Source organism: Burkholderia sp. LMG 13014 (assembly GCF_905232215.1).
Lineage (GTDB): Bacteria > Pseudomonadota > Gammaproteobacteria > Burkholderiales > Burkholderiaceae > Burkholderia.
Window position 1 is genome coordinate 1 of record NZ_CAJNKE010000004.1, and the last position, 52020, is coordinate 52020.

At 62.2% G+C, this 52020-nt stretch carries 71 protein-coding genes and 1 pseudogene (1 of these 72 only partly in view); 15 read left to right on the plus strand and 57 right to left on the minus strand.

Features of this window, described 5'->3' with window-relative positions; genetic code table 11:
• Window positions 1–320: pseudogene (locus JYJ84_RS01130) on the plus strand (penicillin-binding protein 1C); the annotation flags it as partial.
• 23 nt (window positions 321–343) lie between these two features.
• Here JYJ84_RS01130 and JYJ84_RS01135 read toward each other — a convergent pair.
• Window positions 344–970 carry a LemA family protein gene (locus JYJ84_RS01135; protein WP_175219775.1) on the minus strand — a complete coding sequence of 209 codons (627 nt, stop codon included), beginning with the start codon at window positions 968–970 and terminating at the stop codon, window positions 344–346.
• Window positions 971–1051: 81 nt separating this feature from the next.
• Window positions 1052–2479, minus strand: a complete 1428-nt coding sequence (locus tag JYJ84_RS01140; protein WP_175219777.1) for a YgcG family protein — start codon at window positions 2477–2479, stop codon at window positions 1052–1054.
• A 332-nt stretch (window positions 2480–2811) separates the two neighbouring features.
• Between JYJ84_RS01140 and JYJ84_RS01145 the strand changes: the two genes are divergently transcribed.
• Window positions 2812–3501: a hypothetical protein gene (locus JYJ84_RS01145; RefSeq protein ID WP_175219779.1), complete on the plus strand. Its 690-nt coding sequence runs from the start codon at window positions 2812–2814 to the stop codon at window positions 3499–3501.
• A gap of 39 nt (window positions 3502–3540) precedes the next feature.
• Here JYJ84_RS01145 and JYJ84_RS01150 read toward each other — a convergent pair whose 3' ends face one another.
• From JYJ84_RS01150 to JYJ84_RS01160, 3 genes are all read right to left on the minus strand, one after another.
• A complete protein-coding gene (locus JYJ84_RS01150) occupies window positions 3541–4083 on the minus strand; it encodes a GNAT family N-acetyltransferase (protein WP_122947290.1) in 543 nt (180 codons plus the stop codon).
• A complete protein-coding gene (locus JYJ84_RS01155; protein ID WP_122947291.1) occupies window positions 4084–5337 on the minus strand; it encodes a multidrug effflux MFS transporter in 1254 nt (417 codons plus the stop codon).
• Between the two features lie 492 nt (window positions 5338–5829).
• On the minus strand, window positions 5830–6726 hold the full coding sequence (locus JYJ84_RS01160) for a glutamate/aspartate ABC transporter substrate-binding protein (protein WP_122947293.1): 897 nt from the start codon (window positions 6724–6726) through the stop codon (window positions 5830–5832).
• A 421-nt stretch (window positions 6727–7147) separates the two neighbouring features.
• Between JYJ84_RS01160 and JYJ84_RS01165 the strand changes: the two genes are divergently transcribed.
• The 4 genes from JYJ84_RS01165 (at window position 7148) to JYJ84_RS01180 (ending at window position 13094) form a co-directional block, all read left to right on the plus strand.
• The gene (locus JYJ84_RS01165; RefSeq protein ID WP_174976795.1) at window positions 7148–8791 is read left to right on the plus strand and encodes a S8 family peptidase; all 1644 of its coding nucleotides are present in this window, start codon (window positions 7148–7150) and stop codon (window positions 8789–8791) included.
• A gap of 366 nt (window positions 8792–9157) precedes the next feature.
• On the plus strand, window positions 9158–9460 hold the full coding sequence (locus JYJ84_RS01170) for a hypothetical protein (protein ID WP_205189109.1): 303 nt from the start codon (window positions 9158–9160) through the stop codon (window positions 9458–9460).
• A 47-nt stretch (window positions 9461–9507) separates the two neighbouring features.
• A complete protein-coding gene (gene mgtA / locus JYJ84_RS01175) occupies window positions 9508–12273 on the plus strand; it encodes a magnesium-translocating P-type ATPase (RefSeq protein ID WP_175219781.1) in 2766 nt (921 codons plus the stop codon).
• A 77-nt stretch (window positions 12274–12350) separates the two neighbouring features.
• A complete protein-coding gene (locus JYJ84_RS01180; protein WP_175219783.1) occupies window positions 12351–13094 on the plus strand; it encodes a transporter in 744 nt (247 codons plus the stop codon).
• Between the two features lie 70 nt (window positions 13095–13164).
• On the opposite strand, the gene JYJ84_RS01185 is transcribed toward JYJ84_RS01180, so the two are convergent.
• The gene (locus JYJ84_RS01185; RefSeq protein WP_175219785.1) at window positions 13165–13449 is read right to left on the minus strand and encodes a transcriptional regulator; all 285 of its coding nucleotides are present in this window, start codon (window positions 13447–13449) and stop codon (window positions 13165–13167) included.
• Window positions 13450–13547: 98 nt separating this feature from the next.
• On the minus strand, window positions 13548–14423 hold the full coding sequence (locus tag JYJ84_RS01190) for a LysR family transcriptional regulator (protein WP_046548044.1): 876 nt from the start codon (window positions 14421–14423) through the stop codon (window positions 13548–13550).
• A gap of 51 nt (window positions 14424–14474) precedes the next feature.
• Here JYJ84_RS01190 and JYJ84_RS01195 point away from each other — a divergent pair, with 51 nt between their 5' ends.
• Window positions 14475–14792 carry a hypothetical protein gene (locus JYJ84_RS01195; RefSeq protein WP_174956175.1) on the plus strand — a complete coding sequence of 106 codons (318 nt, stop codon included), beginning with the start codon at window positions 14475–14477 and terminating at the stop codon, window positions 14790–14792.
• A gap of 168 nt (window positions 14793–14960) precedes the next feature.
• Here JYJ84_RS01195 and JYJ84_RS01200 read toward each other — a convergent pair whose 3' ends face one another.
• The 49 genes from JYJ84_RS01200 to JYJ84_RS01440 form a co-directional block, all read right to left on the minus strand.
• On the minus strand, window positions 14961–15227 hold the full coding sequence (locus JYJ84_RS01200) for a hypothetical protein (protein WP_240201810.1): 267 nt from the start codon (window positions 15225–15227) through the stop codon (window positions 14961–14963).
• A gap of 48 nt (window positions 15228–15275) precedes the next feature.
• Window positions 15276–15677 (minus strand): DUF1353 domain-containing protein, encoded by a 402-nt coding sequence (locus JYJ84_RS01205; RefSeq protein WP_174958053.1) that lies wholly within the window; start codon window positions 15675–15677, stop codon window positions 15276–15278.
• Entirely contained in the window at window positions 15674–16108 is a 435-nt protein-coding gene (locus JYJ84_RS01210; RefSeq protein WP_174958052.1) for a hypothetical protein, read from the minus strand. The genes JYJ84_RS01205 and JYJ84_RS01210 overlap by 4 nt, the downstream gene beginning before the upstream one ends.
• 9 nt (window positions 16109–16117) lie before the next feature.
• Complete coding sequence (locus JYJ84_RS01215) at window positions 16118–16447, minus strand: hypothetical protein (protein WP_174958051.1); 330 nt, start codon at window positions 16445–16447, stop codon at window positions 16118–16120.
• Complete coding sequence (locus JYJ84_RS01220) at window positions 16447–16761, minus strand: hypothetical protein (protein ID WP_174958050.1); 315 nt, start codon at window positions 16759–16761, stop codon at window positions 16447–16449. Before JYJ84_RS01220 ends, JYJ84_RS01215 begins: the two co-directional genes overlap by 1 nt.
• 38 nt (window positions 16762–16799) lie before the next feature.
• The gene (locus tag JYJ84_RS01225) at window positions 16800–17369 is read right to left on the minus strand and encodes a glycoside hydrolase family 19 protein (protein ID WP_174958049.1); all 570 of its coding nucleotides are present in this window, start codon (window positions 17367–17369) and stop codon (window positions 16800–16802) included.
• Window positions 17370–17378: 9 nt separating this feature from the next.
• Window positions 17379–17561, minus strand: coding sequence for a hypothetical protein (locus JYJ84_RS01230; protein WP_124679947.1), 183 nt, complete (start codon window positions 17559–17561; stop codon window positions 17379–17381).
• 60 nt (window positions 17562–17621) lie between these two features.
• Window positions 17622–18014 (minus strand): hypothetical protein, encoded by a 393-nt coding sequence (locus tag JYJ84_RS01235; RefSeq protein WP_174958048.1) that lies wholly within the window; start codon window positions 18012–18014, stop codon window positions 17622–17624.
• A gap of 3 nt (window positions 18015–18017) precedes the next feature.
• Complete coding sequence (locus JYJ84_RS01240) at window positions 18018–19574, minus strand: glycosyl hydrolase family 28-related protein (protein WP_175017103.1); 1557 nt, start codon at window positions 19572–19574, stop codon at window positions 18018–18020.
• A gap of 17 nt (window positions 19575–19591) precedes the next feature.
• Window positions 19592–20170 carry a hypothetical protein gene (locus JYJ84_RS01245; RefSeq protein WP_205182637.1) on the minus strand — a complete coding sequence of 193 codons (579 nt, stop codon included), beginning with the start codon at window positions 20168–20170 and terminating at the stop codon, window positions 19592–19594.
• A 15-nt stretch (window positions 20171–20185) separates the two neighbouring features.
• Window positions 20186–21157 carry a hypothetical protein gene (locus JYJ84_RS01250; RefSeq protein ID WP_240201811.1) on the minus strand — a complete coding sequence of 324 codons (972 nt, stop codon included), beginning with the start codon at window positions 21155–21157 and terminating at the stop codon, window positions 20186–20188.
• A gap of 10 nt (window positions 21158–21167) precedes the next feature.
• On the minus strand, window positions 21168–21809 hold the full coding sequence (locus JYJ84_RS01255; protein WP_205182639.1) for a YmfQ family protein: 642 nt from the start codon (window positions 21807–21809) through the stop codon (window positions 21168–21170).
• A 6-nt stretch (window positions 21810–21815) separates the two neighbouring features.
• Window positions 21816–22979, minus strand: a complete 1164-nt coding sequence (locus JYJ84_RS01260) for a baseplate J/gp47 family protein (protein ID WP_205182641.1) — start codon at window positions 22977–22979, stop codon at window positions 21816–21818.
• A gap of 1 nt (window position 22980) precedes the next feature.
• The gene (locus JYJ84_RS01265) at window positions 22981–23427 is read right to left on the minus strand and encodes a phage GP46 family protein (RefSeq protein ID WP_205182643.1); all 447 of its coding nucleotides are present in this window, start codon (window positions 23425–23427) and stop codon (window positions 22981–22983) included.
• 3 nt (window positions 23428–23430) lie between these two features.
• On the minus strand, window positions 23431–23994 hold the full coding sequence (locus tag JYJ84_RS01270; protein WP_240201812.1) for a phage baseplate assembly protein V: 564 nt from the start codon (window positions 23992–23994) through the stop codon (window positions 23431–23433).
• The gene (locus tag JYJ84_RS01275; RefSeq protein ID WP_205182645.1) at window positions 23994–25136 is read right to left on the minus strand and encodes a phage baseplate assembly protein; all 1143 of its coding nucleotides are present in this window, start codon (window positions 25134–25136) and stop codon (window positions 23994–23996) included. Before JYJ84_RS01275 ends, JYJ84_RS01270 begins: the two co-directional genes overlap by 1 nt.
• Window positions 25136–26692 (minus strand): phage tail tip lysozyme, encoded by a 1557-nt coding sequence (locus JYJ84_RS01280; protein ID WP_205182647.1) that lies wholly within the window; start codon window positions 26690–26692, stop codon window positions 25136–25138. Before JYJ84_RS01280 ends, JYJ84_RS01275 begins: the two co-directional genes overlap by 1 nt.
• 16 nt (window positions 26693–26708) lie before the next feature.
• Complete coding sequence (locus JYJ84_RS01285; protein ID WP_205182649.1) at window positions 26709–28130, minus strand: DNA circularization protein; 1422 nt, start codon at window positions 28128–28130, stop codon at window positions 26709–26711.
• Window positions 28131–28293: 163 nt separating this feature from the next.
• Window positions 28294–28854: a phage tail assembly protein gene (locus tag JYJ84_RS01290; RefSeq protein WP_205182651.1), complete on the minus strand. Its 561-nt coding sequence runs from the start codon at window positions 28852–28854 to the stop codon at window positions 28294–28296.
• Window positions 28855–28857: 3 nt separating this feature from the next.
• Window positions 28858–29232, minus strand: coding sequence for a phage tail tube protein (locus JYJ84_RS01295; RefSeq protein ID WP_060314480.1), 375 nt, complete (start codon window positions 29230–29232; stop codon window positions 28858–28860).
• A gap of 69 nt (window positions 29233–29301) precedes the next feature.
• The gene (locus tag JYJ84_RS01300; protein WP_205182653.1) at window positions 29302–30792 is read right to left on the minus strand and encodes a phage tail sheath subtilisin-like domain-containing protein; all 1491 of its coding nucleotides are present in this window, start codon (window positions 30790–30792) and stop codon (window positions 29302–29304) included.
• Window positions 30789–30968 (minus strand): DUF2635 domain-containing protein, encoded by a 180-nt coding sequence (locus JYJ84_RS01305; RefSeq protein WP_205182656.1) that lies wholly within the window; start codon window positions 30966–30968, stop codon window positions 30789–30791. The genes JYJ84_RS01300 and JYJ84_RS01305 overlap by 4 nt, the downstream gene beginning before the upstream one ends.
• 12 nt (window positions 30969–30980) lie before the next feature.
• Window positions 30981–31583 carry a hypothetical protein gene (locus JYJ84_RS01310; RefSeq protein WP_205182658.1) on the minus strand — a complete coding sequence of 201 codons (603 nt, stop codon included), beginning with the start codon at window positions 31581–31583 and terminating at the stop codon, window positions 30981–30983.
• Window positions 31576–31920: a hypothetical protein gene (locus tag JYJ84_RS01315; protein ID WP_205182660.1), complete on the minus strand. Its 345-nt coding sequence runs from the start codon at window positions 31918–31920 to the stop codon at window positions 31576–31578. Before JYJ84_RS01315 ends, JYJ84_RS01310 begins: the two co-directional genes overlap by 8 nt.
• Before the next feature lie 3 nt (window positions 31921–31923).
• Window positions 31924–32160 (minus strand): hypothetical protein, encoded by a 237-nt coding sequence (locus JYJ84_RS01320; protein ID WP_205182662.1) that lies wholly within the window; start codon window positions 32158–32160, stop codon window positions 31924–31926.
• 8 nt (window positions 32161–32168) lie between these two features.
• Window positions 32169–33215: a major capsid protein gene (locus JYJ84_RS01325; RefSeq protein WP_205182664.1), complete on the minus strand. Its 1047-nt coding sequence runs from the start codon at window positions 33213–33215 to the stop codon at window positions 32169–32171.
• Window positions 33216–33288: 73 nt separating this feature from the next.
• On the minus strand, window positions 33289–33702 hold the full coding sequence (locus JYJ84_RS01330) for a head decoration protein (protein WP_205182666.1): 414 nt from the start codon (window positions 33700–33702) through the stop codon (window positions 33289–33291).
• A 27-nt stretch (window positions 33703–33729) separates the two neighbouring features.
• The gene (locus JYJ84_RS01335) at window positions 33730–34317 is read right to left on the minus strand and encodes a hypothetical protein (protein WP_205182668.1); all 588 of its coding nucleotides are present in this window, start codon (window positions 34315–34317) and stop codon (window positions 33730–33732) included.
• Between the two features lie 21 nt (window positions 34318–34338).
• Complete coding sequence (locus tag JYJ84_RS01340) at window positions 34339–35235, minus strand: S49 family peptidase (protein WP_205182670.1); 897 nt, start codon at window positions 35233–35235, stop codon at window positions 34339–34341.
• A 28-nt stretch (window positions 35236–35263) separates the two neighbouring features.
• A complete protein-coding gene (locus tag JYJ84_RS01345; RefSeq protein WP_240201813.1) occupies window positions 35264–36790 on the minus strand; it encodes a phage portal protein in 1527 nt (508 codons plus the stop codon).
• A gap of 125 nt (window positions 36791–36915) precedes the next feature.
• Window positions 36916–37191 (minus strand): gpW family protein, encoded by a 276-nt coding sequence (locus JYJ84_RS01350; RefSeq protein ID WP_240201814.1) that lies wholly within the window; start codon window positions 37189–37191, stop codon window positions 36916–36918.
• Between the two features lie 2 nt (window positions 37192–37193).
• Window positions 37194–39227 carry a phage terminase large subunit family protein gene (locus JYJ84_RS01355; protein WP_205182673.1) on the minus strand — a complete coding sequence of 678 codons (2034 nt, stop codon included), beginning with the start codon at window positions 39225–39227 and terminating at the stop codon, window positions 37194–37196.
• Entirely contained in the window at window positions 39211–39801 is a 591-nt protein-coding gene (locus tag JYJ84_RS01360) for a hypothetical protein (protein WP_205182675.1), read from the minus strand. The genes JYJ84_RS01355 and JYJ84_RS01360 overlap by 17 nt, the downstream gene beginning before the upstream one ends.
• Window positions 39802–39963: 162 nt before the next feature.
• Entirely contained in the window at window positions 39964–40656 is a 693-nt protein-coding gene (locus tag JYJ84_RS01365) for a hypothetical protein (protein WP_205182677.1), read from the minus strand.
• Window positions 40653–40913, minus strand: coding sequence for a hypothetical protein (locus tag JYJ84_RS01370; RefSeq protein ID WP_205182715.1), 261 nt, complete (start codon window positions 40911–40913; stop codon window positions 40653–40655). Before JYJ84_RS01370 ends, JYJ84_RS01365 begins: the two co-directional genes overlap by 4 nt.
• A 122-nt stretch (window positions 40914–41035) precedes the next feature.
• Window positions 41036–41467 (minus strand): hypothetical protein, encoded by a 432-nt coding sequence (locus JYJ84_RS01375; RefSeq protein WP_205182680.1) that lies wholly within the window; start codon window positions 41465–41467, stop codon window positions 41036–41038.
• A gap of 50 nt (window positions 41468–41517) precedes the next feature.
• Window positions 41518–41772: a hypothetical protein gene (locus tag JYJ84_RS01380; protein WP_205182682.1), complete on the minus strand. Its 255-nt coding sequence runs from the start codon at window positions 41770–41772 to the stop codon at window positions 41518–41520.
• A complete protein-coding gene (locus JYJ84_RS01385; RefSeq protein WP_175017130.1) occupies window positions 41769–42056 on the minus strand; it encodes a hypothetical protein in 288 nt (95 codons plus the stop codon). The genes JYJ84_RS01380 and JYJ84_RS01385 overlap by 4 nt, the downstream gene beginning before the upstream one ends.
• Entirely contained in the window at window positions 42056–42295 is a 240-nt protein-coding gene (locus JYJ84_RS01390; RefSeq protein WP_175017131.1) for a hypothetical protein, read from the minus strand. The genes JYJ84_RS01385 and JYJ84_RS01390 overlap by 1 nt, the downstream gene beginning before the upstream one ends.
• Window positions 42292–42780 carry a hypothetical protein gene (locus tag JYJ84_RS01395; protein ID WP_175017132.1) on the minus strand — a complete coding sequence of 163 codons (489 nt, stop codon included), beginning with the start codon at window positions 42778–42780 and terminating at the stop codon, window positions 42292–42294. Before JYJ84_RS01395 ends, JYJ84_RS01390 begins: the two co-directional genes overlap by 4 nt.
• On the minus strand, window positions 42777–43100 hold the full coding sequence (locus JYJ84_RS01400) for a hypothetical protein (RefSeq protein ID WP_205189108.1): 324 nt from the start codon (window positions 43098–43100) through the stop codon (window positions 42777–42779). The genes JYJ84_RS01395 and JYJ84_RS01400 overlap by 4 nt, the downstream gene beginning before the upstream one ends.
• Window positions 43085–43540 carry a nuclease domain-containing protein gene (locus JYJ84_RS01405; protein WP_175017134.1) on the minus strand — a complete coding sequence of 152 codons (456 nt, stop codon included), beginning with the start codon at window positions 43538–43540 and terminating at the stop codon, window positions 43085–43087. The genes JYJ84_RS01400 and JYJ84_RS01405 overlap by 16 nt, the downstream gene beginning before the upstream one ends.
• Window positions 43537–43878: a hypothetical protein gene (locus JYJ84_RS01410; RefSeq protein WP_175017135.1), complete on the minus strand. Its 342-nt coding sequence runs from the start codon at window positions 43876–43878 to the stop codon at window positions 43537–43539. The genes JYJ84_RS01405 and JYJ84_RS01410 overlap by 4 nt, the downstream gene beginning before the upstream one ends.
• A 12-nt stretch (window positions 43879–43890) precedes the next feature.
• Complete coding sequence (locus tag JYJ84_RS01415; protein ID WP_240201815.1) at window positions 43891–44436, minus strand: DUF1064 domain-containing protein; 546 nt, start codon at window positions 44434–44436, stop codon at window positions 43891–43893.
• Entirely contained in the window at window positions 44433–45530 is a 1098-nt protein-coding gene (locus JYJ84_RS37565; RefSeq protein WP_240201816.1) for a hypothetical protein, read from the minus strand. The genes JYJ84_RS01415 and JYJ84_RS37565 overlap by 4 nt, the downstream gene beginning before the upstream one ends.
• The gene (locus JYJ84_RS01425) at window positions 45527–46324 is read right to left on the minus strand and encodes a hypothetical protein (RefSeq protein ID WP_374102080.1); all 798 of its coding nucleotides are present in this window, start codon (window positions 46322–46324) and stop codon (window positions 45527–45529) included. Before JYJ84_RS01425 ends, JYJ84_RS37565 begins: the two co-directional genes overlap by 4 nt.
• A gap of 66 nt (window positions 46325–46390) precedes the next feature.
• The gene (locus JYJ84_RS01430; protein ID WP_205182684.1) at window positions 46391–46708 is read right to left on the minus strand and encodes a hypothetical protein; all 318 of its coding nucleotides are present in this window, start codon (window positions 46706–46708) and stop codon (window positions 46391–46393) included.
• A 43-nt stretch (window positions 46709–46751) separates the two neighbouring features.
• On the minus strand, window positions 46752–47051 hold the full coding sequence (locus JYJ84_RS01435; protein WP_175017138.1) for a hypothetical protein: 300 nt from the start codon (window positions 47049–47051) through the stop codon (window positions 46752–46754).
• A 97-nt stretch (window positions 47052–47148) separates the two neighbouring features.
• A complete protein-coding gene (locus JYJ84_RS01440) occupies window positions 47149–47448 on the minus strand; it encodes a hypothetical protein (RefSeq protein WP_060314404.1) in 300 nt (99 codons plus the stop codon).
• Window positions 47449–47594: 146 nt separating this feature from the next.
• Here JYJ84_RS01440 and JYJ84_RS01445 point away from each other — a divergent pair, with 146 nt between their 5' ends.
• The gene (locus JYJ84_RS01445; RefSeq protein WP_174958010.1) at window positions 47595–47885 is read left to right on the plus strand and encodes a hypothetical protein; all 291 of its coding nucleotides are present in this window, start codon (window positions 47595–47597) and stop codon (window positions 47883–47885) included.
• A 114-nt stretch (window positions 47886–47999) separates the two neighbouring features.
• On the opposite strand, the gene JYJ84_RS38450 is transcribed toward JYJ84_RS01445, so the two are convergent.
• Window positions 48000–48266 (minus strand): helix-turn-helix domain-containing protein, encoded by a 267-nt coding sequence (locus JYJ84_RS38450; RefSeq protein ID WP_205182685.1) that lies wholly within the window; start codon window positions 48264–48266, stop codon window positions 48000–48002.
• 70 nt (window positions 48267–48336) lie between these two features.
• On the opposite strand from JYJ84_RS38450, the gene JYJ84_RS01455 reads away from it, so the two are divergent.
• The 7 genes from JYJ84_RS01455 to JYJ84_RS01485 all read left to right on the plus strand — a co-directional run.
• The gene (locus tag JYJ84_RS01455; protein ID WP_205182687.1) at window positions 48337–49029 is read left to right on the plus strand and encodes an XRE family transcriptional regulator; all 693 of its coding nucleotides are present in this window, start codon (window positions 48337–48339) and stop codon (window positions 49027–49029) included.
• A gap of 97 nt (window positions 49030–49126) precedes the next feature.
• Window positions 49127–49450, plus strand: a complete 324-nt coding sequence (locus tag JYJ84_RS01460; protein WP_205182689.1) for a hypothetical protein — start codon at window positions 49127–49129, stop codon at window positions 49448–49450.
• A 165-nt stretch (window positions 49451–49615) separates the two neighbouring features.
• On the plus strand, window positions 49616–49792 hold the full coding sequence (locus JYJ84_RS01465) for a hypothetical protein (protein WP_205182691.1): 177 nt from the start codon (window positions 49616–49618) through the stop codon (window positions 49790–49792).
• A 523-nt stretch (window positions 49793–50315) separates the two neighbouring features.
• Window positions 50316–50525, plus strand: a complete 210-nt coding sequence (locus JYJ84_RS01470; RefSeq protein WP_205182717.1) for a hypothetical protein — start codon at window positions 50316–50318, stop codon at window positions 50523–50525.
• Between the two features lie 160 nt (window positions 50526–50685).
• Window positions 50686–51381, plus strand: coding sequence for a hypothetical protein (locus JYJ84_RS01475; protein WP_205182693.1), 696 nt, complete (start codon window positions 50686–50688; stop codon window positions 51379–51381).
• 157 nt (window positions 51382–51538) lie between these two features.
• Window positions 51539–51895 (plus strand): DUF1566 domain-containing protein, encoded by a 357-nt coding sequence (locus tag JYJ84_RS01480; RefSeq protein WP_205182695.1) that lies wholly within the window; start codon window positions 51539–51541, stop codon window positions 51893–51895.
• Between the two features lie 38 nt (window positions 51896–51933).
• Window positions 51934–52020: the 5' end (the start) of a DUF1566 domain-containing protein gene (locus JYJ84_RS01485; RefSeq protein ID WP_205182698.1), read on the plus strand. The gene runs 378 nt beyond the window's last position; only the first 87 of its 465 coding nucleotides appear in the window; its start codon is at window positions 51934–51936; its stop codon lies beyond the right edge, outside the window.

Below are 52020 nucleotides of genomic sequence, written 5' to 3' on the forward strand. Positions count from 1 at the left end.
CCGCTCCCGTCACGCCGGGCAAGGACGGCGCGCGCGCGCCGCTGACGATCGGCACGCCGACCGACGGCACGATCTTCGCGATCGATCCGGACATTCCGCCGAAGAACCAGCGGATCTGGTTCGAGCGGTCGGCCGGGCGCGCCACGAAGTTCGCGTGGCGGCTCGACGACAAGGTGATCGGGCACGCCGATCGCATCGCATGGATGCCGTGGCCGGGCCGGCACCGACTGGAACTCGTCGATGCGCGCGGCAATGTGGCCGACGCGATCAGCTTCGAGGTGCGCGGCGCGTTCGCGAAGGCGGCCGCGCGCAAGCCCTGAGCGCCTGAGCGGGTGAGCCGGCCTTACTCGGCGGCCGCGTTCGCCTTCGGCGACTGCGGTTGCGCGGAGAAGTCGAGTGCCGGCGCGGTCGAGATCGCCGCCTCGTTCGCGACGCCGAAGTTCGGGCGCGGCTGGTAGCCGAAGATCTTCGCGATCACGACGCCCGGGAACTGGCGGATCTGCACGTTGTACTGCTGCACGGTCTTGATGTAGCGGCCGCGCGCGACCGCGATGCGGTTTTCCGTGCCTTCGAGCTGGGTCTGCAGGTCGCGGAACGCTTCGTTCGCCTTGAGCTCCGGGTAGCGCTCGGACACCACCATCAGCCGGCTCAGCGCACCCGACAGCTCGCCCTGCCGCTGGTCGAACGCCGCGAGCGCGGCCGGATCCTTGGCCATCTCCGGCGTTATCTGCACGCTGCCCACGCGCGCACGGGCGGACGCCACCTCGGTCAGCACGCGTTCCTCGTGCGCCGCGTAGCCCTTCACCGACGCGGCGAGGTTCGGCACGAGGTCGGCGCGGCGCTGGTACTGGTTCAGCACTTCGGACCACGCGGCATTGATGTTCTCGTCGGACGACTGGATCGCGTTATAGCCGCACCCCGCGAGCGGAGCCAGCACGCAGCACACGAGCAGGATTCGAAACCATTTCATTGTCGATGTTTCCGGTTGAACGCTCCGGGTGGAGCCATAGGTGAAAAGAAACGGGGGCGCAGGCACGCTGCGCGCGGGTGGCTACCAGCGGCCCGATGCACCGCCGCCGCCGCTCGACCCGCCATCGCCGCGGAACGAATCGGCGCTCGAGCGCGATCGGGAGCCGGACGAGGAAGACGACGAGGACGAGCCGATGCCCATCAACTTCGCCCAGATCACGGCGAGCACGCACAGCACGCCGAAGAGGCCGGACAGCACTTCCTCGACCGAATAATCCATCTCGCGCCCGATCGCGATGATCATGAACAGCGTCCCGTCCACGATCGCCGTGTATTTGCGCACGCGCGCCGAAAGAAACAGGTTGATGCCGAGCAGGCACGGCGCGACACCGGCCGCCGCGGGGACGAACAACGCGGCGCCCAGGATTGCTTCGAGATTGCCGTTGAAGATCGTGCCGACCGGCAGCATCACGATCGGTACGACGGCCGCCACGAGCCACGCCGCCAGCAGCGCCACCCGGCGGCGCAGCTGGCGCCACTGCGCGACCACGCCCAGCACGACGTTGGCCACCCCGAGCAGGAACCAGAACCGCACGCCGCCCGTGTTCGCATGTTTCCGCACCGGCAGGCCGTTCGGCTGGTACTGTTCGCCGCCGGTCCGGGCGTCACGGGGCGGTGTATTCGTGGCATCCGTCGTGGTCGCCGTGGCCGTTTCGTATGCGTCGTCGCGCCCGCCGGGCGCCGTCGCGGGTGCCGCCTGCTCCGGCGTGGCGACGTCCGCCGGCATCATTTCGCGTGCCAGCGCGTCCACCGCATCGCTGATGCCACCTTCGATACGGTTCTCGCGGAATGCCGGCACGATCCGCTCACGGATGATCCGGCCCGCGACGATGTCAGGAATCGTGCCTTCGAGCCCGTAGCCGACTTCGATCCGCACGGTATGGTCGTTGAGTGCGGCGACGAGCAGCAGGCCGTTGTTGACCTCGGCCTTGCCGAGCTTCCAATGGTCGAATACGGTGGTCGCGAACTGTTCGATCGTCGACTGGCCGGTCGACCCGACCAGCAGGATCGCGATCTGCACGCCGAGCCGTCGTTCGAGCGCAGCGAGGCGGTCGGTCAGCTCGGATGCGCAGGCGGCGCTCAGCACGCCCGTGGTGTCCGTCACGCGGCCTTTCAGCGGCGGTGCGGCTTCGGGTTTTGCGGCGACCGGATAGGCCGCCGCCGCGGCCACGTGCGTGCAGGCCGATTGGGACGGGTTAAATGGCGTGGCGGCCGACGATGCCGCGACGGCGTTGCTGCCGTCTTCGGTTGGCGCTGCAATGGCCGCACCACCGAACAGCACGACCGCACCCGCCAGCAAGGCCGTGGCCTTCCAGAAGCCGGGCCTCCGGGCGTCGCCCTTCGTGCTGCGTGCGTGCGGAATGCCGTTTCGGGTCGTGCCTGCCCACGATGCCGGCTCGCCCTCGCCAGCCGGCGGGCCCGGCCGGCCCGTCTGTCGTTTCAAGTTCATGTCGGAAACGGCGCGCCGGCTCCATCGGGCGCGGCGCGTTCTCTCGTCGTTTTTAATCGTCCCGCAGCATAACCAATCGCGAAGGGAACTGAAAGGTTTCCGGCCGACTTCCGGACCTCGTCATTTCAGTCTGCCGTCGTATCGCCCCGATGCCGGCAATGCCGTGCAGCGCATGACACGCTCGACGGCAGGTCGCCCCCGGCCGCAAGCGGCCGCAAGCGAGCCAAGCGGACCAACCGGGCAAGCAGCCCCCCGTTTCGGGACCTAGAATATGAACGGCACCGCCTCACCGGCGCCTACCGGTTGCCCCACTCTCCTCAAGGCCAGCGACCATGAACATTCACCCCAGCCGTTTCATCCGCCCCGCGCTGGGCACGCTCTGCATCGCCACCCTCGCGACGCTTCAGGCGTGCGGCGGCGATGCCTGCTTCGGCGTGGATGCCTGTTTCAACAACAACACGCAGACCGTCGCGCTCTCGGGCACCGCCGCGACGGGCGACGCGCTCGCCAGCGCGCAGGTGGCGGTCAGCTGCGTGACGGGCTCGGCGACGACGCTGACGGACGGCGGCGGCAACTACCAGGTGACGGTCAATGCCGTGCTGCCGTGCGCGATCACCGTGACGTCGGGCGGCACGAGCCTGCATTCACTCGCGTACGCGGGCGGCACGTTCAATACGACGCCCGAGACCGAGCTGATGCTGGTTTATCTCGCCGCCCAGCTCGGCACGAACACGGCCACATTGATCGGCAATTTCCAGCAGAATTCGCGCTACCAGCAGGCGATGAACAATGCGAACACCGTACAGGCCGCACAATCGGCCGTGGTGACGAACCTGCAGCAGCGCTATTCGGTCACGCTCGCGGCGCCGGCATACCTGACCACGTCGTTCACGGTCGGGCAACCGGGCGTCGACAGCGATCTCGTCGCACTCGCGAAAGCCGGCGCGATCGACTCGAACGGGATGCCGGATCCGGTTGCCGTTTCGCTGCTGACGCAGGCCGGCGCGGCGCATCCGCTGTAAGCGGCCGGCGGCGGGAAGAAGCTCGCCCGGGATCGGGCGTCAGGCGCGCGCTTCGGGCTCGCCGTCGGCCAGCAGCGCCCACCGTTCGTGGTCGCGCCATTCGCCGCCGATGCGCAGATAGCGCGGCGAAAAACCCTCTTTCGTGAATCCGAGCCGCCGAACCAGCGCAATCGATGCGTGGTTGCCGGGCTGGATGTTCGCTTCGAGCCGATGCAGCCCGAGTTCGCCGAACGCGACGCCGATCGCCGCGCGCAGCGCCTCGGTCATCAGCCCCTGGCCGCTGAACGCCACCATGCCGTAGTACCCGAGATACGCGCTCTGGAACACGCCGCCGACGATCTCGTTGAGGTTCACCACGCCGACCACCGCCCCGGACCTGCGCTCGCGGGCGACGAGGCCGACGTTCGGCCCCGTCAGGCAGCGGGCGAACCACTGGTCGAATCCCGCCTGGTCGGTGAACGAGTCGACCCACGGCAAATGGTGGCTCCGGCTCGCGCGGTTGGCGGCGATCAGGTCGGCGCCGTCGGTTCGGGCGACGCGGTTCAGCAGGATCGAGGGGTTGAGTCGGTCGACGGGCGGCACTTAAGCGGCCTCCCCGTTCCCGCACACGACGGACGCGGCCTGGGCCTGCTGCTGCGACAGGTACCGCAGCAGCTTGGTGACCATCCACACGACGATGCACGACAGCGCGACGAAGAACACCGCGAGCGGCGTCAGGACATGGATCGACACGAAACCGGCCAGCCCCATCATCGCGGACGACACGAGCAGCAGCGCGCAGCCGAGGATCGCGCTCGTCAGGCCGGCGATATGCGGGAACAGCGAATTGCCCTTGGCCATCAGCGTCGGGTACATCGCGCCCGCGCAAAAGCCCATCACGAGCACCGGCGTCGCAAGCGTCCATACGCGCAGCCCGACTGTGAGCGCCAGCACCAGCATCGCAACCGACGCCCCCGCCATCACGCGCGCGCCGATGCGCAGCCGTTGCTCGGCGCTCGGCAGCCCGCGCCCGTGAATGCGGTTCGACAGGCCGCCGAGGAAATACATCAGCCCGATCCCGAGCGCGAGATAGCCGAAGAAGGTCGGCGGCTTGTGCAGTGTGGTCTGCACCATGAACGGCCCGACGATGTTGAACACGAGCAGGATGCTGTAGCACAGCCCCTGTGCCAGGAAGCAGCTCTGGAACACCGGGCTCGCCAGCACCTTGCCCGCGTTCGTCATCAGCGTGCGCGGTTCGAGATGCACCGGTTTCGGCAAGGTTTCGCGGTAACGCCACAGCAGCGCCCACATCGCCAGCGAGTACACCAGCAGGAACACGAGGCACGCGCGCCAGCCGAACCATTCCTGCAGGTGCGCGCCGATCACCGGCGCGATGATCGGCGCAAGCCCCCACGCGATCGACATGTACGTGAACGCGTGCATCAGCGCCTGGCCGGAGAACGAATCGGTGATGATCGCCTTCGCGAGCAGGTTGGTGGTCGCGATGCCGAAGCCCTGCAGGCAGCGTGCCAACACGAACGTCTCCAGGTTCTGCGCGCCGAGCGACAGCAGGCAGCCGATCGTGTAGATCACGAGTCCGAACGCGAGCACGCGCTTGCGGCCGTAAGCGTCGGCGATCGGCCCGAAGATGAGCTGGCCGAGCGCGTAGGCCGCCATGTAGCCGGATACGCTCGACTGGATCGCCTGTGGCGTGGTCGCGAACGAACGCGCCATGTCGGGCAGCGCGGGCACGTAGATGTCGATCGCGAGCTGGCCGGCGGACGCGAACAGGCAGATCAGGAACAGCAGGAAACGCGGCGAGTTCGACTCGCGCGCGGAAGTGAGCGTGGCGTTCATGACGACTGGGAAGGATGACGGACAGCAGTGACGCAGCCGTGCGATGTTTGAACTGCGAACACGCGTGCGTCGTGGCGAATGCCGTATTGTGCCTGTTGTCCGGTCACGCAGCCGGATTCCCCTGGCGTGGACGAGGTTGAATGCCGATTGCGGCGTGCCAGGAAATCCGCTATCGGCGTGGCGTCCGCAGCTTTTATCCTGACTTGAGCCGGCACCCGATGGCCCTCCGGCACGTCGCGCTCACCAACGCACGCGCTATGCCGATGCCGCACCCGGTCGGGTTCGCGATGGCGCCGTGGGCGATATACCCGTCATCGCGCCGGCCTGGCCGCCGGCACCTTCGGCAGCGCCAGCAACCACCGGCCGTGCCGGCTGCGCGCGTGCCGGAAATCAAGGCCCGACGCGTTTCGCGCCCCCCACCTTCCGCACCGTAACCGCCGGCACGCGCCGGCGGTTTTTCACGATCAAACGTCGATCAGCACCGCATCCAGATCAATACTGCGCCTGATCCGTCGGATTCCTGAACAGCTGCTTCATCTCCGCCGACAGCGGATAGTCGAGGCTCACGCCCTTCGGCGGAATCGGCTGCGTGAACCACTGGTTATAGAGCTTCTCGGCCGCCCCCGACGTCTGCATCTTCGCGATCACGCCGTCGACGACATGCTTGAACGCCGGATCGTCCCTGCGCATCATGCACGCGTAGTTCTCGTGGACGAGCGGCGTGCCCGTCACCGTGTACGCGCCCGGGTTGCGGTCCTTCGCGATCTCGCCGTACAGCAGCGGCTCGTCCATCACGAACGCCACCGCGCGCCCGGTCGTGACGTTCATGAACGCTTCGGCGTGATCCTTCGCGCTGATGATCGTCATGTTCATCGCCTTCTCTTCGTTGAGCTTGCGCAGCAGGCGCTCGTCCGACGTGCCGGCCGTCGTCGCGACCGTCTTGCCGGCCAGGTCCGCGAAATCCTTCACGCCCGAATCCTTGCGTGTGCTGAAGCGGATGCCGTACAAAAAGATACTGTTCGAGAACGCGGCCTGCTTCTGCCGTTCGAGCGTGTTCGTCGTCGATCCGCATTCGAAATCGATCGTCCCGTTCTGCAGCAGCGGAATCCGGTTCTGCGACGTGATCGGGATTTCCTTCACCGCGAGATTCGGCACGTTCAGTTCCGTCTTCAACTGGTCGATGATGCGCGACGCGATGTCGCGCGAATAGCCGATGTTCTTCTGCTGGTTGTCCGAATACGAGAACGGCACCGACGATTCGCGAATGCCCAGCGACACGACGCCCGTGTCCTTGATCTTCTTCAGCGTGCCGGTAAGGGCCTGCGCGTGCGCGGTACCCGCCAGCGCACAGGACAGCGCGACGGCCAGCCAGCGTAAGCGGCGATCCATGCTTTTCTCCTGACGAAACGTTGATCGAATCGCGATCGTACGCTCGACAAAATTCGCGTCGAATCAGGGAAAGCGTAAACAACCTTCCACCGTGGCCGCCCGTTGAAAGACGTTTGCCGTGCCGCGCAAACCGGCCCGCGGCGCAGGTTTCGCCCGACCGGCCACGCGTGGACTCGCCCCACCTTCTGTGCCACACGTTCCAAACGCGCGTTCATGCTGCAACGCACCAACGTAATCGTTTGCGCGCCCGCGGATTTTTCTCGTGAAACGTACTCAAGAAGCCGCCACGCCGGCCGTTACCCAGTGCATGGCGCGTCGCAGCAACCTTGCCGCGACCGTCAGAAAAAAAAGACAAGGTCCGGGTCAGCCGGACCAGCGCCACCGCCGGCACGACGGTTATCTACGAGGATCGAGTTTCAACATGAGAGCCAAACGTTTCAATTTCGCGCTGGCGCGCTCCGCACATGCGCGCATGCTCGCCGGCATGCTGTCAGCCGCCGCTCTCCTACCCCTCGCCGGTTGCGGCGGAGGCGGCGGTGACGGCAGCAACCCGTCTTCCTCCAACGCGGCGCCGGCCCCGACGCCCGCTCCGACCACCCCGACACCCACTCCCACTCCCACCACGACCGGCAGCAATGCATGCGCGACGCAACAGGCCGCCGTGCAGATGGCAGCGCAGACCGCGCCGGCCGAACCGCCGATCGATCACCTGATCGTCAAGCTCAAGACGCTGACGGCCACGCGTGCGATGGCGGCCATCGACAACGGGACGCGGCTCGACGCCGTGATCCAGCGCTCGATGACGCGCTGGACGGCGCCGGTCGCCGGCAGCGCACGCGCCTATGCGAGCACGGTCGGGCAAGCGCCGGTGAACGTGCAGGTCGAACGGACGATCTCGAGCGGCGCAGCCGTGCTGTCGCTCGGCCAGCGCATGGCCGCCACCGACGCGGCCGCACTCGCGCAGGCATTCGCAGCCGATTCGGACGTCGACTACGCGGAACCGGATCACCCGATGCAGATCCGCGATACGCCGAGCGATCCGTTGTACAGCCAGCAGTGGTACCTGTCCGACCCGACCGCCGGCATCGACATGCCGCCGGCCTGGAACGTGACCAAGGGTTCGCCGACCGTCGTCACCGCCGTGCTCGACACCGGTTACCGGCCGCATGCCGACCTCGCCGCCAACCTGATGCCCGGCTACAGCTTCATCAGCAACGTCAACACCAGCAACAACGGCCTGACGCGCGGCCCTGACGCAACCGATCCGGGCGACTGGGTCACGCAGCAGGAACTCAGCAATGCGAACGGTCCGTACTACAACTGCGCGCCGCAGCCGAGCGACAGCAGCTGGCACGGCACCCGCGTGATGGGCGTGATCGGCGCGACCGCGAACAACGGCGCCGGCATCGCCGGCATATCGTGGCTCGGCCGAATCCTGCCGGTTCGCGTGCTCGGCAAGTGCGGCGGCACGACGAGCGACATCGCGGACGGGATGCGCTGGGCAGCCGGCATTCCGGTCAGCGGCGTACCGAACAACCCGACGCCCGCGAAGGTCATCAACTTGAGCCTCGGCGGCGTCGGCGCGTGCAGCACGACGTTCCAGCAGGCCATCGACGACGTGACCGCGAAGGGCGTGACCGTCGTCGTCGCCGCCGGCAACGACGGCCTGTCGACCGGGCTCGACCAGCCCGCGAACTGCCGCGGCGTGATCAGCGTCGGCGCAACCGACGCGACGGGCCGCCGCGCGTCGTTCAGCAACTTCGGCGCCGATGTCACGCTCAGCGCACCGGGCGTCAACATCCTGTCGACGTCGAATACCGGCACCACGACGCCGGGCTCGGACACCTACGGCCTCGCGAACGGCACCAGCCTCGCGACGCCGCAAGTGTCGGGGGTCGCCGCGCTGATGCTGTCGGTGAACGGCAATCTCACGCCCGCGCAGATCCAGCAGAAGCTGCAGGGCGGCACGCGCACGACCAAGCTGGCGGCCGGCACGTCGTGCACCGCGATGCCGGCGGGCTCGGGCATCCTCGATGCAGGGGCCGCCGTCGCGTCGGCCAACTAGTCACCGGCACCCTGCTTCGACGCCGCCGCGCGCATGCCGATCTCGCATGCGCGCGGCCGTTTCATGGGCGGCGATCCGGCGTTTCTCCGCTCGCGCATCGACTCGATTACATTTCTCGAAATAACGACTGACAAAAGGGTTGACGCTTCGCACAGCGACCCATTACCATCGCTCCCGTCTAATTACATGGAGTGTTCTGTGAACACCGATGCGAGTTGTAGTTGGTGCTTGACCAACTTGACTGCTGCCTGAGGAAAACGCGCAGAGCCTCGTCTTCTGCCGCATCCCGGGAAGCAGGATGCGGCGTCCTTCCGGCCTGACTGGCCAGATCTCCCGCCGAATTTTCATTGTTGTCGAATGCACGCGATGCGCCGTCGCGCGCGTGCATTCGTGTTGCGCGCAGCGTCAGCCGCGCGCGCCTTCCGTTCGCGTGCCGTCCGGCCGCGCGCCTTCGTGCGTGCGTCGCTGTCGATCGCCCGCGCCGATTATCCGCAACCGACAGGAGTGCAGATGAACTCAGACGACAGTAGTCGATTACCGCTCGCCGGTGCGACGCTGCACATCGCCCCTTCGGCCGCACCGCACGCGCCGGCGAGCGTTCCCGCCTTCACCGATCCACAGCCGATCGCGCCCGACGCGACGCGGCGGGAAGCGCTCGTGCGTCGATAACGTCACGGTCGCTCCCCGCCCGCCGACTCGTGCGCAAGGAGCGACTCATGACGACACGACACAACACATCGCAAAAGAAACAGCGTGGCTTCATCAAGGCCGGCACCGGCCCGCAGAATGACCCGCGCATCATGCGCGCCGCGCAGGAAGCGGCCCGCCCGCTCGAAGACACGCTGAAGTCGCTGCACACCAGCACGCGCGGCCTCACCTACGACCAGGCCGCCGACCGCCTGCAGCACTACGGCCCGAACGAAATCGCGCACGACAAGCCGCCGCACTGGACCCGCCAGTTGCTGCTCTCGTTCCACAACCCGTTCGTCTACGTGCTGCTGGTGCTGGCCGCCATCAGCTTCTTCACCGACGTCTACTTCGCGGCACCCGACGATCGCGACTATGTCGGCATGACGATCCTGCTGACGATGGTCACGATCAGCGCGCTGCTGCGCTTCGTGCAGGAATTCCGCTCGCTGCGCGCGGCCGAGAAGCTGAAGGCGATGGTCCGCACGACCGCGACCGTGCAGCGCTCGGTGACCGACACGTCCGAACCGGCCCGCCGCGAGGTGCCGATGCGCGAAGTCGTGACCGGCGACATCGTGCACCTGTCGGCCGGCGACATGATTCCGGCGGACGTGCGCCTGCTCGCGTCGCGCGACCTGTTCATCAGCCAGGCCGTGCTGACCGGCGAGGCGCTGCCCGTCGAGAAGTACGACACGCTCGGCGCGGTCGCCGGCAAATTCGCCGGCACGCGCGCGGCTGCCGCTGCGACCGATACGTCGGCATCGCTGCTCGATCTCGAGAACGTCTGCTTCATGGGTACCAACGTCGTCAGCGGCACGGCGACGGCCGTCGTCGTCGCGACCGGCGAGGACACCTACTTCGGTTCGCTCGCGCGCAACGTCGTGAGCCACAAGCGCATCGAGACAAGCTTCGACCGCGGCGTCTCGAGCGTGAGCTGGCTGCTGATCAAGTTCATGTTCGTGATGGTGCCGATCGTGTTCATGATCAACGGGCTGACCAAGGGCGACTGGCTGAGCGCGCTCACGTTCGCCCTCGCGGTGGCGGTGGGCCTCACGCCCGAGATGCTGCCGATGATCGTCAGCGCGAACCTCGCGCGCGGCGCGGTCGCGATGGCGCGCCGCAAGGTCGTCGTCAAGCGGCTGAACTCGGTGCAGAACTTCGGCGCGATGGACGTGCTGTCCACCGACAAGACCGGCACGCTGACGCAGGACAAGATCATCCTCGAACATCACCTCGACCTGTCGGGTCACAAGGACGAGGAAATCCTGCGGCTCGGCTGGCTGAACAGCTTCTACCAGAGCGGCCAGAAGAACCTGATCGACATCGCGGTCGTCGCGCGTGCCGACGAGATCGGCGAGCGCGTGAAGCCGCAGGGCTACAAGAAGATCGACGAACTGCCGTTCGACTTCGTGCGGCGCCGCCTGTCGGTCGTCGTCGAGGATGCGCGCGGCACGCACCTGCTGATCTGCAAGGGTGCGGTCGAGGAGATGCTGGCCGTCTCCACGCACGTGCAGGATGAAGACGGCGTGCGCCCGCTCGACTTCGTCGCGCGCAAGCGGCTGCTCGAACAGGCCAGCGCGTACAACGAGGACGGCTTCCGCGTGCTCGTGCTCGCGACGCGCACGATCCCGCGCGGCGACGAGCGCCAGCAGTACCGCACCGCCGACGAACACGACCTCGTCGTGCGCGGCTTCCTGACCTTCCTCGATCCGCCGAAGGAATCGGCCGCACCGGCGCTCGCCGCGCTGCGCGAAAACGGCGTCGCGGTGAAGGTGCTGACGGGTGACAACCCGATCGTCACGATGAAGGTGTGCCGCCAGGTCGGCCTCGAACCCGGCAAGCCGATGCTCGGCACGGAAATCGAAGCGCTCGACGACGCGACGCTCGCGCAGGTCGTCGAACGCACGACCGTGTTCGCGAAGCTGACGCCGCTGCAGAAGGCGCGCATCGTCAAGGCGCTGCAGGCGAACGGTCACACGGTCGGCTTCCTCGGCGATGGCATCAACGATGCGCCCGCGCTGCGTGACGCCGACGTCGGCATCTCGGTCGACAGCGGCGCCGACATCGCGAAGGAAACCGCCGACATCATCCTGCTCGAAAAGAGCCTGATGGTGCTCGAGGAAGGCGTGATCAAGGGCCGCGAGACGTTCGGCAACATTCTGAAGTACCTGAACATGACCGCGAGCTCGAACTTCGGCAACGTGTTCTCGGTGCTCGTCGCCAGCGCGTTCCTGCCGTGGGAGCCGATGCTCGCGACGCAGCTGCTCGTGCTGAACCTGATCTACGACACGTCGCAAATGCTGCTGCCGTGGGACAAGATGGATCCCGAGTTCCTGAAGAAGCCGCGCAAGTGGGAAGCCGGCAACATCAGCCGCTTCATGCTGTGGGTCGGGCCGACGTCGTCGGTATTCGACATCACGACCTACATCCTGATGTGGACCGTGTTCGGCGCGGGTGCGATGTATCACCTGAACGGCGGCACCGGCGGCCAGATCGTGATGAACTCGGGCTGGTTCATCGAGAGCCTCGTGTCGCAGACGCTCGTCGTGCACCTGCTGCGCACGCAGAAGATCCCGTTCCTGCAAAGCACGGCCGCGCTGCCGGTGCTACTGTCGACGTTCACCGCGATCGCGATCGGCTGCTGGCTGCCGTTCTCGCCGTTCGCGGATTCCCTCGGCTTCATGCACCTGCCGGGCACCTTCTGGCTGTGGCTCGCCGCGACGATGGTCGGCTACATCCTGCTCGCGCAGATCGTCAAGACGATCTACGTGCGCCGCTACAAGCAGTGGTTCTGATGGTCCTGGCCTGAAGCCGGCCGGCCCGCGCTCCCCGGCGTGGGCCGGCCGGCTCGCCACGCACGACAGGTGATCCAATGAAGAGAATGCTTCCGCTCGCAGCCGCGAGCGCCCTCCTCGCGCCGTTCGATGCCCTCGCCACCCATCCGCTCGTCAGCGACGACACGGGCACGCAGGGCAACGCGAACTGGCAGTTCGAATTCAACGCCGAGGAAACCTCGAAACAGGAAGAAAACGGCCGCCACCAGCTGTGGAATGCAACGCTCACGCGCGGATTCGGCGACCACGTCGATCTCTACGTGAACGCGCCTTACACGCATCTGCAGACGCGCACCGATGAAAACGGCGCCGGGATCGGCGATGTCGAGATCGGCATGAAATGGCGGTTCGTCGAGCGCGGCCCGCTGTCGATCGCGCTGAAGCCGAAACTGACCGCGCCGACCGGCAACGACCGGCGCGGACTCGGCACCGGCCGCGTGGGTGCCGGCGCCACGCTGCTCGCGCAGCTCGACGTCGCACGGTTTTCGTTCCTCGCGAATGCTGGCATGACGTACCAGCCGAATCGCCAGGGCGACCTGACGTCGATCTGGGCCGTGTCGGGCGCGGCGATCTACAAGGCGACCGACACGCTGCAGATCGTGGCCGACATCGGCACGTCGCGCAACCCGGAAAGCGGTGCCGGCGCGAATCCGGCGTTCGTGATCGCGGGCGCGATCTATTCGCCGAAGCCGTGGCTCGATCTCGACATCGGCTACCGGCGCGGGCTGAACGACCAGACCTACGATCATTCGGTGATGGGCGGCGTGACGGTGCGGTGGTAACGAGCCGATACCCCGCATCGAACCGCATACCGAGCCGAAAGACGACGGGCCGCTTCCAGCGGCCCGTTTTCTATTGCGCGTCGTTCGCGCCGAACAGTTGCGCGCACACGGCGCGCCCTTCGTCGGTCAGCGCGGCGCTGCCGGTGCCGTCCTCGTTCAGCGTCGTCGCGCTCAGGCCCGCGGCATCGAGCTGCGTCAGCACACGGCGCAGCGTGCTCATCGGCAGTTGCGTGCGTTTCGCGATCTTCGGCAGCGACCAGGTCTTGCCGGCCGGATCGCTCGCGGCACCGTTCAGTGTCGCGAGCGTCGCGACGAGTGCGGGATCGAGCGGGGAGTCGTCGGATTCTGAAGTCATGGGTTGCGGTCGGTGAGCGAGACTGGGGCTTTCGTTCGGGCATCCGGCACGCGATCGGGCGACCGCCACCGGCTGAGGACACTATACCGCTTCGTCCATCATGCATTCTTGATCGCGGCACGCATGAACGACACGAAGCGTGTGGTGACGGGATCGTCGCGGTCCGACAGCCACGCGAGCCCGACGCGCCACTTCGCGTCCTTGCCGTCGAGCGGCAATACCGTCGCGTCACGCAGCAGATATTGCGCCCGCGACGGAATGAACGCGACGCCCGCGCCGGCCGCGACCGACGCAAGCACCGACTGCACGTCTTCGGCCTGCTGCGTCACGTGCGGCACGAAGCGGCGCTCGACGCACCACCGGTCCACCTGCGCAGCCAACCCTTGCCCGCGTGCACGCTGCAACGCGATGAAGCCAATCTCGTTGAGCGTGCCGAGATCGGCCGGCACGCGCTTCAGGCCGAGATGCGGCGGCACCGCCAGCGCCAGCGCCTCGTCGATCACCTTGAACGACGACAGTCCCTCGTCCGACGGCAGGCGCAGGAACCCGGCGTCGAGCTTGCCCGCGCGCAACCGACGCGTCTGCTCCGCGGACGACAGGTCGCTCAGCGTAACGGCGATGCCAGGATTCCGGCTGCGAAACTCGGCGACGAGCTTCGGGACGAGCGTGAGCACCGACAAGCAGATACCCAGCCGCAAATGACCGCGCTGCCCGCTCGACAGCTCACGCGCGCGGGCGAGAATCTCGTCCGCATCGCGCACCAGCGCCTGCGCGTCGGGCAGGAAGCGCTCGCCGAACGATGTGAGCTCCGCGCCGTGCCGGCCGCGCTCGAACAGCTTGCCGCCCAGGCTCGCCTCGAGCGCACCGATCTGCTTGCTCAGTGCCGGCTGGCTCATGTGCAATGCATCGGCCGCGCGGCTGAAATGACACAGCTCGGTGACAGTCAGGAACGTTCTCAGCAGTTTCAATTCCATTCTTAAAAGGAATCGTAACGATAGAAACATTCATTTTACCGATCGAATGCGATGACGTTCAATACGGACATGCCCTTTCCGGAATCGACCGTCATGTCCCTTGATCTCGTCTGTGAATGTCCGCCCGACGACACTTCGTGCGCACCGGCCGCCATCGACAAGCGCGCCGCGACAGCCGATCTGCGCGCGCCGAAACGTCGTGCTGAGCGAGTCGAGCGTACCGAACGCGCTGACGGCCGCGGCCGCCGCTTTCGCTTCGGCGACGCCGTGGACGCGATGACCACGCTGAACGACGCGCCGCCGCGCCCGGTGACCGGTTCGATCGCGATCAGTTTCGCGGTGGTGTCGCGGCGCAACTGGCCACGTTGAATGGCGTGCGGCACCCGTGCATGCTTTTCATGCCGGTCGCCGCCATCGCGCGCGACGTCAAATGCGCGATGCGCTTACCCGAGCGCCAGGTCGGCGATATCGATCCGAGCATGAATCGCGCAACCCATTGATTTTTAACCAATAGCCACGCGCCGGTCAAAACGCATGCTATTTAGGTTTTGTTGAATTTTGGGACGTTTGTGAGACGTTGATTTTGGCCCCGGTCACAGATTGGGCACATGGGCGTTCCGTCAGGCTTGTTCGCCAATCGCCGACAAATCCGAATCGGGGAGCAGGCTTCTCTTCTGCGAACCAGAAATTTGTGAATGGCGCGACGTCAGGTGTCATGTACCACCGCGCCTCGCCGTTTTCATCGATAGCCCACCAGCGAGCATTCTTCGGCGCCTTCTTCCAATCGATCTCGGGTTTGTCCATGCGACCTCCATCGTGACGACGGAAGTCTAGGCGATCATTGCGAAGCCGTCAGCGCGACGATGTCGCACAAGCCCCTGGCCCCCAATGAGCGGCGCCTCCGATCCGCACGCCAGCCCACATCAGCCACGCCCGCCATGCCGGGACGCCAGAGGCAATCGACGCCTCCTTCAGGACCGCATCCGCGATTTCGCGCGATACCGGATGCGGGGCCGTGTAGAGGAAGTCATGCACCGCCGAGGCCGCATGCGCGCTATCGGCCGTCAGGAGAAAGGCCACCGGAGCTCGAGGAACGGAGGCGAAATCAGTCTCGAATCCCTCCGGCACGACAAACACCTGCCGTGCGACGTCGGACTGATAGGCCAGCGGCGCCGTCAGGCGCCACGTTCCCCGGCCACTGTTCGTGGCGTCGCTGATCAGTTCAACCTGAAGCGGCGACAGGAATTTGCTCATTTGAGCACCACCCCGCTCGCCGGCGCTGCAGTGGCGACCATCGGCGGGAAGGCAACGTCGACCATGCCCTTGATCGTACCGATCGCGAGCACTGCCGTGACCTGGTCAGACTGCGACAGCCCGGACGCCTTCACGAGCGAAATGAGAAGCGGAGCGACGGCCGATGAGATCGATTGCAGATTGACCTGCGTGACCGACGCGCCGGCTACGCACACCGCATCGACGCCCGGGACGATCTTCTCGTCGAGCGTCGCCGCAGCACCGCCGGTGAATACACCGGCCTGCATCAGCGTGCCGATCTCGGCCTGAAGCAGCGGGCAGACTTTCCCCGCGACTTGCGACGGGGTTTGCACGGTCACCGACGAACATGCGCCGAGCAGTGCAGCGGACGCGACAACGCCTGCCGCGAACAGCATCGAAAAACGCTTCATGGGATTTCCTTACTTGAGGGTCTTGAGCGCCGTCACTGCGGCGGCCGTAGCCGCGCCGACGACATCGGATGCCGCGGACGCGGCGGTTGCCTGCCCTGCGAACGCCTCGACGTCGGTTTCGCGGAGCGAGATGGTGTAGCTGCTGTCAGACTGGTGCGTGAACGTCGCCTCGACGGTCGCCATCTGCTTACCGTTCAAGACACGCAACACGCAGCAGCCTGTCGGTGTGCCGCCCGCGTCGACGAGCGGCGACACCTCATAGCGCGCGATGCCGGCATAGCGCAACGAGTCGCATCCGGCGAGCGCGAGGCACGTGACCAGAAATACGATCTTGCGCATTACTGGATCGTCGGCACGGGGGACGCCTGCGGCACCGGGACCGCAGGCGTCGGCGTCGCGGCCGCGGAAACGGGATCGGTGGCCGGAAGCGCCGCAGGCTGCGGCGACTCGATCGGCGCGAACTCCGCCGTACCGGCCAGCGCGGTCACGATCGGACCTGCAGGGCCGGTAGCGGCGTGGTACACGCCGAGGCCTGCCAACGTATAGCCGATTGCGTCGACGAGCGACTGCGCCGGCACGAAGTGCAGCAACACGAGCGCGAGCCAGGCAGCGAACAGCAAAACTGCAGCGATGAACTTCATCCACGGGTTCATATGGGACATCTCCTTGAAAATGCCGCTGGTGCGGCGGGTTACGATGCGACGCCGAGCGCCGCCTTACAGGACACCCAGAGCGCCAAGCGGTCATCCATGCCGTTCGGCGTCGCCGTCGAATGTGCGTTTCCGAGATTGATTGCGCGGCTGATCGACAGGAAGTCGCCTGCGTCGGCGAATGCGCTCAGGGCGTTGTCGGCCCAGAACTGGGCGGACGCTTCGGCCGCGATGCTGGGCTGCACGATCTGGTCAGGGTTCCCCTCGAGGTCGACACCGATCTTCTGGCCCATCACGCGGAAGTTGTAGCGCCCGGTGATTCCGATGAGGCCGCCGGCGCGGTAGCGAAACCCGTCACCCTGCTGCGTGTTGCCGAGCGCCGTTGCCTTCGTCGAAGGCGGCTCGTATGTGCGCTGCACGGTCGTCGGCCCCCAGAGTTCCCGGAGCCACTGAAACCGGCCCGACTCGTGCCCGCACTGTGCGAGGAACGCGGCCTGCCGCGCGGGCGAGTCGATCGCATACAGTGCCATCACGGCCGAGAGCGGGTCAGCCCACGGCGTCGCGCGAGCGAGCGGGATCTGCAGCGCGCTCGCGAGAATGTCAGGTGTCATCGCCAGTCCTCACGTATCCAACAGGGCTTTCTTGCCCTTGTTCCTGATCAGGTAGAACGCCTGCAGCCCGATGTATGCGATCGTCGCAACGGCTACCCACCAATTGATGTCGTGGTTCGTCAGCCACAACCAAAAATTCCCACCCACCGCCGGCGCTGCCTTTACCGCGCTCGTCGCGAGATCGTTCTTCATTCATCCCCCGGAAATGAAAAAGGGCGCCCTAAGGCGCCCCGCATTCGTAGCAGTGTGCTTTTATTCCGCGAGCCACGCGGTGCCGTTGTAGAACGTCGGGCAGACCGTCGAGCCTCCGCCCGTCAGCGAGCTCATGAAGGTGCAGCTCGTCGCGTCGGTCACGTACGCACGCATGCCTGCCACGCCCGTCGGCAACGTCGAAACCGTATAGCCGAGCGTCTTGATCGGGCCGCCGACGTCCAACGTCGATCGTGGTGGCGATACGCCGATACCGACCGACACGCCGCTACTGCCGAACGTGAGCACCGTCGTCCCGTTGACCTGCACGGACGTCGCGGTAAGGTTGAGCGCGGCAATCTTCGCGCTCGGGATGTAGAACGGGATCACCGACTGGGCGAGCGCGATCGAGCATGCGCAGCCGAGCGCGAACCCCGCAAGGATCTTCTTCAGCATGGGTCAATACCCCTCAACCTTGAACGAGAACGTAAGCGCGGAATCCGGCGAGCCAGACGTGACCGTCACGGCCGTATTCGTAGCCGACACCCAGAATGGCACCGCGGCTGTCGTCGGCGTAGCCTGAACGCTGACGACAGCATGCGGGAACCCGGCCGTCGTATTGCCTTGGTAGATGGGGAATGTGAACGAGCCACTCGTCCCGCCTGCCGGGATCGTGATCTGCCCGGCCTGCGTGATCTTTCCGGAATTGTCGACCTGGACATATCCAACCGGGCTGCTCGTGTAATAGAACTGCCTCATCCCGGCCGGCGCATTGTCCTCGCTCCACCAGAGCGATGATCCGGGATCGATCGTCGGCATCGCCTGCGAGTTCTCGGCGTCGTACCAGACGATATTGTTTCCCGTTGCCGGATATGCGAGCGGGTTCCCGGACGCGTCGAGCCCCTGCGAATACACGCCACCCTGATTGCCGCGCTGGCTGCCCCCCGTGCCAACCAGATAGAACGTGTTATGACGCGTATTGGCATACGGCGACGTGTTCGAGCCGTTGAGCACGAGACCCTTCGCAGTGCCGTTGTCCGCGTTGTAGAGATTGATGACATCGAACCGCTCACTGTCGTCACCGTTCAATACGACACCGGGCGAATTCAAATAAACGGCTTGAATCAGGAAGAAGTGATTCCAGCAGGCATTGTGGTTGAAGGCACTGTTCGTGATGAGCACCGACCCATCGGTCGGAAGCGTCTGATACCCGGAAATATTGTAGAAAATGTTTCCAGTGACGTCCGAGTTCTCCGTTGCCGCTGGCGAAATATCCGTCTGCACAAAGGCAGTCGCCCAGTGGGCTGCACGAATGTCGTAAGTCCCGTACCGCGCCGAAACCAGATTGACAGCGATACCACCAAGGGAATTGTTGCCATCCCAGAAAATCCCCATGACGCTGTTGTCTTCCGTCTTCTGATCACTGGATGGGGTGATCGTCAGCGCGGTACCGCCCTGCGGGCCGACCCAGCGATTGATCGTCGTCGCGTTGATGTTCGGCGAGTTGTCGTTGTATCCGCCACCGCCCGCGCCGATCAGCTTCACGGCCGGACAGTTGATCGTAACGTTGTGATCCCAGAGAAACGTGCCCGGCGGCTCATACACGGTCTTCTGCGACGGCGATGCACATGCGAAGTTGACCGCATTCTGAATCGCCGTCGCGCTCGGCCGCGTGCCGGTCGGGTCCGCACCGAATGCGATCACCGAAATTTTCTGTTCCTGCAGAATCGCCTGCAATGCACGATCGCTTGCACCCACACCGCCGAGGTTGAAAAGCAACGATGGATTCGACGTCGATGCAGCAAGCGACGTGAACGCGCCAGAACTCGGACGCGAGTTGCCGATCGTGGCGCCGTTGATCGCACCGTTTTGAATCGACGCCGTCTGCAAAGCAGCGTTCAGTTGCGTTGCAGTAAGAAGCTGTCCGGAAACAAACTGCGCATACGCTGGAACGGACATTGCTGCTGCGACCAGGGAACCTGCGATGACGCGAAGCCTCGTGCCGAGAATTTTCATGCTAGTTTCGCCCCTTGTTACGAACCGCTCGGCGCCACCCAGGCGACGCTCTGAACCGCCTGAACGGTGGTTGCCGTGTTCACCTGGTCAGTCAATGCCGCGAGTTGCTGTTGGCACTTGTTGAGCCACGCTGCGAAGCTCGAAACAACGGCCTGCGCCTGAGCCTGCGTGTGCGACTTGAACGACCACGTCCCGCCGGCCTCGCACCAAAGCATCCCGCCCGACTGGCAAGCTGCCACGGTGTTCTGGTTCGCCTGGTCTACAAGCGTGCTCGGATAGTTGCTGGTGGACCCGAGCGCGCTCGACGAAAACCCCGCCGTGATCGTGCCCGAGCACGCCGCGTAAAGAACTGCGTTCTGCATCGTCTGAGCCTGCGCGAGCAGCTGCGCAGCCGTCGGTGCGGCAGGCGCTACGAGCGCACCATTCGACACGGTGTAGCCGTGCGTTTCCACGGCCTGCTGCCATTCGTCGTCAGTGATCGCAATCGCGCTCACCCCATTCGGAACTGGGCTAACGATGCTGTCGTAGAACCCGATGATCGGACCGGGATCCGCTTCATACGCCGCATATTTCTGACCTGATAGCTTCTGTTCCATACAAATTTCTCCCGGTTACCAACCGATCGCTTCCCAACCCACGATGACGCCGGATTGCCACACGTTGTTCAGCAGCGCATTCACGGAAAATTGGCTGTTGCTATTTGCGCCGATGCCGATCGTCTTCCCGCCATTACCGCCCGTCGCCGGCGTACCGTTGTCATTGCCGTTCAACACGAAACATGCGTTCGGGAAGGCGATCGGAAAGTTGAAGGTGTTGCCCGTCTCCGAGGCATTCGTTACTGTCACGACGCCCCACTGGCGGATCGTTCCGTTCGGGAGCTTCTCCCAGCCACTCTGGCCGACGCTGGCCGCGAACAGCGACGAGCGTTTGAGGGCCGCCGTACCACCGACGACATTGAAGTATTGGCCGCCCGACCATGCAACTTCGATCGAATCACCCGGGCCGATAACTTCGCTGGCTCGCGCCCAGTTCTGCCAGACATCGCCGGCAAAAGCACTCACCGTGAGATTCGCGAGGCTGCCGTTGTAGATCACGAAGCGCGCACTCGGCCCCTGAAGCGACGTGCCTTGGGGAAGCGTCACGACTCCGGCATTCGTTCCGAAGAAATAGATCAGGTCTCCGGACTGCGACGCCGTCAGCTGTTGGGATGCTGCACTGAACGGGAAGAAGCTCCCGTAGTTACCCAGCGCTCCCCACACATATGCCGTCGACGCAGCATTGTTGCTACTATCCCCGAGGTTTGCCGTCTTGACTTTGAATAGCGCATTGGGATTCCCAGAGGCACTCGCAAACAAGATTTGCAGCGCCGCCAACACCTGGTTGTAAGTCGCTTTGCCGGGCGCTACCCCGGCAGCGGTCAGGATGCTGATCAGCTCCTCTTGAATCATGTTGAGCCAGTCGGCATCGAGAATCGTCGCGGCTTGTCCAGTCGCCGGATTGCCGCCGGTGAAATAACCAGGCGTGCCGGCAGCAGCCGGCACAGGCAACGCCGTGACGGCGGTTGCCTGATCGGTTCGAAACATGAGATTTCCCTTACGAGAGAGTTGTCGAGTCGAGCGTGAACGTCCGGTCGAGGAATCCAGGATTCGCGACGATGAGGAGCGTGTGAGCGGGCTTCAGCGCATTCAATTCACAGAGAAGAACAGCATTCCCCCATGCCGCCAGTGGCTCACCGGCGGCGGATTGGCCAGCCCTGAAATACTTGACCGTCACAGCCGGAGCATTAACCCGCCATGCATATGCCCAGGCCTCCGAACAAACAGAGTCCCCGGCGCGGTTTTGCCCAACGCGAAATGGCGAAAACTGCGTAACCGTGATGTCAAAACCAAGGTTCTTCGCAAAATCGATATAGAACTGAATCGATTGGCCACCGCTGTTCGCCAAACGAGCCACTACTTGAGCGCGCCTCTGCTGAAGCGTCGGCGCCGGTCCAGCACATGGATCCGGCAAGCCAAGCGATTCCTCCCATTCCGGCAGCAGTTCGTATGCAGTCGGAGGGAATGCGTCGACAAGTAGATAGTTGGCCCGCGCGGTCTGCCGTTCGTAACTCGGCGCCAGCCCACGCAAAACCTGCGTTTGAACGGCGTCAGACGCACGAGGCCACACGCGCCCTCGTGGCATCAACCCCTGAAGCGCCTTCAAAAAGTTGGCCGCTGTGAGATTCGGTGCGAGCATGATGCCTCATACGTAAAGCACGGTTGCCAGTACCGGAAGTTGGCCGAATCCGCTGGCGATATTCCCCGGATATGTCGTTGTGGTCGTACCGACCACACCTTGAATGAGTGAAATCAAGAATCCACTCGTTCCGGAAACAGATCGGATCGCCGCCGAGATGTCATCGCGGTTGACAGTTCCTCCACGTGGATCTCCATTGCGAAACAGGACGTCAGCAATATTTGAAGCAATCTCTGCTCGAGTAGCAGCCGTCGTCGCCGCCAACCCGGAAAGAGAAATGGTCAAATTGTTCGCGATCGGCGCACACGAATAAATGAGAGCCGTCACGGGCTGCTCAACTACGATCGAATCGGCGACGACGAGTTGATCTCCAGTGGCAACTATTCCTCGCGGAATGCCACCCGGCCCTTTATCGAACTGCGATACCCCGTCTGTTCCCTGCGGGAAACCGCCATGCGGCGCTTCCGCGTTATCCCACATGGTGTAAATCACAACCGTCCCAGCACCGAATCCGTTTGGCGCGCACCACGCGCGCGTCACACCGGGAACATCTTTCGCCCATCCGACATAGTCTTGCTCATCTCCACCCTGCGGCGAATTCTGATATGCCTCGAGCATTCTCTCGCGCAAGCCATCGTCGTTCTCAATATCAGACCCGGCGGCGACATTGCCGACAATCAATCCGGCCGTCTGTATTCCATCGATCGCAACTCCAAGAGACACCACGGTTCCTGGATCAGCATTCCCGGCCACCCCGCCAACGGCAGCAATGATCGTCACCACGACCGTTCCGTCAGAGCCGACTGTTCCCGTGGCGACCGTCGTATACGAAACCCCATCCCCACGCACTACAGGCGCGCCAGCGCTAAGAGGTTTCCCCGGCGTTCCGATAAACCGAGCAGTCAACTGTGCCGGCGACGCGGCCTTCCGGAACACTTTCCTGAGCGCCGCCCACCCTTCCAGATATTCATCTTCCGCTGTGAAAGGGACGGCCATCTTCGCAATCCAGTCCAGATAACCGAACTGAAGGTTCGACATCCCTGCCTGGACTTTTCCGATCACGCGCAAAACAGCGAATCGCAGCAGTGCGTCGGCCCCTTGAAGCGCAGACGAAATGTCTGCAGCCACCTCTGCCATCAGGGTGGAGAGCGTCTTTCGTTGAAATGGCATATCAGGAGAGCTGTTTCCAAGCCCACGCGTATGTCAGCGTGATGTTCGGGCCGGCGGGTTGATAAAGGGCGATCTGGGCGCCGAGAAACGTATCCCGCACCCATTGCGTTTGAGCGTCGATGCTCGCGACGACTCCATCGTCCATAAGCCATTGCAACGCTTCGAGGATGTAGTCCCGAGCGTTGTTCAAAACCTCTTGCGTCTGCTTCGATCTATCGAGCAGCCATAGCCTTGAACCGATTGGTGCGGCCTCACCAACGTCGCCCCACCATCCACGCGGATCACCGGAGCCGTCGGGAATCGCATCATCCGAGTGTGCAAGCCTATCGGTGAACAAGCTGATGAGGACGGCGCTTGCGAGGTCATTCCCAGTAACAAGAGCAGGGGCAACGAATTCCCAATCTCCGCGGCTGTTATCAACGTCCCAAATTACCGTGATGTCGGACATGTATTACTCCTGCTGCGTCGGCACCTCAGATGTGATCGTGCTGGTTCCACCCTGCACATTCTTGACCTGGTGGTTGTGGCCGTTGAAGATCCCGCGATCGCCAGCCATGCTTCGCCCCGTCGAATCGCAGTTGTCGACGATGTCGCCGGTACATTCGAGCCGAGCGGTTTCGGCCCGAATTTTCGAAGCATTCGTCAACGTGATCGGCCTCCCACCACCATTCACGACGATTCCGCTAGCGGAGAGATGCACTGACTGCCCTTTGTCGTCGTGAATTGCAACTTCACCGGTCGACAAGCCGACAAGCCGATACTTCGCATTCGACGTCGCGATCACGATTCCGTCGTTGCGATCTCCGTTCTTCGAGCCGACGATTGCCTGCGTTCCGGCCGGCGGGTTTGAAGTGAATCCGTATTCTGCAAAGCGCGGGATGTCAGGAAGCAATTCCAGCCCATTCACGCGAACCTGCAGTGTCTGTACCTTCGGTGAATCGTTGACGAGCGTGATCGTGCCGCGCGCCATCACCAATAGAATTCGGCGCGCAAGCCTATTGAGCTGATCAAGCACTATCCCTCCGCGGGAGTTTGGGTCGATTCGTCCATCGGTAGTGTGTCGAGCGCAACCGGCTCGGGCAAGAAACCTTGCCGCGGGCCGAATACGAGCTCGGCATGCGTGCCGTTTTCGTTGAGGATGTAGGTCACACTTGCGAGCAGAAGCATCGTCCCGTCCGGCACGCCCACATCACCTGCCGAAACCGGATAGTTGATGTTCGGCGTCCACGGCACGCCGTCCGCATCTCGCCAGTTGTCCGCCATCACCCGCACGCGTCGAGATCGGCCATAAGCGCGCGACGCCATCCAATTCACGCGCTTCTCGACGAACAGCCGGTCCGTTGCGCTCTGCTCGGAAACGAAATATGTCGGCCGAAGCCGCCCGGTCGTGCTCTTGGCAACGACAGTCACGACGGGCAGGTTTTCGACTCCCTCATCGTCCGCGCCCATGCTGTATGCACTCAACACCGCATTGAACGTACTGAATGTTCCGAGCGTCGTTTTTGTACAGACGATAGCCTCAATGTTTTCGCCAACCGCAACACCCGAATCGCCCTCCCCAGTGCCCGCTGTCGAAATGGTCAATTCGCCGGCTGCCCCTTCGAACACGAGCACCCCGCAGTACCGCGCGTATCGTTCGATTACTTCCCATGCGGTTTCAGTAATACTGACAAGCTGGCGCGGCAGCACGGGCAACTGATCGAGCATCTTCTGAGTCGCGTCATCAGCAATAACGACGTTCACCGCATACGGCTGCGCGATCGTCGAACACAAGTCTTTCAACTTCGTGTTCGCATTGATTTTGTCGATACGGCACGAGCAATCGACCAGGTCAGCAAGCCTTCCGCGACCGGAGATGCGAATGTCATGAGTCCGCGGCGTCAAAATCGATTCGATCGTTTCGACGTATCCAGTCAGGACAGTGTCGTCGCCAATCGATACTTTGATTGGCGCACCCTCTTTCGATACGAGTTTGAGCGTGTTCGCGTCGGCTGAGCAGGTAAGGTCAAAAGACGACGTTGCCACCTCGATCGACCGCTCGATTCGCACGCTTTTCCAACCCGTCAACGAGAGCCCGTCTTGCATCAGCAGAACGCGAACCTCGTCTACAGAAGGCTTCGGACCCACAGCATCGACGATGCGATCTGCATTCGGCATCAGAAATTGCCCGGTGAATATGCGTACTGGTCCCCGAGCGGCGCTTGTTGCCGATCGGTCTTCATTTCTGTTTCAACGTTCGGTGACGACGTGACATTTGCACTTGTGCCGGACGGTGGGTTCTTGTGCACGATTTCGATACGCACCTTCCCCGGCTCACCGGTTGCCGGCCCAAGCTCGCTATCAAGCTGCCGCCCTATTCCAGCACGAATGTTTGCCTCGTTCGGATCCTTCGGGCGCTCATATAGCGAAGAAACCGTAGAGCTCGCCGCACCGGATTCATTCGTTTTCATGAGAGCGCGCCCCGCCGCTTTCTCGTTGTTCTGCAGTTCCCACAGCGAGAAGCCCATCTGCTCCTCTCGCGACGCAAGAGCCAACGGTCGCCCAAAGGTCTTTTCGTACAAGGCCTGGCGATCGGGATGCCACTGGTACAACCCGACTGCCCTCCCGTTGTCACCGACGGCACGCTCGTCCAGGCCGCTTTCGCGGCTTGCGTTCGCGACCATGCCGATTGCGCGCTCGCGCGAGAGTCCGTGGTTCACATACCACTCGACCATCGAGCGCGCCTGCTCGAGCTGCGCACCATTGCCCACGGATGTCTTGGTGTTCAGCTGCGACATCGTGTACGGCCCGCGGCCGCGCAGCGAATTCCCGAATCGCTCGAACCCGTCCCAGATGCGCTGTTCGGTACCATCCGATCCATTCGGCTGCGCCTGAGGACGCCCGCGGCCGCTCGACGCATCGAAGAAGAACTGAATTCCGTTGAGGACCGAATTGAGAGCTGGTTCGAGGTCGCTCAAGACCGTCGTCTTAAGCCGCTCATACGTGATGCTCAGCTTTGCCGACGCGTCCGCATATTCGCGGGCCCGCTGAATATCCTGCTCCGTCGGAACGTAGGCTTTCGCAACCTGCAGATCCGCCGCAACCTGCCCCGGCCCTCGGTTCAGGAAATCAACGAGCGACCCGGCTCCGGCCGCATTGAGAAAGTTCTGCGCACCTCCATACTTGCCCTGCTTCCGCAGCGTTTCCGAGTAGGCCGCAAGCTTCGTCAGCACGGTCTCGATGGAGTCGAGACGCGCCGGATTCGTCGAGATGCCAGCCGCCTGGAAACGCTTGAGCGCTTCCGGGTTACGGTTGTTAAGCGCATCGCTGTACGACTGTCGAACTTGCTCGATTCCCGAATTCGCCTGCTCGGGCGACAATCCTGCCAGGCGCCCGGCGTACTGCACACCGTAGGCAGTCGTCGTCGGCAACCCCGTTCGAATCCCGAGGTTGTTCATCGAGCGTACCGACGATGCCCATTGCGACTCCATCTGTGCGATTTTCATCGTCAGCGCAGTCACCCCACCGATGATCCCCGCTTTTCCCACGAAGCTGGCGATCTCCGAGATCGCACCGCCATTCGAACCGAGCCCAAGCGAAATCGAGCGTCCGAGGTTACTGATCGCCCCTTTTCTCGCCTGCGCCTGAAGCTTCGATAGGTTGTTGGTTACCTTACGGATCGGGCCCGATGCTTGATCATTCCCAACAATCGAAATCGAAATTCTGCTGGCCATAAGCGCTGCTCGATAATCAGTTCGCTAATGCTTTGAACGTAGTTGGCATAAAAGCAGGGTGCACCGGATCCGCCTGTGAAACGAGCTCATCCGCTCGGGTCGGGTCACGGTAAATTCGCATTGCCAAGGCGAGCGATGGCACCGTATCCGGAAACGTGAACGTTTTGATGGCTGAGAGCGCGGCCCCGCGCCTATTCAAATCCCCCACGACTGCGGATCGGAGCGCAGATAGCGCCTGGTACGTTTGATCAGCACCGCTATCACCAGCAATCGACATCTCCGCATCGATCAGGCCGGTAACAAAATCGCGAACTTGTGCCGCTTCGTCGCTCGAGCTGGGCTGGTATGCCGCAGATGCTTGCGCAACAGCTCCAATCGCATATCGCCGGAACAAATCCGAGCATGCGCCCTCTGCAGTTTTCATGGCCGACCCGATGATGGAGCTCGTTGTATCTGCCACCGGAGAAAAAGTCGACAAAGCCGACAAGAGGCGAATCGAGTCGCTCGGATCATTCGATGCCGCGAGCACCGCATCCGTCACGCCCTGCACCGCTGCCGTGAACTGGTCGATAGTCGACGCGCCGAAGCTTCGCGCCGCTGAATCGAGTGCCGCTGACGCGATGCTTACATTTGCTCGCGCTGCAGTTGCGCTTTCAATCAGCGATTGAATAGATGCGCCCTGGGCTACAGGGCTCGAATTCCGGCTAAACGTCGGTACGGTTGCGCTCCCGAAGAACCGCCCGAAATCGCCGGGCAGGTTGAAGAGCAGCTGAAACAGGTTTCTCGCGTCGCCGACAAGTCCTGTCGCGAACGTATACCAACCCACGGCAGTGTTCACGATGCTTCCCAGCACGGCTGCACCGTATGACACTTCCTTCAGAACCGTCCTGGCAAAGTCGAAAGCCGCCGATACATCTAGCCCAGTCACGGAATTCAGAACCGATTCGAGCGTCGCAGTTTCTGCTGCCGGATACGTCCGTTGGCCGCCCTCAATGAACTCAAACTGAAATTCGAAATATCGCCCGTGCTCCCAATGCTCGACGCTCCGAAAATCCATCAGGCTCACAGTCCGGCGGCCGAGCGTCGGGTGAATCAGCTCCCCATCACCAGCGCTCTCACACGCGGCGATCATGACGTCACGCTGCGCGATGACGTTGTCGCCGACGACGAATCCAAGCATTCTGATCCGTCGCGTGCCGCGCCCGAGATCCTCAACCCATGGAACGTCGCGCTGGGGGTACTCGTGCGGCTGTTTGCGGCGACCGAACGACGAGCTTCCGCCCAGGGACACGAACGAAACGCCTCGAAAAGACGCCGGGCGAAGCTGGTTGAAATACGACCCGACCGTACCACCAAGGCGAGCAGCCAGCGAGTTCGCGAGATTGGAAATCCCCGACGTAGCGCCGAGGACAGCGCCTGCGGTATCTCCGATATTCATGAACTCACCCCAATCCTCTTGCCGAGGCGTCGCGCCCGCTCAAGCCAGCGCATTGTCTCGGTTTCAGTCATGTCCTCGACCGCCTCGGGTGGCCACCGCATCATGTGCGTCAGCTCCATCATGCGGTCATCCCACCATTCCGCGATCGAGGCCCTTTCGGCGATCAGTCGTCCGAGTCCGGTGATCGCCGAACCTGAAAACCGTTGAAATAGCCGATTGCCTCGAGGAAATCGCGCGCGTGCATCGCGCGCACCGCATTCTTCGGCACTTTCCCGATCATGCTGATCATGGCGACGGCGCCGGCGAACGGGCCGCCAGTCTCAGCAGCTTTCCGTTTCTGCCGGTTCGTCGGCTCGCACAGCGTCAGCGACGCGATGTTGAGCGGACTGTCGTCGGTCGTCAGCCGCACCGGCTGCGAGAGCGTCAATACGATCTCGTCGGGGCTGGCAGTCGGATTTCGCGCGATGTCGTGCCCGAACGAGGCGATGAAATTCTCCGCCTCGTCGATCTGGCTCCCATACATCTGGTCGATCACGTCGACCGGGACGCCGCTGAGAATGGCAACCAGCGCGATTGACGTACCGAACACACCGGCCGATCTCTCGGCCGTCTCATAGTCGCCTGCCAGCGGCTCGCGGAGCGTGATCTCGGTGACAGATTTTTCGTCCGCCCCCTTGCCGTATGTCAGCGGCGTTCGCAGGACGATGGTTTTCATATCGCTCATCAATCACTGCTCCGTGACTGCGCCCTGGAGACCTTCCCAGCGGCACGTAAACTTGGCTTCGGTCGTATCGACTTCTTGAGCCTCGACAGTCCACATGTTCCGGCCGATCACCGTCTTGCCGTTCGCGAGCTCGAGCACCAGCGTGACGCCGCGCATCGCATTGAACCCGGCCAGGCTCAGGCCGCCGGAATCTCGAATCGACGCACTGATGTACGGCGCCTTCGGCATTTCGCTGAAACCATGCACCGTGTCCTGCCCCGCCTTCGACTCGCGCGTAACGCTGCCGACGTCGTACTTCAGCTCGCCTTCCAGCTGGTAGTTCACCCCATCGGCGGTCAGATAGGCGGTACCGGCGATGAGGCCCGTGTTGTTCGCCATAGATGGCTCTCCAGAAATAGGAGCGCTGCCCGGTCATGGGCGGCGCATTGCCTTGACACGCAGAGCCGATCAGGTCTGGGTCGTCAACAAACGGAACTGCGCGAGGAGCGCGAAAATCCGCAGTTGGTTGATGAGAGTTCCCGGCCACAGAACGTCGACGCGATTCGGGTTCGACGCGTTCTGCTCAACGATCAGCGCCTGGGCGAAGATGTCGCTGCCCTGGACGTACCCCTCGTACTCCATCTGCCGGTATTCGGCGATCTGGTCCGCCTTGATGATTTTCGGCGTTACGATCGCGGAACCTGGAGCGAAGCGAGTGCCGTCGGCCGCCAGCTTCACGCGCGCGTACTTCGACGTAACCAGCGTGCGCAGGCGCCGCAGCACGTACGCGAGCAGGAACATCGTTTCGATCTCGAGATAGCTGTTATCCGGCTGCCCGAATGCGTTGGTCTGGTACGTCGTGATCAGGTTCTCGATCGCCACCGTACCGTCGTCGGCCACCGTGAACGTCGAAATGCCGTCGTACAGCAGCGTGTTGCGCTGACTCAGGTTGAAGCGCGACTGCAGCGGAGGCGCCGATACGCCCGAAAGCGCCACGGTCTGCATCGGAATACCCGGATCCGCGCGAACGCTCACCGCTGTAACGGCTGCGACGGATGCGGCCCATTGCCACGACGGCGTCGGCGAATCGTTGAACCCAATCACGGTCTCGTGCTGGTTGTTCCGCGCCGTACCGAAGGTCGTCAGGCTGCCCCAGGTTCCGCGATACGCGTAAAACGCATGCCCGAACACCTGTTGCTGCCAACTCCATCGCCCGGTCGAGTCGTTGAGGAACGTCTTGATGGCATCCATCGACGTCGTATCCGTGAACGCACAGGCGATAAAGTCGAACGGCATGTCGAGCAAATTGCCAAGTGCCGTCGTGAGCGTCGGATTCGTTGCACCAGACGCCATCGCAGTAATCGTCGCGGTCAGGCCAGTCGGCAGCACTTCACCGCCAGGGGCACCCTGCTTGTTGAAGCGGATGTCGACGTCGTTGCCGACGAGACCCTTGTTGTCGGCCGTCAAGGTCACGGTGTTCGTCGCAGCAGCAGCCGTCACGGGCATCGATGGGATCAGGTTGATCGCTGCCGCGACAGCCGTTGCGATCTGCGCCGTCGTCATGCCTTGTGTCACCGGAACGGAGACCAGTTGATCGGCAACATAGAGCGAGATCGTGCCATTCGCCGACGGCGCAGCCGTGAACGCGATTGAACCCGTAGCCGCAACTGCGCCGGCCGCATCCGCGATGGGCAGACACCACAGCTCGCCGAACTGGTCGTTCTGGCGGTACTGCGCCGCCATCAACGCGAGGACAGAGTTCGCGCCGAATTGCGTATTCGCGTCACCGGTGCCAGCCGACAGCAACGGAATGTTTGCCGCCGCGGCGCCGGTCGTCATCGGACCGATCAGCAACGCGCGCTGATTCGTCACCGCCGTATTGGCGCGCGAGTTGTCGATTTCGGCGAAGAACAACGGCGTCCGGACGTTCTGCGGGATCTGCTTGAAAGGCACCGTCATTGCTTGTCACCTCCGCGAGCTTGCGCAGGAGCCGCCGCAGCGATGACGACGTCACCATCGTCCTTAGCGCGGTTCCAAAAAATGTCGCCGTCCGGCACTTCGATGCCTTCTTCCGGCAGGAACTGCTTCGTGACCGGGTGCCTCACCTTGAGGCCCGGTGCAGGTTTGACGATCATTCGTCGCTCCTTTTAGGGAAATGTGGCTTTGACGAAGCCTTCTGCGCGGCCGTCGGGGCCTTCAGTACGCGGTGCCGGCGTAACGGCGTCGGGGAACGGCGGATTCGGATACGTCCCAGTCGGATCGGCGACATTCACCAGATCAGCCGTCAAATCGATCTCGCTGAGCTGTGCCGTCACATCGGGGTAGAACGTCTCGTACATCGTCACACCGAGCTCAATCTGCAGGCCGCCGATATGCGTCTCGCCGTCCGCCTGCACCGCGGTCTGCGTGCGCATCATCGGGAAATCCTGCGCTAGTGCGCGCAGGGGAATACTCTTGAAGATCGCAGCCTCGATGTCTGCCTGAATCGCTTCAAGCGCGAGCAAAGCCTTAGGGCCAGATTCCGCCGATACCTCGGCGCGCATTTCGAAAACGCTGACCGTGTCGAATGCGGTTTGGCCTGTGACGCCCTTCGACCGCTTCTCCTCGGCCCCGTACCGAAGCTTGATCGCCGGCAGTTTCGATGCCGTCACGTTCCAGTCGCCCGGCGAATAGAGATTCACTCCCGAGATCGTGCCGAGCACGGAGAGCAATACCTGGCGGTATTGCGCGCGAGCGGTTTGATCAGACATCGGTTTGCCCTGGTACATTGAGCATCAGGCGTGCGGCGCCATGTCCGTCCGGGTGGACTTCGCGAACCTCCCAGACCTCTCCGGTTCGCAAGATCGTCAGCTGGTCGCCCTGCAGAGGTGCTGCATGACCAGCGAATTGCGATAACTGAAGGCCCACAGTCGGCTGGTTCGTAACGACCGACTCTCCTGTCGTCGGGTCAACCCCGAAGAAGGCCTTGTCGTAGATCCCAGTGATCGGGAAAGGGACGCCACCCGCTGGCTGGTACGTGATAGCCGTGCCGAAATGGCGCTGCAGCGGCGCGAGGATCTTCGCATCGACCACGTCGTCCCATTCCATGGATCACCCGATTCGCGTGATGGAGGCTTGGCCGCCACTGACCTGGACACCGTCCAGCTCTGCGGGCGTCTCCGCCTTTTCCGGCACGAGGTATCCGAGATCGCGCAGACGCTTGACCTCGGATTCCGGCAACCGGACGGTTTCGCCGGCGCGCTTGATGATGGGCGGCTCGCCCTCCTTCACCTGATCGTGAATCGAGCGCCCGCGCGCAACCGTTGCTTCGATGAGCTTTTCTGCCATCACTCACCTCACGCGACGGTCGCGGCCAGCGCAGCATTCACGCGGCTCGGGATGATGACGGGGGCCGACTGCATCATCAGGAAGCGTTGCGCCGGATCGTCCTTCAGCCACGTCTTCGGGGCGAACGGCAGCGATGCATAGTTGAACGCGGGGTCTTCGATCATCCCGAACGCGCGCGTACCATCGAGATCCGGTCCCGACATGATCAGCGAGCCATCGGGTAGCATCGGCTGCTCGACGTTGTTGTCGTCAACGAACCAGTCGTTGTAGAGCCAGAGGTCGAATTGACCCCAACGGCCCTTGTGAACGGCACCACGCTCGTTGCGCGCACCGAGGTCGATCGCGTTGCCGAACGAAGCGAGGTTCGGATAGAACTGCGCGCCCTTGAGAACCGGATCCAGCTTGAAGCCGTTCCACGCCTTCGGCGTGAAGACGATGTCGGTCACGTTTGCGCCCGACGACTTCAGGATCGCTTGTTGCCACGCTTCGATGACCGTCGTCGGCGAAGCCGTGCCGGCGGTAATGTTGGCTTGCGTCCACTGCGCGCCACCCGTGAGCGCAACCGTCAACGAACCGTCACGACCGAAGTCGATAACGGTGGTCGGGAAGCCCTCGCCGGAGACGGTGAGCGTACCGGTCAACAGCACCTGAGCCGCCATCCATTCGAGACGGCGCGTCAGCATGTCGATCTGGTCGTTCAGCTCGAACTCGAGGTTCATCTGCTCGCGCACTTCCGGCGTGATTTCGCCGCCGATGCGCTCACCGATCATGCGGCGAACCGGCTTGCGCAGGTCCGGTGCACGCTTGTCCTTGATGTACGGCGGCTTGAACGTGTTCGTCTGGTAGCGCCGGCTCTCGACGAGCTTGCCCTCGACGAGCGGCGAGCAGAACGGCGACATGCGTCGCTTGCCGACGTCAACGTCGATCGAGACGAACTCCGAGTCCGCCGTGATCATGTTCGTGAAGAACTTGTCGAGCAGAAAGCTCTGCGCCATCTTCAGGTTCGAGACGACCTGAATCAGGGTATTGGTGTCGTAAATCAAATTTCCGGCCATTGCACTCTCCGAGTTGAGGCCCCAAATGAAAAAGCCCCGCTCGCGGCGGGGCTTTCACTGGATCAGGTTGGTGTTAGCTCGGGTCGGCTGCCGTGACCGAGGTTTTGAGGTGGATGCCGAGCGGCCGAAGCGCATCGCGTGCGGCCGTTGAAGTGAACCCGGCGCCGAGCGTGACGGCATTGATGTTGAACTCGCCTTCGAGAAAGACGCCGGCAGTTACGTCTGCCGCACTGCCGTCCGCGTAGTCCGCGAGAATCGCCGCCGGGTTCTGGCTACCGTCGGAAGCAGCCGACGTCGCGATCGTGAGCTTGCCGCTCGCCGTGATAATCCCGAGCACGGTGCCGCGCACGTACGGGCCACCGGTAATCGTCGCGTTGCGCGTGACGATCTGCTTCGGGCCAGCGATCAGCTGGTCCGGAATGAAGGTCTGCGCCGAGATCGACGGCACTTGGGGGTTCTCCCCGACCTGGGTGACAGGCAGAGTCATCTGGAAATCTCCTTGGTTGGGGGACTGTTACTTTTCGCCGCGGCGCATCTTGCCGGCCGCGATGATCTGTTCGGCGAGCGTCGGGGTTGCGGCATGCGTTTCGTTGCCCGGATTCGGCGTACGGACATGTGCCATGCGCTCATCGAGCGACGGACGACGAGCAACCGGCGCAGCTTTCGGTGCCACCGCCTTTGCTGCGCCGAGCGCTTGGGCCGCCGTTGCCGACGACATCTTCGTGTTGAATGCGAACACTGCGGCCTGCTCGACATTCCCGTTGGCAATGCCGCGAGCAATGATGCGGGCACAACGTGCGCGCTCGGCCGCACGGGCTGCCCTCTTCGCGTCGTCGGTCTCGTCGTCGCCATCTTCGGCTTCCGTATCGTCGCCGTCGATGTCGTTACCTTCACCACGGGCACGAGCTTCTTCGCGCTCGCGCTCTTCCTGCTCGGCCCGCTCCTTCTCGTCGAGCTCTTCCATGCGCTTCGCGTACTCGTCGTCGGACTCGTTCTCGCGCTGCTTGCGCTCGTCGTCTTCACTCTCGGCCCGGGCGGCGCCGGCGCGGCTCAGCAGGTGGGCGAACGGCGCCACGCCCGCAAGGGTCTTTTTCAAGCTCATCAGTGTCCTCTTACAGGTGGTTTAGGCCAGCTCGTCCAGCAAGGCCAGGAGCGCCGCATCGGGCGCCATAACTGCATCCGCAAGCCCACGGCTCACGCCGTTTTCGCCCATGAAACAGGCGGCCTGCGTCTCACGCACCGCCTCGGGTGCGAGATTCCGGTTGCGGGCGACCGTGTTCACGAACAGCTCGCCCATTGTGTTGATGTCCGCTTGCGCAGCCGCCAGTGCTTCGGCCGACAGCGGGATCTCCGGATGGAAATCGGCCTTGCGATCGCCGTATGTGATGAACGTCACAGCAACCCCGGCAGCGGTCAGCGCTTTCGACCAGTCGACATGCATCGTGATCACGCCGATCGAACCGACGCCGCCGGTTCGCGGCACGATGATTCGATCGGCAGCACTGGCGATCGCATACGCCGCCGAATAGGCCGATTCGGACAGAATCGCCCAGACCGGCTTGTCGCCGCGCAGTGCATAGATCGTATCGACCAGGTCGAAGCATCCCGCGACCTCGCCGCCCGGTGAGTCGATGTCGAGCACGATTGCCTCGACGGCGGGATCAGCATGCGCGGTCAGAATGCTTTGCCTGAGACCGTCATACCCGGTCATGCCCGAGTACGGGCGCAGCGTCCCGAGCTTCTGCACGAGCGTCCCTTGCACGCCGATCATGGCGATCGGCGAGTCACCGACCATGTCGTAGCCAGGATCGACCACGCGCCCACGCCGCGTATCCTGTTCGTAGTCTTCGTCCCACGCCCCGAAGGCCATCGGACGAATCGGCGTGCCATCGAGCCGCGTCAGCTGCGCGACGCCGAGTCGTTCGGCAAGCGCCGCCATGATCACCTCGGCTTTGTCCTGCTTGATCGCAACCGGTGTGTTGAAGAGCCGCTGGCTCAGATGGGCGAAACGGCCTGTCATGTTCTCTCCATTCAAGTGCTCGGCCGCGTCACTGCGCCTCGGGTTCCTTCGTGACCGCGTCCGCGCCCACACCCTGAAGCGTCGACGGAATTGGCACATTTCGCTTGCGGTAATAGTCGATCTCGATTGCTCGCTGATCGACGTTGTCGCGCCAGTCGGTACCCGACACTTCTGCCGACTCATCTTCAAGCGTCGAGAATCCTGACTCGATGCCGAGTGCGGCCCCCTGACGCTCCTTCAGCGGATCCACATATCCGCGACCCGGACCGATCCACCATGCCCGCGTATAGGCTGCACGCGCCATGTTGAACTCGGGCGCCCCGGCCGGCAGCGGCAAGCTGTCGACCTCCATCGCTTCCTCGGCAAACGCGCAGAGAATCGGCTGCCCGAAGCCGCGACCAAAGTCGCGACGACGGCGGTCGAACGTCTTCCACGCTTCGAGTGCGGCGGCCCGGTACGAGCTGTAGTTCACATCAGCCCAGTTCTGCGAAATCTGCTGCGCAGACATTCCCGTGCCCGCGGCGACGTTGCGCAGCATGGCGTTTTCGAACTCGGCGAAATTTCCGGCAGGGCGCGTCGCCGCGACCGTATTGATACTTTCGCCAGGGAACAAGATCGGCAGCCGGGCACCGCCCAGCCGCAAATCGTTCTTGTCGTGAAATTCGGCGCGCGCGTCTTGGTATCCGTTGACCGCCTCTTCCTCGCCGTCACCCAGCGCCTCACCGACCAATTGCTTGTCGAACGGACTCGTCACATACGCGCCGAAAATCGCGTTGATGATCGCCGCGTCGAGTTCCGTTCCGTCGTACTTGATCAGCATCTTGAGACGCTGCAGGACGGGCGTCAGGATGCCGGCGCCGCCTCGATGCTGACTGGCCCGGTCAAAGTCGTAGTCGTGGACCACGATCGGACGACCCCAGTCGGTTTCCGCTGGGATCCGCTCCCATGTCACCTGCCGGCCGCCGCTGAACCAGTCCCCTTGGTGCGCTTTCCGAATGTGATATGCGATCGCCGCACCGAAGTCATCGACCTCGACGCCACCGCGCATCGTCTGGCGATCGAAATTCTGCTGCGGATTCGACAGCCGGTCAGGATCGATCAACTGAAGCACAGTCGCGTAGCGCGCACCGCGCAGCAGCCGATCGGGCATCCAATGCAGCATCCCGAGGGCATCACCGTCGACAGTCTTGTGTCGGAACGCGAGGTGAAACATTTGGGGAATGGTCAGCTTCCGCTGTGCATCGCAGAATCGTGACGGATCTTCCGACCACGTCCGCCATGCGGCCTCGAGCGCACGACCAAATTCGTCCGCCCACACATGATCGAATGTTTTCAACCCGGTCTGCACCGCGAGCGCACGATAGTCCGGCTTGCACATCGGTCGGAAGTCTGCACCGATGACGTTGTCGAGCGTGCGCGTGACGGCCGCCGACGCCCAGCCATCGTTTCGCACCAGGTCGCGCACGCGCGACACGATACGGTCTCGATACGGGTTGAGCTCGCCATCCGGCGACCACAGCACCGGATTCCAGTCCCGCATATGCTGACCGGACATGTCGGCCGCATCGTATGCCGTATGGCTGCTATACCCGCTGTAACCGCTGTTGAGCGCGCGCGCACGCCCCCTCGACGTCGGCAATGGATTCCCATCCGCGCCAAGGATTCGTACGTTCGCTTCAGTCATCGCCGTGTGAATGAGATTCGCATCGCCCGTCGAGGGCTCTTAACAATTCCGAGCTGCGCCTGCATCAGCTGAATCGCCGCCGCAAGCTGTGCAAGGTTCGCGCGGGTGTAGGTGACGGAGCGCGTCCCGTCACCTTGCGTATAGGAGAGCGATTCCTCCTGCGCCCCCGTCGAGAGCTGGATATAGATGCGCTGCGCCTCGGCGAGCGAGGCTTGCAACGCGGTCTGATCCATCCCCGCCAGCAAACTGCTGTTCGGATCGAAGCAACTCAAAATCAACCTCCTGCCCGTGAGCCGGCGAGCCGGCGAATGCGGGTTTTCTTCACAGGCGCTTCTTGTTTAATCACGGGACCATCCGGGCGCATGGGCCGCTCAATACGAACGACATCGAGATCCATTACGGCCGGCTCGGTAGGCGCCGGCTCGACCAACTGCGTCGGATCGATCTCCACCGCTTCGACGCGTCGATTAAGCTTCAGCCCCATATGCATGAGCCCGCACAGCGCGGCATACCCGTACACACGAATGTCTAGCGCCTCGTTGGCGCGCCCTGGCGGCAGTTCCCAAACTCGGTACTGCTGACCGCCTGACACCTTCGTGACTGAACGCTCAGCGATCAATTGCGCGAAGTAATTGATGTCTCGGTCGCTCGGGAAGTGCATATAGCCCGGCGGGTACGAAACAACCACGCCATTTGCCTCTTCGGGATCCTGCCGCAAGCGATGGCGAATCACATCCTTCGCAGCGTTGACGCCGATGATCACCGGGCGAAACGTCGACTTCGTGCGAGACGACGGTCGTTTCGTCGGCCACACAGGTGATCGAGCGCCGCCGCGTGCCGACTCACCCTTGATCGCCCACACGCGACGACCGAGGCGCGCTTTCGCGAACTCGTATACTTTTTGCGTGTGGTGGCCACCCGAGTCAATACATGCAGCAGATACAGCAAAGCCGCGACCGTCGGCGCGACGCCAAACCCTTTTCAGATACTCATCGACGCGCTTCCATAGGTCGGCGCTTTCGGGATCCCCCTCGAAAACAGCGTGGTCGATCGACCAGCTTTCCTCGTTTCGCCCCCAGCCGATCGTCTCAAGCTCAATGCGATCGTCCTGAACGTCACCGCCCACCGTCACGATGCCGACACCGTCAGGCACTTCCGCATCCCAGACTTCAGTCCGAGCCGCCAGACGGGACTCGCTTAGCGCGCGGTCTCCGCGGTCCTCGTAGTCTTCGCCAAGCACCAGGTTGATGAAGGTCTGCCGCATGAGCGGGTCATCCTTCACATCCAACCATTCCTCGACAAGGTTCGGCCACGCCGCATTTGAGAACAGGCTGTAGCCGGCCCAGATATGGAAGCCGGCATGCCCTGCGAACGGTTTGTGAGCACGCCATTCACCGGCTGCCACCATGTCGGGCTTATCCACGTCGCGGATAATGCAGCCGCTATGGCGGCACACGTAGTGTGCAGTCTCAGGTAAGCCGTTGCCGTTTTCGTCCTTGTCCCACTTCATGCCGTGCGGCGTGTCGGGACTTCCCCATTCGAGAATCTGAAACTCACCACAGTGCGGACACGGCACGTAGTAGTGCCGTTGGTCGCTGCGCTCGAAGCTCTTCTCGATCCGGCTTTCGCCTTTGACCGTCGGCGTACTGCCGATGATGATCTTACGATTCCAAAATGACTCGCTGCGCTTGATGCCGAGCTTGATCTGGTCGCCTTCTTTACCGGCACCCATGACCGGATAGCCGTTCACCTCGTCGAACGCGACGATGCGCGCGGTGATTCGACGGAAGCCGCCCGGGCTATTCGCACCAACAAACGAAATCGACGCGCCGTTCGGAAAGATCCGTTTGGCGATCTTCTGCTGTGAATCCTTCTTCTTCAGATCGCCAACGATCTCAGCAAGCACCGGCGTATCGCGCAGCATCGGCGCAATCTCGGTGACGCTATAGTCCTCCGCATCCTCTACCCGCGGCTGAACAACCAGAATCGCCGAAGGGTCCTGGTGGATAAAGAAAGCTGCTACATGGTCAAGGATCTTCGTATAGCCAACCCGTGCGGATTTCTTGACCGTGATCGTTTCGACAGACGGATCAGTGACCGCATCCATGATCCCATTCTGATATGGGAAAGCATGGAACTTACCGGTCTGCGCACTCGTCTCGCGCGACAGAACAGCATATTTCTCGGCCCATTGGCTAAGCGTCAACCGCGGTGGCGGCTGGATATTGCGCCGCCGCGACACCAACAGTTCGCGTCGCAACGCTTCATACCCGATGGCGTAACGCCGCTCTCTAAGCGGTGTTCCCATCTCCATCTCGGGTCAACTCCTCGAGCGCTTCAACAATGATGCTATGCAGGACGTCCTGCACCTCCTGAACCGACTTCAATCGGTGAATTCGCGGCGCATGCTCGGACGGGATCGAAAGGAGCTTGGTGCGCACCTTTGCATACTCTTCGCCGACGGCCTTTGCTACGTCAGCGACCTCGACTACGAGACCCGCATCGCGGTCGTATTCGAGCTGCTCGCGCAAGGCGAGGTAGTTTTCCTTTACGCGTTTCGCCTCTTCGATGTCCATGTCGGCGCCACTTGCGACGAGCAGGCGAACGGCTGCTTGCGCACCGCTCTCACCTTCATGGATTGCTACCTCTTCATCATGCGAGGTAACACGCTTGTGCGCCCGAGTCGCCTTGTTACCCTTGGCGTTACCTTGCGCGGTTTGGGTAACAGATTCAATGCCGGCGGAACGGTATCTTTTCAGGCGCGCGTTCGACGCCTCAACGTCTACTTCATCGCCCGCAAACACAAGCCAGCCGCGCTCCTTCCACTTCGTTACTGTCTTCCGGCTGACGTTGTGGAGGGCTGCGAACTCGCTCTGATTCATGGCGGCAAACTGTTACCTGTTACCCATTTTCAAAAATTTCACAGCTAGAGAAACATCGCGCGCGCGCAGTGCCCGCGTTGCCGAAAGGGCGGGAGGGACCCGCTCGAACCGTTGTATGTTTGCAACATTCGATGATTTTTCGGCATATCCGCAACAGATGTCCTAGAGCTTGGCCGTGGCTATTGCCCGGTCCATCGCCTTCTCGAACTCGCGATCGAAATGCGCATCGACAACTTCGAAGGCGCGCTCTCCGAATTCGAGGTGACGCTTGACGGGCTCAGCATCACCGAATCGGATCAGCAGCTTGAGATGGTCAGACTTGTTGGCGCCCCGCAATGCGACGCCGCGCTTCCCGCTGCGTTTAATCGCCTTAACGTTGGTCGGCCGCTGCCAAACGCCACCAATCGATTCACCACTCTTCGTCTTGACCGTCCCAACGAACACATCGGGACGCGCCTCCAAGCGCTGTAGGGCGTTTCGGCTGAAGTTGCCGTACTGGTTGAGAAGCGTCTTGTCCTTCGGATTCAGCCAGGTTTTGCCGCGACCAATGAGCTTGTGGTCGCCCCCGAATTCGTACGGCTCAAGGTAGGCCGCCGCGATGTCCTTCACGAATACGCGCGCTTCGAGATCGCTCTTACGAGCGCCCTTCACAGCAACGGAATTGATCGTGAATGGGGTCGGCCGATCGAACACCTCCGGCAGAGCCGCCTTTTCGGCACCTTGCGCAAGCTTCGCCGTCGCCGTGAGCGCCTGCGAAACAGCGAAAGGCAGCTGATCCTTCTGAAGGCGAGTGAGTGATTTGCTCAGCGCGCGTACATCGGCGTCAACGTTGATCGCGAACGCCGCCGGCATCATTCGCCCGGCTTGATGGCCGGATGGTTCTTCAGGTCAGCCAGACGTTCCGTGATGCGACGGAATTCGTACACGGCGACGTTGCCGACGATCCGGAGGAGGTGTTCGATCTCGGAAATGATGCTGAGCGGATGCTCGATCGTCACGTCAGCCACCTTCTTATCCACATCGGCTTCAACGCCAGCTCCCATCGTACCGAGGGCTTCGCCGGTCTGGATCTGGTCGCTTTGAACAACAGCGTTTTCGTTCAGGCCTTCCATTCGAATCTCCAATGCAAAAAGCCCGCATGCTTTCGCATAGCGGGCTTTGTTTGCTCGCGACTTCACCTCCCACTGGGAGGCGAAAGCTCACGCGCAAGGCGGAATCGGTAATCTGGGTCGAATCATAGAACAAGGTTCTCGGGTTTACAACCCCCTTCTCGCACATTTTTGATCACCGCCTGTGCAGAGAAGATCGCAATTCGCTTCGAAATTGCGGCATGCGCCTCCGCAAGCACCAGATCAAACTTCCGACCGCGCAACACAGCGCGATGTGTCTTTCGCATTCTCGTTTGAACCTGTTCCGGCGACATGCGAAGAACATACGTATATTTCAGAACCCATTTCGCCACATGATCTGGCATTGATGACCAGGCAGCCTCGACGAGCCACCCATCCTTCTCGACCGGCGTGACGCTGGCAGGCAAAGGGCTCCCATCGCGCAGCGCCACATATAGGCGGGCCCATTGCGCACACACGCCGTCATGGAACTTCGGCGATCGCACGGTGACGCCCCAGTTGTCCAAGCGTTCTTCCATGTTCTTAAATTCGCTCATCTATTCACCCGTGCTGTAACTGTCGTGTTGTTGGATTTGAAGCCTAATGCTCATTGATGCCGGTGAGCGGCCCGAAATTTGGCGTAGGGCAAGCGAACGTATTGATCGAACCGGGCTTTCGCTCGCGGATCATGGTCGAGCTCGGCGCGGCTCTCGACGCGGCAGCGTGCACGAATGAATTCGGCCGCGTCGATCGGGGTATTGGCCGGCTGGCCAATCGACCGCATCCACTCAAGGAACGCAGGTTCGTTCGCCCATAAGCCGGAAAGTCGAGCAACCGGGCCACCCTTCACCGTCGTCCTCATGAGAGCCTCCAATATTTCAGGCGGCGCAGCTTACGCATTCCAATCTGGCGCGGGCTACGACCACGCTGAAACGGCCGAATACGCGTAGCGGCAACAAGCCACGCATCGAGCGATACGGATCCAGCGATTTCAAATGATCCTGACCATCCGTTGAGCGGCCATTCGATTCGATCGGAGCAGATGTCGACACCATTGAACCGGGCAGTCACACCGTTAATCGAGCCAATCTCAAATTCGTTCCCGCCGATCACGAGAGTTGCCTTTCCGAACGTGATTTTGTTCATCACACCATCACCCGGAAAGGGATGCCCCAATACAGCATCCAGTCGATGAGCGATTCGCGCAGATCGACGCCCCGGGGAAACGAAAATTCGATTTCCCCGTTGTCTGCCTCACGCCCGATTACCGGGCAACCCGTGAACGCGACCAAACGATCGCCCGAGACGTCGTCGACGCGGTTCGCCGAGGCCGCGCGCAACGGGGCCGGCACCGATGACAGTTCAATGCATGCAATTTCGCTCATGCCAGGCTCTTCAAGAGAGATTGGAGTTGACGCAGCTTCTCGAGGTTGGCCGCGTTTTCGGCATTCCCCTGCTCGATCGTGAGCGCCGCCGTCTCGATGTCCGATGCGAGGATCACGATCTGCGTTGCGAGTGCCCGCGTGCGCTCGGCCAGTTGCGACAGAATCTCGATCGGGAGAATTTCCTGCGGCTCCGTCGCCGCGATAGTTTCTGCAGATTTCTGTTCCGGCACCTTCAGTACCTCCCTCTCTCTGACTTCGATACGTTGATAGCGGCCGCGGCTCGCCTCACGGATGAGCCCGGAATCCTTCAGGCGGCCAAGGCACCCATCGATTACCGCGGTATCCGGCGAACTCTTCGTCACGCGCAAGAGATGGCCGGCGATTTCGGACCGCGACCATGCTTCCTGGATCGGGACCATTTCGAGCACCTTCTTTGCGATCGCGGACAGGCCGCTGAGAGCAGCCTGATATTTCGCCGGCGTCATACTTGATCCCCCACGTTCAATTCGATTTCGCCCGCATCCATTCGAACGAGGTACGGCGCCAACGTCTTCGCGTTCCAGTTCACCGGCACCTCAACCGGATAGGTCCCGTCCGGATTCCATGCATGCGGCGCGGCCTGGTCACGGTATTTGTCCGGCACGATCACGTCTGCATAGATCCATGCGGGAGACGGTTTCGCCGGTATGCCGCGGCGAACAGGTCCGCGCAGACGGACTGCGCGGCATTCGAACGTCACCCAGTTCTCGCGCAGATAGCGCCAATGGCGGATGGACGGCAAAGACATCTTCACGACAAGGCGCACACTTCCTCCGTCATTCCCATCTTTCGGGCCCGTACTGGCTCCCACCTCTCGTATCCCCGATCCCAGACATCGAACTTGACCCGCTTCGGCGTGCCGGAGCGGTTCTGGTCGATCCATGCGTGGCAGAAGTGGCAACCCGGAACCGTGAATTCGTTTTTCGCCTTCATGCCAGCAGCCTTCCCGTGCCGCGCCTGATTCGAATGGCATGGCACGACGGTCTCGTCGATCGGGTTCAACCGACAGATACCGGGGACACGCAGAAAACACGGCTCGCCGCGGCAGGCCGCGAGATACTTCGCTCCTTCATCGACCGTCGGGCGCTTTGCGCGACGTTTCATCGCGATCTTTTTCGGTGCTTGCTCGGGTAACGGTGAGCTTTTCCGGGACCACGAACCGCGCACCATCGGCTTCTTGCGCGGGCCGAAACCTGATCGCTTCATGCCGCTACGCGCCCGGCGTCGACCATCGCCCGCATGGCCGGGATCAACGTCCTGAAACCCTCGTCGATCTGGCGCACACGAACGAATGCCGGGTTCTCTGAAGGCGTGTAGTTTCCCGACGACGGGAACGGCTTGCCGGTCAACTTGAGCAGGTATCCGCCCTTGGCGCGGCGGCCGCGCTTCACGTATTCCTCGGCGATCAATTTGCGTAGTGGACGCTTGATCGCCTCGACGGTGCGCTTCATCTTCACGGCGAGCTCCCCCATGGTGACGTTCGGGTTTTCCGCAAGACCCTCGCAGACCAGCCGCGCCGTGTAGCCCATCTTCCGTTCAGCCATTCGCAACACCTCTCACTTGATCTCGATGATCTGCAGGCCGCGAGCGGCCATCAGATGACGTTTGATGCGGTATTCCGGAGTGATCACGCCCTTGACGTCCTCGATCACAGTCTTGCCGTCGCGCTCGTAGACGAAGTCAGCGACGTAGCGAAGCGCTGGCTTCTTGCGACCGTCGATCACGACCGGATCCGCCAGCACGTAAGCAACCTGGCGCTCGAGCTCGGTAATCAGGCCGGCGGCCAATTCACGGCGCAGAACGATCCAGCGATCCCGCTCGCGTCGGCTATCGAAGGTGATGCCGTCGTGCTCGCAACGCTGGTTCCGGTACTTCGACGGCTTCGATGGCGCCTGCATCGAGAGCGGCACCGGCCGGCCCGAATCGACGCCGTCAGCGATGTCGTCGAAGCCGGCATCAACCTGCGGGCGGTTTCCGATCTTGTCGAAGATCGCCTTCTGCGCCGCCGTCAACTTCGGGCGCGAGTCGTCGCGAATGCGCGCCGTGCCTATGGTCTTCGTACCTGCGTCGACTCGCATCGGCCAAGAGGTTCGCTTCGTCATGCCGCCTCCGGCTGCGCAACCTGATCACGCGGAATGTCGTTGAGGTACGCGTAGAGGTGCTCGCCACGCTCTTCGCTCTCGCGGCTCACCGCAGCGAGCAGGAACTCCATCCACGGTCCCGGGCCGAGCGTCTTGCAAACCTTCGCCTTGAACTGCTCGAAGTACTGGAACCGTGCCACATCGATGCCAAGCCGCTTGCCTTGGTCGCGCCAGCCAACCTCGCCGACCCACCACCCATCAGCAGCGCCACCAGCCGCACCCGCGACATCCGCAGCCTTCGCCTCCCAGATCCCCGTCCAGCCACGCAGCACCGATTCGTCAATCGCGTCGACAACGCTCATGCCGCGACCGTGGATCTGCTCGAGCTTCTTCAGCGAGACGCGGGCCGCCGGACGCGTCCAGGGGATCCCGTTCTTGCCGGTCGCTTTCGCCTCGCGGTGCTCGCACCAGGCATCCCATGCGTCGAACGGGAGCCATTCCGGCAGTTCGAGGTTCAGAAGTTCGGCATGCAACGCAACTCGCGGCGCTCGCCGCGCGTTTCGCTGTTCTCCGTTCTTCTCTTGTACTTCTACTGCTTTCTTGCCCTCCAAATTTGGACCCTCTTCAGACGAAATTTCACCCCCCTTAGCATGGGATTTGGAGGGGCTTGAGGTGGGATTTCGAGCCGCTTGAGATTTCGAGCCGCTTGAAATTTCACCTCCCTTAGAGGGTCGAGATTTGGAGCGGCTTTGTTTTTCACCCTGCTTTGAGTATTCCTCGACGGTCGGCGGGCTGAGCGAGATCGTGTCACCCGAACGCTGATCTACTGCCTGTACAACGGTCGAACCGGCCGGCGCAACGATCTGATAAACGACGATGCTTCGCGTCTCGCCGAGACGGCGGTCTGTCTCGACCAGGAAGCCCAGCTCAATCAGTTTGGCGCGGGCCTTACGGATCGTCTGGATGTTCAGCTCCGTATCGAGCAGCAACTCGTCATTTGTCACCCAGGTCGAATAATCCTCGGCAGCCCAATGCGCGTATGTCTTGAGCAGCGTCTTCGCCGACGAGTCACCGACGCGCTGACGCTTTGCCCACTGGTATGCGTAGCCGCTCATGCCGCCTCATCGATCGACATCTGCCGCGGATCGACCGCAGGCGCCGTCTCGCCATCAGCGAGGCCGAGAACCCAACGCAGCGCTTCGGCGCGCTCGCCGGTTGCGGTCTTGAGCGCCTCTGCAATGTCTTTGCGCGTCGGCTTGGCGCGCTTCACGGGTGCGGCGTCGAGCGCTGCCCGCATCGCCCGTGACCGCTCATGCCCGACCTTGCCTTCGATGGCCGCCTCGATTTCGGCCAGCTTGGTGCGCTGCTCGTCTGGCGACAGCTTCGCCAGCTTCATCGCGACAACCTGGGTGATCGTGCCGGCCTCGACCGCATCGCGGACAGCCATGCAGCACTCAAGCAGCTTCATGGCAGACGTCACGGTCGCCTCGTTTACGCCGAACATGGCCGACACCGCCTCGAGCGTGTGGCCGACGTCGAGCGCGCGCGCCATCTTCTCGGCACGGTTCACGAGCGAATCACCCTGCCGGATCTCGTTTGCGCTGATCATCACGCCGACGAACGGCTTCACCCCGTCGCTCAAAACGCGCTTCGGAATCGCAGGGATGGTGATCGGTTCGAGCCCTTCGTGCCTCAGTCGGCGGTTGAGCTCGCGGGCATTGATGACGCGGCGACGCCCTTCGACGATCAAGAACTGCCCCGTCTCTACGTCCTTGTAGAACACGACCGGCGTGAACACGCCGTGCGCCCGGTAGTTGCGAATCGTTTTTTCGTCCGGCGCCTGGTGGACGCGACGGTCGTACAGCGGATGCGTCGGATCGGTCACGAGCGTGAATGCGTCCGGATCCATGCCAAGGACGTTCCCCTGACCCGATGCGCCGTAGACTTCTTTTGAGCTTCTGCCCACGTTTTTCTCCTAGGCTGCCGCCTCGAGCGGCATGCGGTTCTCGCGCGATTCCGCGCTGTATTGCGCCACGAGGGCGTCGTGTTGGTCTTGGGTCATGTCGCGATCCCAGAAATCGGGATGGCCCGGCAGGCGATCGCTGCCGTCTTTTCGATATTGGCAGTAGATGCTGCCCATGCGATGTGGGAACCAGTAGCCTCGGAAGTCGCAACGCGTCGCGCCGGCGTTCCGCTCCATCATCCATTTGTCGATGCGCCAGTCGCGCGCGCCGCAGATGCATTTCGGATATGCCGCGTCTTCCAGGACGCCGGGTTTGTCCTGAAGCACCATGCGGCGGTCGCACTTGCGGCACCGGCAATGGAACCGGGCCATGTCAGGCGACCGGCAGGCCGAGCAGTTCTTGCGACTTGCCAGTCGCGGGGCACTTGCGCGTGCCGCGCTTCACCAGCAGGCCGGCGTCGAGCAATGCCCGCACGCGGCCGCATACGCTGGAGAGTTTGAGATTCGTACGCGCCGAAATGTCCTCGCGGGTCAGCAAGGTTTCGGTCGTGTCGAAGCAATCCATCACCATCTGCTGGGTTGCCGAAAGCTTGGCGACCGAAATGGAATGGAAGCTGTCTTGCTGCGTCTCGGAGACGCGATGGCCCGAACGGGCGCTAAAAAAATCATCCATGCGGCCTCTCCTGCGGCTCGAAGCCGCTTAGGACTACGAAATCCGGATAAAAACGCTTTCCGCAGAAAACGCTTATATCGAGACTCCGGCCGCTACGTCAGAACCGGCCGCCGCACTCCCCAAATCCTTCGCGCGCGCAATGGCAGTTCACACCCACCTTGCTCATCGTCGACAGGCCGTCGAGGTACTCGCGCGACACGACGCGGAGCTCGAGCGCGTTCAGGCCAGCGTCGATCTTCCCGATGGGAATTCCAAGCTGGCCGGACAGGAACCGGCTGACCTGCGACTCATCCCAACCGAGCGCTTCCGCGATCGGGCCGCGGGCACGCGGATCCGTCAGCGCTTCACGGAAAGCTCGCTCGATGCTGGGCTTCCGAACAAATTCAATCGTGCTCATACCAACTCCATAGAAATCAAAATTGCTTGAATGACCTTGCAGGCCGCCTTGCGTAACCTGAAGCCACTGACTCAACTGGATGCGAACCACCGCTATGCGAGAATCGAAGCTCTCTCCTTCCTCAACCCATACGCAACGGGGTTCGCATGACCATTTCGAACAACCATCGACTGAACGACAATCCAAACGTGAAGGCTCAGCTCGATGCTTTTCTGAAAAACTCTTCGTACTTCCACGATGTAATGAAAAGTCAGCGGGAGGCTATCGCGGAGCTTCTTGCCGACTTTCTTCGGCTACTCGTGAAATCCTCAGCGCTAGACGCCGCTCAGCTTGTAGCTCAGCTCGAAGAGCTGGACCGATCCACGCGTCATCCAAGCGACGACTCCACTCGTCGAGTCCTGATTGCAGCGATTCGAGATCGAATGAAATCTGCATGACGCGGGCGAGCCGCTCCCGGTATCGATGCGTGGGCGCCGGCTTCAGCGAAACGCGCTCAAAGTCGCGTCCGCGAAACCGTCGGCTTCCGCGCTTCGTAACAAAGCGGCGCTGCATCAATCGCCCTCCTTTCGATCCGGCGTTCCGGCCGGCGGTTGGACATCGTCGGAAGAATCGGACGAGTTCTCCATTGGAGTGCCGCACGTTCGCCGATGGAGTTCGACAAGGCGCTGTCCCGGCTCGAATCGGAATCCGCGCTGGTTTCCAGACTTTCCACCGAGCACCTGGCTTACAGTCGACTGCGTGACACCGATAGCATCAGCAATCTCCCTCTGGGTGAGGCCGGCGTCGAGCAGCTCGCGGATCATTGATTTCCAGTTCATGCGCCAATATTAGCATCCTAATGGGCCACGTCAAGAGCAAACTAATAGAGTTTTCTAATATCCTTCGCCCATGAAAACGATCGGGTCCAGAGTCCGTCAACTCCGCATCGATGCCCAGCTCTCGCAAGAATCCCTCGCGCGAGCCGTAGGCGTTTCGCAAGGTCTCATTGCGCAAATCGAGTCAGGGAAGAATCAGGGCACTAAACACATTGCCGCTTTGGCGCGCGTTCTCAACGTGTCAGTTGACTGGCTGGAAACCGGGACCGGAGACCCGTCCCGGAAGACCGTCGTCGCACAAAATGCCGCTGCCGAATCTGGCCATCCGTCCCTTTTGCAGTATCCTGTCAATACTGACAACTTTCGATCTGTGTTTGTTGTCGGGCGAGCACAAGGCGGCTTGCCGGAAAGAATTTGGACTGACGGGGACTATCCAGTGGGCGCTACGGACGAATATGCAGAAATTGCCACCAGCGACCCGCACGCCTTCCTTGCTCCGGTGGTTGGTGGATCAATGGCGCCGAGATTTAACCCTGGCGAGTTCGCCCTCGTTGAGCCGGGAACGGAGCCAGAGATCGAGGATGACGTGCTTGTACGTCTAGCCACGGGCGAAACGATGCTGAAGCGGCTGCTTTCTCGACGCGGCGGCGTCCGCCTCGGAAGCTATGCGGAACAGGCGACCTATACGTACCAACCAGAAGAAATCACCTGGATGTATTATGTCGCGCACCCAGTTCCAGCCAGAAAAATCAAACAGCGCATGTAGTCTTTCAATGCTCAGGATCCGTCAGTGCATCTTCGGACTCTCGATACTAGCCTTGGCTGGGCCCGCGGCGCCCCTTACGATCGATCAGCAGCGAGTGATGATGCGCGAGGAGTTTTTCCGATATGTCGGGATGCTCGGTTTGCCCCTCGACGAGCGATTCGATCTTGCGCCCGGAATTACTTGCCCGAATGGCGACAATCCATCAGAGTGGGTCGTCTGCCACAATCCTGAGTTGTCTTACCTGTCCGGTGTGATGCAGGTCGGCTATCGGGCGGCTGTGGCTAATTCGGCGAATGCGGTCGCCTCCCCTCAAGCCCAAGGCAAATGGCTCGAAGCGAGAAACCGCTGCGCTCAGAATGTGCGATGCCTCGACCGAGCCTACCGCAAGCGCATCTCAGATTTCGTGAATCTCCTCCGATAGAAGCTTCTTAGAACCGCCCAGACCAAGCGGGGCACGAGGCGCGCACGAAATAATTAGTTTCCTATTGACACGGATGTATTAGGTTACTAATATTTAATCCAACGCAGCACAGATCGCTGCGCCACCGCCCCGAGAGGGGATCTCTACGAACCCGAGGGAAACGAAATGGGCTTCAAGTTTGGTTTGGACGATACCGTCAAGATCGCCGCCAGCGGTGAAACCGGCAAGGTCATTGGCCGTGCGGAATATTCGCATACGGAGGATGCCTACCTCATCCGCTACAAGGCCGGCGATGGGCGAGCGACCGAATCGTGGTGGAGCGAAAGCGCCCTCACCGCGTAGCAGGTCGAAACGGCGGGAGGCAGATGTAGCAACGGCCCGCTGTCTGCACGTGATGCGTGCACTGATGATGACCGCGCCATTGGGCGCATCCGCTTCGGCGGACGTTCTTTAACCTGACTGCTGGGATAAAAGTTGCCTGGGCTCCGCCCTGTCGCATACATGCCCCGCCCGCCCGCCGCATGACAGCTTGTCGAAGTGCGGGAGACACAGCTTTCAAGAGCGCGCATTCGGCCGCGGATCCCCCGCATCTACCTACCGACGCTGTGCTCGCACCACACCGAGTGCGCGCCCTTGAAAGTTTCGACTGCGCTGATCGAATGGCATTGCCATTCAGTGCCATTCCTTGAGCGCAGTCTCGGACCGGGTTCCGTGTTTCGACACTTAAATTAGGAATCCTCACATGGAAAAGTTTCTGATCGGCGTGGCGGCCGTCTTCATCGTCCTTGGCATCGCGATTCTTCGCGGAGTCGAGCGCATGAACGACGACGAACACCACCGGCACTAACCTATTGCGGAGAATCCCGTGAACAGCCTGCAGCCTGTAATTCACAAAAACAAGCGATCGCTTGTTTTGATTGGCACGACCGACAACGAGCTGCTCGGCGCCTGCGATGAGATTCACAGCTACGTCTTCAAGGGCGGCCTGTGGGCCATCGGCTGCGGTATCGGCGCGGGGGGTGTCTGGTTCCTCTGCGTCGCGTTCCGTGCGGGGGTTCTTACGTGGCCCTGGTGAAAATCTGGCTCGGTGCGCTCGCGGCCATCATCGTATTCCTCTGCCTGCAATCCATTCTGCAACAAGACTCCGATCGCATCGAGCGCGCACCAGTCGCACAGCGCACTTAACGCGCGGCGCATCGCGACCACTTCAGCATCACTCACTTACGGGAAAGCCCATGAAAGAGCTTGAGCAAGCCGTCTCGAACGCATTTTCGAACATCGTCACCTCCGGCACCATCGAGAAAGCCATCGAAGAGAAGCTGACGAAAACCATCACGTCGATCGTCAACGACGAGCTGCAAAGCTATTCGGAATTCGGCAAGCAACTGAGCGAACACGTCAAGAAAGCTGTCCAGGTCGATTTCTCGAAGCTCGGCCTCCCCGGATACAACGACCTGATCCTCAAGATCATTCGGAAGCGTGTCGAAGAAGGTCTGAATGAGCAGATCGAAAGGCACGTGGCGACGCAGCTCGACGAACTTCTCGCTCCTGCTCCGGAAGAAATCAAACTGTCCGAGCTGGTTGCGGACTTCATCAAATTTCAGGCCGAGAAGCAGTCATATTCCTGCTCGTGCGACTTGCCCGACCGAATCACGTTGACGGTGGATACCGAGGGGTCATTCACCCATATCGGGCTCGACAAGGAAGCCGGAATCGACCGGTATCGGTGCCCGTGGCGAATCGACACGATGGACGGGCGCGTGTACAGCGTCAGGATCAACGAGATCGACCCGAAGAATGCGCTCTTCATCGGGCCGATTTACGGTTTCGAACGGAAGCTGTTCCAACTCTACGCAGCCGGTACGAAGCTCGTCATTGATTGCGACGTCGACGACATCGATACGTCGTATCCCGGCCATGGAGATTACTGACTCCCCCGCTACCACAAGCCGCGCAAATTCCGTTGCCTCGGATGCGTGGCTTTTTGTGGGCGGCTTGAATAGCGCCTGCTCTTTTCGATTTCCCTCTTCTTGGCAGTAGCACTTTGCGGGCGTCCAGAGCGGCGCCCGCTCCTTTTCTGGAGATCCCATGCAGATCCAGCTTCCCCCGGCCGCAGAAGGTCATACCTATCTCTATGGCCACGTCAACAAGAACGGTGACGTCGAACACTCAGTCGTCATCGCCGTGAATGATGAGCGCCTGCCGCTCGAGCTGCAGCGCGAATGGGCGAAGAGCGTCGGCGGCGTCCTCATCAACCGCATCGAAGCGCTGATCATCTACAACGAGCATCGCGACCTCGTGAAGCCGGCCGGTTACTGGACCGACGAGATCTGCGAATGGGATTCCGCCTCTGCCTGGTGCCAGAACTACGGCTACGGCGACCAGTACGACGACCGCAAGAGCGTCGCGCTCCGCGGGGTCGCCGTCAGCAGATTCACTGCTTGATTCATTCACTCATTCGATTCACTACCCGGAGAGATTTCATGTCGGACGTGACGTTGGAACAGCTCAAGAGCGAGCATGCGCGGTTCGGCGCGCTGATCGATCAGTACGAAAAGCAGTCGACGGCA

Excerpts from the sequence above, each read along its gene's own strand:
- JYJ84_RS01335 (WP_205182668.1), bottom strand. The coding sequence starts at position 34,317 with ATGAGCTTGAAAAAGACCCTTGCGGGCGTGGCGCCGTTCGCCCACCTG.
- JYJ84_RS01305 (WP_205182656.1), bottom strand. The coding sequence starts at position 30,968 with ATGATCGTCAAACCTGCACCGGGCCTCAAGGTGAGGCACCCGGTCACG.
- JYJ84_RS01315 (WP_205182660.1), bottom strand. The coding sequence starts at position 31,920 with ATGGAATGGGACGACGTGGTCGATGCGAAGATCCTCGCGCCGCTGCAG.
- JYJ84_RS01300 (WP_205182653.1), bottom strand. The coding sequence starts at position 30,792 with ATGACGGTGCCTTTCAAGCAGATCCCGCAGAACGTCCGGACGCCGTTG.
- JYJ84_RS01165 (WP_174976795.1), top strand. The coding sequence starts at position 7,148 with ATGAGAGCCAAACGTTTCAATTTCGCGCTGGCGCGCTCCGCACATGCG.
- JYJ84_RS01365 (WP_205182677.1), bottom strand. The coding sequence starts at position 40,656 with ATGATGCCGGCGGCGTTCGCGATCAACGTTGACGCCGATGTACGCGCG.
- JYJ84_RS01395 (WP_175017132.1), bottom strand. The coding sequence starts at position 42,780 with ATGACGCCGGCGAAATATCAGGCTGCTCTCAGCGGCCTGTCCGCGATC.
- JYJ84_RS01480 (WP_205182695.1), top strand. The coding sequence starts at position 51,539 with ATGCAGATCCAGCTTCCCCCGGCCGCAGAAGGTCATACCTATCTCTAT.
- JYJ84_RS01145 (WP_175219779.1), top strand. The coding sequence starts at position 2,812 with ATGAACATTCACCCCAGCCGTTTCATCCGCCCCGCGCTGGGCACGCTC.
- JYJ84_RS01205 (WP_174958053.1), bottom strand. The coding sequence starts at position 15,677 with ATGAGCAAATTCCTGTCGCCGCTTCAGGTTGAACTGATCAGCGACGCC.
- JYJ84_RS01210 (WP_174958052.1), bottom strand. The coding sequence starts at position 16,108 with ATGAAGCGTTTTTCGATGCTGTTCGCGGCAGGCGTTGTCGCGTCCGCT.
- JYJ84_RS01375 (WP_205182680.1), bottom strand. The coding sequence starts at position 41,467 with ATGAGCGAATTTAAGAACATGGAAGAACGCTTGGACAACTGGGGCGTC.
- JYJ84_RS01340 (WP_205182670.1), bottom strand. The coding sequence starts at position 35,235 with ATGACAGGCCGTTTCGCCCATCTGAGCCAGCGGCTCTTCAACACACCG.
- JYJ84_RS01320 (WP_205182662.1), bottom strand. The coding sequence starts at position 32,160 with ATGGCAGAAAAGCTCATCGAAGCAACGGTTGCGCGCGGGCGCTCGATT.
- JYJ84_RS01355 (WP_205182673.1), bottom strand. The coding sequence starts at position 39,227 with ATGGGAACACCGCTTAGAGAGCGGCGTTACGCCATCGGGTATGAAGCG.
- JYJ84_RS01215 (WP_174958051.1), bottom strand. The coding sequence starts at position 16,447 with ATGCGCAAGATCGTATTTCTGGTCACGTGCCTCGCGCTCGCCGGATGC.
- JYJ84_RS01325 (WP_205182664.1), bottom strand. The coding sequence starts at position 33,215 with ATGGCCGGAAATTTGATTTACGACACCAATACCCTGATTCAGGTCGTC.
- JYJ84_RS01330 (WP_205182666.1), bottom strand. The coding sequence starts at position 33,702 with ATGACTCTGCCTGTCACCCAGGTCGGGGAGAACCCCCAAGTGCCGTCG.
- JYJ84_RS01195 (WP_174956175.1), top strand. The coding sequence starts at position 14,475 with ATGACGTTCAATACGGACATGCCCTTTCCGGAATCGACCGTCATGTCC.
- JYJ84_RS01435 (WP_175017138.1), bottom strand. The coding sequence starts at position 47,051 with ATGGATGATTTTTTTAGCGCCCGTTCGGGCCATCGCGTCTCCGAGACG.
- JYJ84_RS01185 (WP_175219785.1), bottom strand. The coding sequence starts at position 13,449 with ATGACTTCAGAATCCGACGACTCCCCGCTCGATCCCGCACTCGTCGCG.
- JYJ84_RS01380 (WP_205182682.1), bottom strand. The coding sequence starts at position 41,772 with ATGAGGACGACGGTGAAGGGTGGCCCGGTTGCTCGACTTTCCGGCTTA.
- JYJ84_RS01225 (WP_174958049.1), bottom strand. The coding sequence starts at position 17,369 with ATGACACCTGACATTCTCGCGAGCGCGCTGCAGATCCCGCTCGCTCGC.
- JYJ84_RS01310 (WP_205182658.1), bottom strand. The coding sequence starts at position 31,583 with ATGTCTGATCAAACCGCTCGCGCGCAATACCGCCAGGTATTGCTCTCC.
- JYJ84_RS01345 (WP_240201813.1), bottom strand. The coding sequence starts at position 36,790 with ATGTCCGGTCAGCATATGCGGGACTGGAATCCGGTGCTGTGGTCGCCG.
- JYJ84_RS01405 (WP_175017134.1), bottom strand. The coding sequence starts at position 43,540 with ATGAAGCGATCAGGTTTCGGCCCGCGCAAGAAGCCGATGGTGCGCGGT.
- JYJ84_RS01235 (WP_174958048.1), bottom strand. The coding sequence starts at position 18,014 with ATGCTGAAGAAGATCCTTGCGGGGTTCGCGCTCGGCTGCGCATGCTCG.
- JYJ84_RS01465 (WP_205182691.1), top strand. The coding sequence starts at position 49,616 with ATGGGCTTCAAGTTTGGTTTGGACGATACCGTCAAGATCGCCGCCAGC.
- JYJ84_RS01160 (WP_122947293.1), bottom strand. The coding sequence starts at position 6,726 with ATGGATCGCCGCTTACGCTGGCTGGCCGTCGCGCTGTCCTGTGCGCTG.
- JYJ84_RS01425 (WP_374102080.1), bottom strand. The coding sequence starts at position 46,324 with ATGGATCCGGACGCATTCACGCTCGTGACCGATCCGACGCATCCGCTG.
- JYJ84_RS01200 (WP_240201810.1), bottom strand. The coding sequence starts at position 15,227 with ATGGACAAACCCGAGATCGATTGGAAGAAGGCGCCGAAGAATGCTCGC.
- JYJ84_RS01255 (WP_205182639.1), bottom strand. The coding sequence starts at position 21,809 with ATGCTCGCACCGAATCTCACAGCGGCCAACTTTTTGAAGGCGCTTCAG.
- JYJ84_RS01265 (WP_205182643.1), bottom strand. The coding sequence starts at position 23,427 with ATGTCCGACATCACGGTAATTTGGGACGTTGATAACAGCCGCGGAGAT.
- JYJ84_RS01190 (WP_046548044.1), bottom strand. The coding sequence starts at position 14,423 with ATGGAATTGAAACTGCTGAGAACGTTCCTGACTGTCACCGAGCTGTGT.
- JYJ84_RS01385 (WP_175017130.1), bottom strand. The coding sequence starts at position 42,056 with ATGAACAAAATCACGTTCGGAAAGGCAACTCTCGTGATCGGCGGGAAC.
- JYJ84_RS01440 (WP_060314404.1), bottom strand. The coding sequence starts at position 47,448 with ATGAGCACGATTGAATTTGTTCGGAAGCCCAGCATCGAGCGAGCTTTC.
- JYJ84_RS01445 (WP_174958010.1), top strand. The coding sequence starts at position 47,595 with ATGACCATTTCGAACAACCATCGACTGAACGACAATCCAAACGTGAAG.
- JYJ84_RS01455 (WP_205182687.1), top strand. The coding sequence starts at position 48,337 with ATGAAAACGATCGGGTCCAGAGTCCGTCAACTCCGCATCGATGCCCAG.
- JYJ84_RS01295 (WP_060314480.1), bottom strand. The coding sequence starts at position 29,232 with ATGGCGAACAACACGGGCCTCATCGCCGGTACCGCCTATCTGACCGCC.
- JYJ84_RS01290 (WP_205182651.1), bottom strand. The coding sequence starts at position 28,854 with ATGAGCGATATGAAAACCATCGTCCTGCGAACGCCGCTGACATACGGC.
- JYJ84_RS01180 (WP_175219783.1), top strand. The coding sequence starts at position 12,351 with ATGAAGAGAATGCTTCCGCTCGCAGCCGCGAGCGCCCTCCTCGCGCCG.
- JYJ84_RS01475 (WP_205182693.1), top strand. The coding sequence starts at position 50,686 with ATGAAAGAGCTTGAGCAAGCCGTCTCGAACGCATTTTCGAACATCGTC.
- JYJ84_RS01390 (WP_175017131.1), bottom strand. The coding sequence starts at position 42,295 with ATGAGCGAAATTGCATGCATTGAACTGTCATCGGTGCCGGCCCCGTTG.
- JYJ84_RS01280 (WP_205182647.1), bottom strand. The coding sequence starts at position 26,692 with ATGGCCAGCAGAATTTCGATTTCGATTGTTGGGAATGATCAAGCATCG.
- JYJ84_RS01370 (WP_205182715.1), bottom strand. The coding sequence starts at position 40,913 with ATGGAAGGCCTGAACGAAAACGCTGTTGTTCAAAGCGACCAGATCCAG.
- JYJ84_RS01360 (WP_205182675.1), bottom strand. The coding sequence starts at position 39,801 with ATGAATCAGAGCGAGTTCGCAGCCCTCCACAACGTCAGCCGGAAGACA.
- JYJ84_RS38450 (WP_205182685.1), bottom strand. The coding sequence starts at position 48,266 with ATGAACTGGAAATCAATGATCCGCGAGCTGCTCGACGCCGGCCTCACC.
- JYJ84_RS01240 (WP_175017103.1), bottom strand. The coding sequence starts at position 19,574 with ATGAAAATTCTCGGCACGAGGCTTCGCGTCATCGCAGGTTCCCTGGTC.
- JYJ84_RS01430 (WP_205182684.1), bottom strand. The coding sequence starts at position 46,708 with ATGGTGCTTCAGGACAAACCCGGCGTCCTGGAAGACGCGGCATATCCG.
- JYJ84_RS01410 (WP_175017135.1), bottom strand. The coding sequence starts at position 43,878 with ATGGCTGAACGGAAGATGGGCTACACGGCGCGGCTGGTCTGCGAGGGT.
- JYJ84_RS01460 (WP_205182689.1), top strand. The coding sequence starts at position 49,127 with ATGATGCGCGAGGAGTTTTTCCGATATGTCGGGATGCTCGGTTTGCCC.
- JYJ84_RS01245 (WP_205182637.1), bottom strand. The coding sequence starts at position 20,170 with ATGGAACAGAAGCTATCAGGTCAGAAATATGCGGCGTATGAAGCGGAT.
- JYJ84_RS01230 (WP_124679947.1), bottom strand. The coding sequence starts at position 17,561 with ATGAAGAACGATCTCGCGACGAGCGCGGTAAAGGCAGCGCCGGCGGTG.
- JYJ84_RS01415 (WP_240201815.1), bottom strand. The coding sequence starts at position 44,436 with ATGACGAAGCGAACCTCTTGGCCGATGCGAGTCGACGCAGGTACGAAG.
- JYJ84_RS01220 (WP_174958050.1), bottom strand. The coding sequence starts at position 16,761 with ATGAACCCGTGGATGAAGTTCATCGCTGCAGTTTTGCTGTTCGCTGCC.
- JYJ84_RS01260 (WP_205182641.1), bottom strand. The coding sequence starts at position 22,979 with ATGCCATTTCAACGAAAGACGCTCTCCACCCTGATGGCAGAGGTGGCT.
- JYJ84_RS37565 (WP_240201816.1), bottom strand. The coding sequence starts at position 45,530 with ATGAGCGGCTACGCATACCAGTGGGCAAAGCGTCAGCGCGTCGGTGAC.
- JYJ84_RS01170 (WP_205189109.1), top strand. The coding sequence starts at position 9,158 with ATGCGCCGTCGCGCGCGTGCATTCGTGTTGCGCGCAGCGTCAGCCGCG.
- JYJ84_RS01140 (WP_175219777.1), bottom strand. The coding sequence starts at position 2,479 with ATGAACTTGAAACGACAGACGGGCCGGCCGGGCCCGCCGGCTGGCGAG.
- JYJ84_RS01285 (WP_205182649.1), bottom strand. The coding sequence starts at position 28,130 with ATGAATATCGGAGATACCGCAGGCGCTGTCCTCGGCGCTACGTCGGGG.
- JYJ84_RS01275 (WP_205182645.1), bottom strand. The coding sequence starts at position 25,136 with ATGCCGAATGCAGATCGCATCGTCGATGCTGTGGGTCCGAAGCCTTCT.
- JYJ84_RS01250 (WP_240201811.1), bottom strand. The coding sequence starts at position 21,157 with ATGTTTCGAACCGATCAGGCAACCGCCGTCACGGCGTTGCCTGTGCCG.
- mgtA (WP_175219781.1), top strand. The coding sequence starts at position 9,508 with ATGACGACACGACACAACACATCGCAAAAGAAACAGCGTGGCTTCATC.
- JYJ84_RS01135 (WP_175219775.1), bottom strand. The coding sequence starts at position 970 with ATGAAATGGTTTCGAATCCTGCTCGTGTGCTGCGTGCTGGCTCCGCTC.
- JYJ84_RS01155 (WP_122947291.1), bottom strand. The coding sequence starts at position 5,337 with ATGAACGCCACGCTCACTTCCGCGCGCGAGTCGAACTCGCCGCGTTTC.